Origin of the sequence: Aminobacter sp. AP02 (genome assembly GCF_003148805.1) — a bacterium.
Taxonomy (GTDB): Bacteria; Pseudomonadota; Alphaproteobacteria; order Rhizobiales; family Rhizobiaceae; genus Aminobacter.
Genome location: NZ_QGGX01000007.1, coordinates 168,318 through 221,395 on the forward strand (window position 1 = coordinate 168,318; position 53,078 = coordinate 221,395).

Here is a 53,078-nt window from a genome sequence, read left to right on the forward strand (position 1 = left end):
AAATGACCTACCAGGACGCCAATGGCTCGCATTCGAGGCGGACGATCTGGCCTTTCGCGCTCGGTTTCTTCGACAAGGTTCGGGTGGTCGTTGCGTGGTGCGAGATGCGGCAGGACTTCCGGCATTTTCGTACCGACCGCATTTCCGATCTCAACGCCACCGACAAACGTTACCCCAGGCGCCGGCAGGCAATGCTGAAGGAGTGGCGGACTACGCTCGACATGCCGAAAAGATCGTGATGGCTACTGCCAGAATCTGACAGTGGTGCGCCTTATGCTCTCCAAATCGAAACCTCTGGAGAGTAAAAATGCGCACCCCCAACTTCATCATTCTCTATGTCGACCAGCCGCAGCACAGCGGTGCCTTCTACAGCGGACTGCTTGGTCGCGAGCCGGTCGAATCCTCGCCGACCTTCGTCATGTTCGTCCTCGACGGCGGCTTCAAGCTCGGCCTGTGGTCGCGCCATACGGTGGAACCGGCCGCGGCTGCGGCGGGTGGCGGCGCGGAGATCGTCTTTGCTCTCGATACGCCTATGGCTGTCGACGTAACCCACGCCGAATGGACCCGGCGCGGGCTGAGGATTCTCCAGGCCCCGAAGGATATGGAGTTCGGCCGCAGCTTTGTCGCGCTTGACCCCGACAATCATCGCCTGCGCGTCTATTGCCTCGACGAAGCAGCGGCAGCACGGCCATGAGCACCGGCTGCTGGCTTGCGGTCGCTTCGGCCGACCATGTCAGGCGCGGCCGCGCGGGTGGCTTCATGCAGGTTTGCCACGGCAGGGCGGCACCCTTGCGCCGCATCGCTGCAGGAGACGGCATTGTCTATTACTCGCCGTCCACTGACATGGGCGGCAAGGACGGCCCGAGCGCCGTCACGGCCATCGCCACCGTGCGCGATGGCGACCCCTACCAGCTCGACATGGGTGGCGGATTTTGCCCGTTCCGTCGCGACGTCGAATGGGCGGCCTCGTGCGAAACGCCGATATCGACATTGCTCGGTCGGCTTGATTTCACGTCCGTCCGAAACTGGGGCTATCAGCTGCGCCTCGGGCTTTGTCAGCTCACGGAGCGCGACTTCGCCCTGATCGCCGAAGCCATGGGCGCCGATTGCAGAGCTATCGCTTGAGCGCCTTGTAGACGGCGATGCCGGCGGCGAGGTCTTCGAGTGCCGCACCCACCGACTTGAACAGCGTGATCTCGTCAACCGACTGGCGGGCAGGTTTCTGGCCCCGGGCCAATTCGTGCAGGTCGGCGACGATGTCTTCCGCCTTGAGAACGCCCGATGCGATCGGCTGGACGATATCGCCGGCTTCCTTGGTGGCGCCCGCGCGGGTGTCGACATAGACGCGAGCCTTGCCGATCGCTGCGTCGTCGGCCTCGCGCATGCCGGGCGTGAAGCCGCCGACGAGATCGACGTGGCAACCCGGCTTGAGCCTTTCGCCCTTGACAAGCGGCGTGGTCGAGATCGTGCCGGCGGTGACGATGTCGGCCCAGCCAAGTTCGGCATCGAGGTCGGAGACCGCACTTGCCTCAAAGCCCTCGCCGCGCAGCGACGCAGCCAGCGTCTCGGCGTTGGCGGTCGTCCGGTTCCAGATGCGGATCTGCTTGATCGGCCGCACGGCAGCGTGCGCCCGGGCCAGAAACTTGCACTGCGCGCCAGCACCGATCACCAGAAGCTTCGAAGCATCCGCGCGCGCCAGATAGGACGCCGCGAGCGCCGAGGCGCAAGCCGTCCGCCACTGTGTCAGGCGCGGGCCGTCCATCAATGCCTGCGGCTCGCCGGTGACGCCGTCGAGCAGCAGATAGAGCCCGACGACCGCTGGCTTGGCGATGTCGTTGTTGTCGGGCGAGACGGTGACGATCTTGACCCCGATATGCCCATCGGTTCCAGCACCCGGCGCCTTGAAGTCGGTCCAGGCCGGCATCAAAAGCAGGGTCGAATCCGTGCCTTGGGCGCGTTCGACTGTGTGGTGGTGGCGCACCGGCTGTACCGCGCCCTCGCGGAAGGCGGTGCGCAATGTCTCGACCAATCCGGGAAAGCTCAGCGCCCGGTCGATGTCATCGGCCGAAAATTGCAGCATTGAATTCTCCCTGAAGGCGCAAGGCGGGCCAGTCTCGATCAGTTGGGGCGTGGCAGGGCCGGGCCTTGGGCTACGGGAGGCCGCTGGGCCGCTGCCTGGCGCAGGCTTTCGGCCTCGAGCCCGCGCTGGCGCGCCACCTTGCGGTAGCGGCCCTGCTTGAACCATGTCACGGCACCGCCGAGGATCACGCCGAGGGCGAGCGCCGCAAACAACAGCACAAACAGCGGCGCCTGGATGGTCAGTGCGGGATTGCCCGGATTGAACGGGTCGAGCGTGAATGCGGTGGCGGCACGGTTGGCGACGGCAAGCGCGATGAGCACGATTGCCACCGGCACGAAGACGACGATGAGCATGAAGCGATTGAACATGGATATTCCCGTTTAAAGCCCCGCCGCTTTGGCCGCTCGCCGGCCTATTTCGCGGAGTTCAGCCGCTCGCGCAGCTCTTTGCCGGTCTTGAAGAACGGCACCCACTTTTCCTCGACCTCGACGGATTCGCCGGTGCGCGGGTTGCGGCCGGTACGCGCGGGGCGGTTCTTGACCGAAAACGCACCGAAACCGCGAAGTTCGACGCGGTTTCCGTCGGCGAGGGCATCGGTGATTTCGTCGAAAATGGCGCTGACGATGTTCTCGACATCCCGCAGGAAAAGATGCGGATTGCGTGTGGCAATGATTTGCACCAGTTCAGACTTGATCATATGCGCGGTCCCCGTCCAGATGGTGATGATTTTATTTGTTTTTCAGCCGCCTGACACGGCTTTTTCAGCCTGCCAGAGCGACAGCATACCGTCAAGGAACAAGCGGTCGGCGCCCATCTCCTTGAGCAGTTCCGACGAAAGATCGCCAGCCCCGAGTGCGCGGCCCAGCGCCTGGGCGAGCGCGTTGGGCAGGAAGAAGCTGCCGCTGCGCGCCGGTTTCCACTCGACCACCGACAGCTTGGCATCGACGCCTTTGGTGCCGAGCCAGGCAACGGCCTGATCTTCGCCCCCGACCTCGTCGATCAACTTGTTGGTGAGCGCCTGGCGGCCGGTGTAGACCCTGCCGTCGGCAAGTGCGATGGCTTCGGCCTTGGACATCGAGCGGCGGTCGGCCACGATGCCGACGAACCAGTCGTAGCTGTCCATGATCATGTTGCGCACCATGGCGCGCTCTTCCTCGGTCGTCGGCTTGAACGGCGAGGGCGCTGCCTTCAGCGGTGATGACTTCACCTCTTCGAGCTTGACGCCGATCTTGTCCATCAGGCCCGTCAGATCAGGGTATTGTACGAGAACGCCGATCGAGCCGACGATGGATGACTTGCGTGCCACGATATGGTCGGTGGCCGAGGCGATCATGTAGCCGGCCGAAGCAGCCAGCGTGCCGACCTGGGCGACGACAGGCTTTTCGGCGGCAAGCTTGCGCACCGCATCGTAGATCGCTTCGCCGCCGGCGGTGGTGCCGCCGGGCGAATCGATCGACAAGATCACGCCCTTGACCGCGCCCGACTTGCGGACGTCATCGATGCGCTTGAGCAGTTCCTCGTCCTCGGTGATCGTTCCGTCGATCCGGATCTTGGCGATATGGTCGCTCGTGACGCCGGGAATCCGCTCGCCAGCGAGCCAGGTCGACATGCCGACAATGGCCAGTGCTGCAATGATAAAGGCGATGACGCGCCAGAAGGTCACTTTGCGCCGCAACCGGCGTCGGTCGATCAGATCGTCGGCTTTCATGGACATGGCGTGCCTCGCATACTGTGCAGGCCTGCGCTTTTATCGCAACGCTTTGGCGAGAGCCACCGCTTTCCTGACGCACCTGACGTTGCGGGAACTTGGATTTGTAATGTAAATAGCCATATTGGGGTTTGCTTTTTGGCAGCTGAACGACGGGGCTTGTACGTTCGGCAGCAACACTTTGACCTTGCGGTCATATTTTCGTGGCTTTCATCCGCTTCACGTGCCGGCCTGCACACGGCCTGGATAGTTCGAAGAAGGACATTTGCGTTGGCGCGACCAATCGATACGAGCGGCGGCAGCGGTGGCGTTGCGGTGGATAGCGCAATTGCGCTCGCGACTTCGCGTGGCGATGCTTTCAATCTCGCTGCGCGCCATTCGCGCCGCGTGCGATTCCTGAAGCTCGTCTTGCCGCTGGCGGCGGTGGTTCTTGCCGTGCTGTTTGGCGGCTATTCCTATCTCTCGGCGCCGCCTTCCATTAAGGCAAAGGCTGAAGGCGCTGCCTTCTCCGAAGGCAAGCTGGTCATGGCCAAGCCACAGCTCAGCGGCTTCACCCGGGACAACCTGCCCTATTCGATGACCGCCGATCGTGCCGTGCAGGATCCGGCCAATCAAGGCGTCGTCGAATTGATCGGCATCGATGCCAATCTGCCTATCGCGGCAGGCAACACTGCCGAGGTCATTGCGGCGCGCGGTGTTTACGATCGTGAGGGCAATACGCTCAATCTGTCCGAGCAAGTAACTGTAAAGACAAGCGATGGTATGGTCGCCAGGCTCAAATCGGCGTATCTGCATATGGGCAGCGGCGAGATGAAGACCGACGAGCCGGTTGAGATAAGTCTTGACGGTTCGAAGATCACGTCCGATTCGATGTCCATGCTCGAACACGGCAAGGTCGTCGTCTTCGAAAAGAGGGTACGCGTCGACATTGACCCGGCGCGATTGAAGGCGGCGCAGAATGATAGCGGAGGCGGGAGTGCGGCAAATTAGGACTTGGCGGTCGACGGCCGCGTTAACATGCGCTGGCGTTGTGCTTTGCACCGCCGGCGCTTTTGCGCAGGATAGCCAAAGCAGGCTCTCGGGCCTCAAACTCTCCGGTGACCAGCCGATCCAGATTGAAAGCGACAAGCTCGAGGTCCGCGAATCGGAAAACCTTGCGATCTTCACAGGCAACGTCAACGTCACCCAGGGCCCGACGCTGATGAAGTCGGGCAAGATGACCGTCTACTACGCCAAGGATGGCGGCTCGGCGGCGACCGGTTCGGCCAACATCGACAGGCTCGAAGTCGACGACAAGGTCTATGTGAAGTCGGACAATCAGGTCGCGACAGGCGATCGCGGCACGTTCGACATGAAGACCGAGGTGCTGGTGATGTCCGGCAAGGAAGTTGTTCTGTCGGAAGGCGACAATGTACTGGTCGGCTGCAAGCTCACCGTGCAGATGAAGACCGGGCTCGCGCAGGTCGACGGCTGCAACAAGGGCACCACGGGCAATGGCCGCGTCATGATGTCGATTACGCCGGGTTCGCAGAAGAAATAAATGACTGACCTATCGCAGATGTTGTCGCGTCTGAAACCTGGCTCGGCGCAAAAGCTTGCCGCGCCAGCGACAACTGGCAGCGCCAGGAACGGCAAGTTCAAGGGTACGCTGATCGCCAAGGGCCTGACCAAGAGCTACAAGGGCAGGCAGGTGGTGTCAGGCGTGACGCTTGGCGTGCGTGCCGGCGAGGCCGTCGGGCTGCTCGGCCCCAATGGCGCCGGCAAGACAACCTGCTTCTACATGGTCACGGGCCTGGTGCCGGTCGACCAGGGCACAATCGAGATCGACGGCTTCGACGTGACGGCGATGCCGATGTACCGCCGCGCCCGCCTCGGCATCGGCTATCTGCCGCAGGAAGCGTCTATCTTTCGTGGCCTGTCGGTCGAAAACAACATCCGCGCCATCCTCGAAGTGGTCGAAAAAAGCCGCAAGGAACGAGAAAAGTCGCTCGATTCGCTGCTTGAGGAGTTCCACATCAGCCATCTCAGGAAGTCGCCGGCCATCGCCCTTTCGGGCGGCGAGCGGCGGCGTCTCGAAATCGCGCGCGCGCTGGCCAGCCGGCCCAACTACATGTTGCTCGACGAGCCCTTTGCCGGCATCGATCCGATCGCCGTCGCCGACATCCAGCAGCTCGTCCGGCATCTGACCAAGCGCGGCATCGGCGTTCTGATCACCGACCACAATGTCCGCGAGACGCTGGGCCTTATCGACCGCGCCTATATCATCCATGCCGGCGAGGTGCTGACGCATGGCCGCGCCGACGAGGTCGTCGCCAATCCGGATGTCCGCCGCCTCTATCTCGGCGAGGGCTTCACGCTCTGACCGCCGAACGCCCCCGGCGCTCCGTGCGTCGGGTAGCCGGTCGGCAATAACACTGCCAAACCCCCAATCTGCTTGACATGCAAAAGCCGGGCCAGTTTTATCGCGGCTGGTAGGTGGCCGGCTTTCGGCCGCTCTCTGCGGGATCGGGTCTCAACAGCTGATGGCACTGTCGGCGAAACTACAGCTACGGCAGTCGCAATCGCTCGTGATGACGCCACAGCTGATGCAGTCGATCAGGCTGCTTCAGTTCACCCACGCCGAACTCGAGCGCTTCATCGATGACGAGATCGAGCGTAATCCCCTTTTGGAACGCGTCGACGCGCCTGAAGACGCGCCCGACCAGTTTCCAAAGATCGAAACGCCCAGCGAGGCGACCGACACGGCCAGCGAGGACTGGTTCGAGGGCGAAGCCGGCTGGAGCTCGGAGGCGATCTCCGACAAGCTCGATACCTCGCTTGAAAACCTGTTTCCCGACGATCCCGGCGCTGTCGAGCGCATGGGGCCGGACCTTGCCATGCAATGGAAGTCCTCGGCTGCGGGCTCAGGCTCGGGCGGTTCATCCGATGGTTTCGACATGGAGGACATGGCGGCAGCGGCCGTGACGCTACGTGACCATGTCGGCGAGCAGATTTCCTTCGCTTTCGTCGATCCTGCCGAGCGCCTCGTCGCCTCCGAGCTGACCGACTGGCTCGACGAGGCCGGCTATTTCCGCGGTGATCCGGCGGAAATCGCCGCTCGATTCGGTGTCGAAGAGGCATTTGTCCTGAGGGTGCTGGCAGCCTGCCAGGCTTTTGACCCAGCCGGGCTCTTCGCCCGCGATCTTGCCGAGTGCCTGGCAATCCAGCTTGCCCGGCGAGACCGGCTCGATCCGGTGATGGCCGCGCTTGTCGACAATCTCGACCTTCTGGCAAAGCGTGATTTTCAGACCCTCAAGCGCCTCTGCGGCGTCGACGAGGAGGACCTGCTGGCGATGCTGGCAGAAATCCGCGCGCTCGATCCCAGGCCCGGCGGCGCGTTCGCAGGCGGGGCGGCAGACACCATCGTGCCCGACGTCGAGGTGCGCCAGGCCGCCGACGGTAGCTGGGCGGTGGAACTCAATCCTGAAACCCTGCCGCGCGTGCTGGTCGACCAGGTCTATTTTGCCGAGGTGACGGGGCGAACCAAGGATGCGTCGGAACGCAACTTCCTCAGCGAGTGCCTGCAGAACGCCAACTGGCTGACCCGCAGCCTCGACCAGCGCGCCAAGACCATCCTCAAGGTCGCCTCGGAGATTGTTCGCCAGCAGGATGCCTTCCTGGTCCACGGCGTGCGCCATCTGAGGCCGCTCAACCTGCGCACAGTGGCCGACGCCATCGGCATGCATGAATCGACCGTAAGCCGCGTCACGGCCAACAAATACATGCTGACCCCACGTGGTGTGTTTGAACTGCGCTATTTCTTCACCGCTTCCATCGCCTCGGCCGAAGGCGGCGATGCGCACTCGTCCGAAGCGGTGCGCGACCGCATCCGCCAGATGATCGAGGAAGAAGAAGCCGCCGAGGTCCTATCCGACGACGCCATTGTGGATATCTTGAGGAAGGGTGGTGTCGATATCGCCCGGCGGACCGTGGCCAAGTACCGCGAAGGCATGAACATCGCCTCCTCGGTGCAGCGCCGGCGCGAAAAGCGCGCGATGGCTGGTCGCAATGCCTAGGCGCAAAAGCGCGCATTCGCGCCGATCAGCGGCCTTGATTGACAATCCCTAATGAAGTGTCTAGAAGCCCGCCCGCATGAGAGGGCAAAGCCCGCCAGAGAAAGATGCGGCACAGGATGGCTTGTGACACGAGCCAGCGGCTGCCGGTGGGTGGCCCAAGATCAGCCGACAGGTTTGGACTTAAATTCGATGCTTCGAGCGAGCCAACGCTTGTTTGCATCGGCCACGGGTATAAACTCGGACCGGTTTGAAGTCTGAACAGAAAAGGTCAGTTTTCAGATGAGCCTGCGTATTTCAGGAAAACACATGGACGTCGGCGATGCGTTTCGTACGCGTATCGAAGGTCGTATCGGCGAAGCGATCGGAAAATACTTCGATCGCGGCTTCTCCGGACACGTCAACGTCGTGAAGGCCGGCTCGCGCTACACTGCCGATTGCGTGGTGCGGCTAGATTCGGGCATGTCGTTGCAAGCGACTGGCGAGGCCCAGGAACCGACTGCCGCGTTCGACGCGGCAGCCGACAAGCTTGAAACCCGCTTGAGGCGCTACAAGCGCCGGCTCAAGTCGCACAATCTGGGTGCGGGCAACGGTCAGCTGACCGATGTCTCCTATTCGGTGGTTGCTGCCCTCGTCGACGACGACGAGGAAGTGCCCGAGGATTTCGCACCCGCCATCGTCGCCGAATCGACGATGGTGCTGAAGACGATGTCGGTGGCCTCCGCCGTCATCGAACTCGATACCAAGGACAGCCCCGTTGTCGTCTTCCGCAATGCCGGCAACGAGCACGTCAACATTGTCTACCGCCGGCCGGATGGAAACATCGGCTGGATAGATCCCTCGACCGCTAAGGTCGCCCAGGGATAGTCGCCGCCGACCGCATGTGGGGTTTTGGGGCAATGCGGCGGTGAGCACAGCAAGGGAATTTCAGCATGGATCTGAGTGATCTAATCGAGGTACCGGCGATCATGCCGGCCTTGAAGGCGAATTCGAAGAAGCAACTTCTGCAACTTCTCGCCGAAAGGGCCGCAGCGATCTCCGGCATCCCCGAGCGGGAGGTGTTCGACACCATACTCCAGCGCGAGCGCTTGGGGTCCACCGGCGTCGGCAATGGCATTGCCATTCCCCATGGAAAGCTCGCAGGGGTTAAGCGGATAACCGGCGTGTTCGCCCGGTTGGAAACGCCCGTCGATTTCGAGGCGCTGGACGACCAGCCGGTCGACCTCGTCTTCCTGCTCCTGGCCCCTGAAGGGGCAGGAGCCGATCATCTCAAGGCGCTGTCGCGCATCGCACGCGTTCTGCGCGATACCGATACTGTGGCCAAGATTCGCGGCACCCGCGATGCATCGGCGATCCACGCGCTTCTGTCGGAAACGCCGGCTTCGCACGCCGCCTGATTTCATTGTTGGGAAAAGCAGGGGAAGGGCCGCGTCTCGCGGCCCTTTTCGGTTTCGCCGTCCGCGTCGTCTCCCGAAAAGGAGACGAAAAGGTCAGTGGATGGCGACGGTCGTCAGATCGTTTTCCATCGCGCCGGCAAGGGCGCGGTCACGGGCATCGGACAACAGGATCGGCTCGCCATTGGCGGCAAACAGCGCCCACAGCTCAAGGCCGGGATCAATCTGCGTCAGGCCTGGGAAACGGCCGCGCAGGTCGTCGCTGGATACCTTCCTGAGATAGGCGACGGAGCCTTCGCCGAGATGGGCCAATTCGCCCGTGGTCATGGTGTGTCTCTGGTCAGTACTGGGCATTGTAGCCTCCTTCTAGCCAGGATGCCGATTCGGCCATCCCGCATGAGAGCCATCGGTAAGTCTTAGTCTGCTACCGATATGTTTATTTTCCGTACCAGCCGTTCGGCTTCCGGGCGGTCTAGATCGACCGAGAGCAGACCGTTCTTCAGATCGGCCGCGATAACCCGCATCCCGTCGGCCAAAACGAAGCAGCGTTGGAACTGTCGTGATGCGATGCCGCGATGCAGGAACTCGCGCTCCTTGTCGTCGCTCTGGCGGCCACGCACGATGAGCTGGTTCTCCTCGACGGTGACTTCGAGATCGTTTTCGGCGAAACCGGCCACCGCAAGCGTGATCCGCAGCCTTTCACCCCGTTCGTCGGCATCCCTGATGCGTTCGATATTGTAGGGCGGATAGCTGTCGCCCGACTTGGCAAGGCGCTCCAGCGTCTTTTCCATCGTGTCGAAGCCCAGAAGAAGCGGGCTCGAAAAGGGCGTCATACGGCTCATGTTACAGCTTGTCCTCCGAGAGCGACATAAAGCGGAAAAACCCAGGTGGCATTTTCCCGACTGTTGTTGATATGGTCCGCCGCGTCGGCAACTTCAAGACTGCAAAAAACCTGCCCAACAAGGAAAGAAAATGCCCATACCGCGCAAGATTATCATCGACACCGACCCCGGTCAGGACGATGCCGTCGCCATATTGCTGGCGCTTGGAAGTCCCGAACTCGACATCCTGGGCATCACCGCCGTCGCCGGCAATGTGCCGTTGAAACTGACCGAGAAGAACGCCCGCAAGATCTGCGAGCTGGCCGGCCGCCCCGAGACCAAGGTTTTCTCGGGCGCCATCCGTCCGCTGATCCGCGAACTCGTCACCGCCGAGGAAGTTCACGGCAAGACCGGCCTCAATGGCCCCGAACTGCCCGAACCCAAGATGAAGCTTCAGGAGCAGCACGCGGTCGACTACCTCGTCGAGACGCTGATGCGCGAGGAAGCCGGCTCCATCACGCTGTGCCCGCTCGGGCCCCTCACCAATATCGCGCTCGCCATGATCCGCGAGCCCAAGATCGCCCCGCGCATCAAGGAAATCGTCCTGATGGGTGGCGGCTTCTTTGAAGGCGGCAATGTCACGCCTTCGGCCGAGTTCAACATCTATGTCGATCCGCATGCCGCCGACGTGGTGTTCCGTTCGGGCGTTCCGATCGTCATGATGCCGCTCGACGTCACCCACAAGGCGCTGACCACGACCAAGCGCATCGACGCCTTCCGCAAGCTCGGCACCAAGGTTGGCATCGCCACCGCCCAGATGCTGGAATTCTTCGAGCGCTATGACGAAGGCAAGTATGGCACCGACGGCGGTCCGCTGCATGATCCGTGTGTCATTGCTTACCTATTGAAGCCCGATCTGTTCCAGGGCCGTCACTGCAACGTCACCGTCGAGACGGCGTCGGAACTGACGATGGGCATGACCGTTGTCGACTGGTGGGGTGTCACCAAGCGCGAGAAAAACGCGACCGTCATGCGCGACATCGACCATGACGGCTTCTTTGCGCTGCTCGTCGAGCGCCTCGGCCGGCTCTGAGACCGTAAGACTAGAGCATTTTCGACTCAGACGAAAACTGCCCCTCACCCTTACCCTCTCCCCGTGAAGGACGGGGAGAGGGGGCGGCGGCGTTGCGGCCATCCTCCTTCTCCCCGTCATTACGGGGAGAAGGTCCGGCAGGGGATGAGGGGCGATTCTCCCTGAAACGCAGGCAGGCGAATGCTCTATCTCGCCCTTGAAAAAGCCAGCCACACGCCGCCACCGACAAGAAACGTGCCGCTGATGCGGGTCATCAGTTTGAGGCGCTTGGCTGACAGGAACTTGCCGGCACGGCCCGCGGCCACCGCATAGGTGGAATCCGACAGTGCCGCAAAGACCATGGCGGTGATGCCCATGATGACGATCTGCTGAGCATAGTTGGCGGCAGGGTCGATGAACTGCGGGATGAAGGCGCCGAAGAAGATCAGCGTCTTGGGATTGCTGATGGCAACCAGGAAACCCTGCAGGAAGAAGCCGCCACGCGGCCGCCTGGGCAGGCCATCGGCGGCCAACTCGCCGCCCGAGCGAAACACCTGGATGCCGAGCCAGATCAGATAGGCGGCGCCCAGAAGCCTGACCCACTCGAACCAGTGGCCCATGGCCTCGATCATCTGGTTGAGGCCGATGCCGACGATGGCGATCATCACGGCCACGCCGATCTGAGTGCCGGCGGCGTTGAGCAGCCCGGCGCGTGTGCCGTGGCGTATGCTGGAGGCGATGATCAAAGTGACGGTCGGGCCCGGTATCAGGACGATGACGATGCAGGCAACGACATAGGCAGCATAGAGTTCGAGCGACATTTCCTTTTCTCCGGCGGTCGCTCGACACTAAGCACTCAGATTCAGAGCGTGTCCAGAAGGCTGAAAGCTCAGCCCTTGAGTGCGGCATCCACCTCGACGGCGAGCGGAATGGCCGGCTGGGCGCCGGGCTTCAGGCAGGCGAGCGAGCCGGCGACGGCTGCGCGGCGAAGCGCGTCCTTGAGGTCGAGCCCAGTCGACAGGCTCGCGGCGAGATAGCCGCAGAAAGTGTCGCCTGCACCCACAGTATCGACAGGTGTGATCTTGAGCGCGTCGACATGGACGAGTTCGTCGCCCTTTGCCGCAAGAACGCCTTCACCGCCCAGCGTGACGATGACGGTCGCCCCGGTGCGACGGGCAAACTCGCCCATGCGCGCAGTCCGCTCACCGGCAGGCAGGGCGAGTGCCTCGGCATAGAGGTCGAATTCGGTTTCGTTGGCGACGACATAGTCGGCCTTGCCGACGAAGCTTGCTGCTTCAGCGCGGAAGGGGGCCGTGTTGAGCATGGTCACCGCCCCCGCCTTGCGTGCCGCCTCGAGCGCCGCATCCACTGTCGCAAGCGGGATCTCGTGCTGGAGCAGGACGATATCGCCCTTCTTGAACTGGGCCTTGGCGAGATCGCCCGGCACCACCGAGCCATTGGCGCCGGGCACGACCGCGATCATGTTCTCGCCGTCGCCCCCGACCAGGATCAACGCGATGCCGGTTGCCGCCTGGATTTCGGCAACGCCCGAAAGATCAACGCGGCCATCCCTGAGATAGGCGGTGGCTTCGCCGGCAAAGGCGTCCTTGCCGACCGCGCCCACCATGCGCACCGGAACACCGGCGCGCGCCGCCGCAAGCGCCTGGTTTGCGCCCTTGCCGCCCGGCGCCGACTTGAAGTCACCGCCAGGAACGGTCTCGCCGGGTCCGGGAAGTCGGCCGACGGTGGCGATGAGGTCGAGGTTGATGGATCCGACAACAGTGATCACGGAAGTCTCCTGAAAAATCGGCCGGAAACTAACCTGTGTCGCGCTCACTTGCCAGATGTCGCGTGGTCATTTGGATCGCCTCAACGCGCGATCTGGCCAGCCTCCCAGCCGAGGATCGCACGCTTTCGCGTCAGTCCCCAGTGATAACCGGTCAGCGCCCCCGACTTTCCGAGCGCGCGGTGGCATGGCACGACGAAAGAAAGCGGGTTGGCGCCGACGGCGGCACCTACGGCGCGGCTTGCCTTGGGCGAGCCTATTTCCGAGGCGATTGATGAATAGGTGCAGGCCCGGCCCATCGGGATCTTCAGCAATGCTTCCCACACGCGCACCTGGAAGTCGGTGCCGATCATCACCACGCGCAACGGCTGGTCCTGCCGCCAGCGGGTCGGATCGAAGATGTGCGCGGCATAAGGTGCCGTAGCACTCATGTCCTCGACATAGGTGGCGTTTGGCCAGCGCCCAGCCATGTCGGCAAAGGCGGCGCGCTCTTCGCCGGCATCGTTGAAGGACAGGCCGGCGAGCCCGCGATCGGTGACCATGACGAGTGCTACGCCAAATGGCGAGATGTGAAAGCCGTAGCGGATGGTAAGGCCGGCACCACGCGTCTTGTAGTCGCCCGGCGACATCGCCTCATGGGTGACGAACAGGTCGTGGAGCCGCCCCGGCCCCGACATGCCTACCTCAAAGGAGGTTTCGAGCAGCGGAAGGCCGTCATCGAGCAGCTTGCGGGCGTGATCGAGCGTCACTGCCTGCAAAAAAGCCTTTGGCGACAAGCCGGCCCAGCGGCTGAACAGCTTCTGCAAGCCGGTCGGCGTTTCTCCGACCTCGTCGGCGAGGGTTTCGAGCGAAGGCTGGTCGCGATAATCGAGGCTGATCTTTTCGATCACCCGGCGCACCGTCTCATATTCCGAGCCGACGGGCGTGATGTCGTGCTGCAGCGTGGCGACCGGCTTTGTTTGCGTCTGGGCGTTCATGGCAATATCTCCTTGGACGCCAATATTGCGTTGGCGGTGGGTATTTCCCACCCGATTCCTGCTCATCTGCTCCTTGCGGTTGCAAGGGCCCGTGAAAAGGCCTTGGCAAAGCTCTCGCGGTCGTCGGGGTTGAGGAAACCGCCGATCGGCACGTTTTTTTCCCGTGATACCACAGCCATGTTGGTGATGCCGATCTCGGAGTGACGCGAGACGGCAAAGCGCGCCCAGAACGGGTTGAAATGATGCTTCTCCGACTTGCCCGATGGCGCGGTCTTGAGGATGTCGAGGCTGGTGCGGGAGACGCTCACTTCCTCGCGAGCGCGAGCGGCGCGATAGTTGAGCCTGAAGGCGATGTAGAGGCCTATCACGTCGAGGCCGAAGAAGCCGAAGATCGGCCAGGCGCCGTGGCTCAGGAATATGATGCCGGTGACGATCCAGCCAAACACCATTGCGCCCATTACGATGATGAAGCCGGTCCGGCCAAGCGACCGGTGCGGCAGCAATAGCGCCTTGAAGAAGGGTTCGTCGGCGGCAAAAGTGGCGTTTGTCTCGCTCATGCCGGTTAATTATAGAGAGGCGATGAAAAACCCCAAGTCCAAAGATAAGCCAAAGACGTCGCAGGCCAGGGGCCGCGTCGCTTCGGCCACCAAGCCGAAGCCCCGCGCCCGTACAGCGCGCGCCCGGTCGCTCTACGCGGCTGCGGAAGTGCGTGAAATCTTCCGTCGTTTCCAGGTCCAGCGGCCCGCGCCGAAAGGCGAACTCGAGCACGTCAACCCGTTCACGCTCCTGGTTGCGGTGGCGCTGTCGGCCCAGGCGACCGACGCCGGCGTCAACAAGGCAACGCGCGCGCTTTTCGCCATTGCCGACACACCCGCAAAGATGCTGGCCTTGGGCGAAGAGGCGGTTGGCCAGCATATCCGCACCATCGGCCTGTGGCGCAACAAGGCCAAGAACGTGATCGCCCTGTCGGAGGCGCTGATCCGCGACCATGGCGGGGAGGTGCCCGACGATCGCGACATGCTGGTCAAGCTCCCTGGCGTCGGCCGCAAGACCGCCAATGTCGTGCTCAACATGGCCTTCGGCCACCACACCATGGCGGTCGACACCCATATCCTGCGCATCGGCAACAGGATCGGACTGGCACCCGGCAAGACACCCGATCTGATCGAGGCGATCCTGGTGAAGATCATCCCCGACGAGTTCATGCTGCACGCCCATCACTGGCTGATCCTGCATGGCCGCTATGTCTGCAAGGCACGCAAGCCCGATTGTTGGCGCTGCGTCATCGCCGACATCTGCAAGTCGCCGGAAAAGTCCACGAGCGAGCCCGCGCCGCTGGTGCCGCTGGACGAGCTTGACCCGGTCGAGGTCGCGGAAGCCGAAGTGGCGGCTCACTAACCTGTTGTGAAGGAGGGGCAGGGCGTAAGCGGCGATGTCTCTGTGATTGACGGGCGTTTGCCGAACCCGCAAGATCAGCCATGGCCCTGACCCGCGACATCATTCCAATGCCGGACTGGATCCGCAGCGAGCTTTTGTCGCGCGGCATGCTGACGGCCTATGAGGCGCGGCCGGAGTATCAGCGCAACGACTATCTCGGCTGGATCACCCGCGCCAAGCTCGAAGCGACCCGCCGCAAGCGGCTCGACGAGCTCGAACGCGGTGGCGTCTATATGCGGATGGTTTGGCGCGGGCTGAGCCCACTGGCGGATGCCGCCGCGTCGATCTGGCCTGCTGCGTGGCCCTCGGACCGTGCTAAATCCCCCGCAACGATGGATGGAGCCTGACCGATGACCACTTTTGCCCTTGCCGATATTCCCGTCATCGAGACCGAGCGCACCATCCTGCGGCCGCATCGCCTGGCCGATTTCGACGCCTATGCCGAGATGTGGGCCGACCCGGTCGTCACGCGTTTCATCGCCAAGCCACGGACACGCGAGGAAAGCTGGCAGCGTTTCCTGCGCCATGCCGGCTCCTGGTCGCTGATCGGCTATGGCTTCTGGGCGGTTGAGGAAAAGGCCACAGGCCGTTTCATCGGCGAGGCTGGCTTCCACGACCTCAAGCGCGACATCGAACCTTCGATCGAAGGCATCCCCGAGGCCGGATGGGGATTTGTCGCCGACAAACACGGCCAAGGCATTGCGAGCGAGGTGGTGGGCGCCTTCGTGACCTGGGCCGACGGCCGCTTCGGCGGCCGCACTGTCTGCATCATCGATCCGCGCAATGGCGCTTCGTTGCGCGTCGCCGAAAAGCACGGCTACCGCGAGATCGACCGCACCACCTATCACGACGAACCTACGATCCTGCTCGAACGCCTGGGCTAAGAAGCCTGTCTTCAGTTGCCGACTGCGGTCGACTCGATGGGCCTGGCATTGCCGATGCGTTCCCAACGGTGGCCGTTGCCTTGCGCCTGGCGGGCAAAGTAGTTGTAGGGCGTGCTCGACCAGTCGCGGATCGAGCTGGTCATGTTGTCGAGGATGAGGTCGCCCGAACTGGTTCGTACGGTCAGGACCGTATGACCTGCGCCGCGATAGCGCGCCACGGTCAGCAGAAGCGCGGATGCTGGCCAGCCACGCCTCAACAGCTCGCGCTTCTTGAGGATCGCGAAGTCTTCGCAATCGCCGTAAGCGACAGGCACGCGCCAATCGTCGTCCTTGCCGACATTGACGAGGTCGCTGCGCTCCTTGATGCGCGAATTGACCGCACGGTTGACCTGCTGCAGCTCGGCGCTAAGCTTGGGCCGCAGCGATACGATCTTCCTGCCGCCCGACGTGCTGCACAGGCCGGGCTCGCGGCCGCAGAATGAGGCGAAGGCGGGCGGCGCAAAGGCGTTGCCCCTGGTTTCCATCGTCGTGCCAGCTTGGGCGGCAAGCGGGCTAGCGAATGTGGCCGCAAGTGCGGCCAGCGCGGCATAACGTTTCACGGTTTTGTACCCCGCAAGCTAGCTTAATGGATGATGGGTATCGCTTAATGAGTGGTTTCTAAAGTGGTGATCCGACCGATAAGTGGCGGGATGCTTAACAAATTGTAACTTGCCAAAATATGAGTTGAATAAGAAGCGTAAACCCGGCTGCTGCGTCTTGGGTTTGGGAAAAATCTTTGCGCAATAGAAGTATATTATCAAATCCATTGGTTTAGAGATAGAAAATCCGCGCGAGTTTGATAATGTAAAGTAAATGTGCGCGCTAATTTCCGAATATGTTATTTTGATAATGTGCCGGATGTAAATGAATTTGTGCAAGACTGTTTACTATCGTGGACGATAGTTGCTACCTCAAATTCGGTTCTTGTCATTTCCCTCCAATGATAGCGAATGCGATGCGATCGCTCACGACCGCCGAAAGCGATCGCGATCATTTTTGCAACTGCGGTGGATCCGGAATAGCGTAAGCATTCGTCTGGCACCCGGCCAATCGAGGCAAATCCAGCAGCTTCGGTGGACGTCAGGTCCTTGCTGCCAGCGAGAATTCCTTTCTGAAAAACTGAAAACACAGGCCGCGCGGGCGTTGACATCGCCTTGGTCGTTTTGCAGAGTGAAACCGGTTTCACTTTGAGAATGTGCCGCTTGAAGTTCGATCTGTCGATCCTTGCGAAGCATATCCCCTTCCTGCTGGAAGGGGCGTGGCTGACGCTGCAGGCCTGCACGCTTGCCGTCATCGGCTCCCTCGTGCTCGGCCTTGCGGTCGGTGCGATGCGTACGTCGGCCTCGCCGCTGCTCAACAGGCTCGCCGCGGTCTATGTCGACATCTTCCGCAACATCCCCTTCATCGTGCAGCTGTTTTTCTTCTATTTCGGCCTGCCCGAGATCGGCATCTATATAGATGCCTTCACCACCGGCGTGGTCGCCCTTTCGGTCGCCGGCGGCGCCTTCACCTCTGATGTCATCCGCTCGGGCATCCTGGCAATCGACCCCGGAATTATCGAGGCCGCGCAGGTCAGTGGGCTCAGGAAAAGCACGATCTTCCGCAAGATCATTCTGCCGATCGCGCTCCGCGCCTCGGTGCGGCCGCTGGGTTCGGTTTTCATCAACCTGATCCTGACGTCGTCGATCCTGTCGACCATCACGCTCAACGAACTGACCGGCTCGGCCAAGATCGTCGCCTCCAACACCTTCAGGCCGTTCGAGGTCTATTTCGTACTTCTGGTGGCCTATGCCGCGCTGACATATGCCGTCTCGATCATCATCGGCATGCTCCACCGCTATCTCAACCGCAACCAGTCGGAGGGGGCGGTCTGATGCGCTACGGGGATTTCACGCCGTTCGACATTGTCCTGCTTTTGCAAGGCTTGGGCGTATCGCTCGCGCTGTTTGTCTCGACCACGTTGATCGGGCTTGTCATCGGCACGATCTGGGCAGTCATCCGCTTCTACCGCGTGCCGGTATTGACGCAGATCGTCACCTTTGTCGCCGAGTTGCTCAAGAACTCGCCGGTGCTGGTGCAGCTGTTTCTGGTGTTCTTCGGCCTGCCCGCCTTCTTCAAGATCAACGTCACGCCGACCGAGGCGGCAGTCATCACCCTGTCCGGCAACAGTGCCGCCTTCATCTATGTCATCGCCGTTTCGGCGATCGAGTCGGTCGGCAAAGACCAGCTGGAGGCCGCGCGTGTTTTCGGCTTGACCCGCTGGCAGATCCTGCGCCGGGTGATCGCCCCGCAAGCGGCTGCATTTGCCATCGGCCCGCTCACCGGGCTGCTGGTCAACCAGCTGCAGGTCACCTCGCTGATTTCTGTGATCGGCGTCATGGACCTGACCAAGGTCGGCAACATCCTCAACCTGCGCACGCTGAAGCCGTTCATCGTCTGGACCGCCGTCGGCGCGCTCTACTACCTGACCGCGAAGCTGGTCGCCTACGCCGGAGGCCGCTTCGAAAAGCGGCTCAGGGCGCACACGGCATGGAGAGGCCTCTGATGATCAGCGTATCGGGCGTGCGCAAATCCTTTGGCGCGGCCACCGTGCTCAACGGCGTAGACCTCGAAATCCGCCAGGGCGAGGTCGTCTCGGTGCTGGGCTCGTCGGGCTCCGGCAAGTCGACGCTCATCCGCTGCATCAACGGTCTGGAGAAGATCGACGCGGGCAAGATCACCGTCGACGGCTTCGATGTCTCCAAGCCGCGCGAGCTCAGTGAGGCGCGAAAACGCTCGGGCACGGTGTTCCAGCTGTTCAACCTTTACCCGCACATGACCGCCGTTCAGAACATCGCCCTGGCTCCGGTCGAAGTGCTGAAGGTGCCGCGCAGGCAGGCCGAGGATGAGGCGCGTGAGCTGCTGCGGTCGGTCGGCTTGTCCGAGCGCGCCGAGGCCTATCCCTCGCAGCTCTCCGGCGGCCAGCGCCAGCGTGTCGGCATCTGCCGGGCACTCGCGATGAAGCCGAGCTATCTCCTGCTCGACGAAGTAACGAGCGCGCTCGATCCTGAGATGACGTCCGAGGTGCTGTCGATCCTCGCCGCACTCGCCAAGACCGGCACCACCATGGTGTTCGTCACCCACGAGATCGAGTTCGCGCGCTCCATCTCCACGCGCATTGCCTTCCTCGACAAGGGCCAGCTGATCGCCGACCTGCCTACCGCCGAGTTCTTCTCCGACAAGGGCATGGCCTTGCCGCGCGTGGCTCAATTCCTCTCCAAGATGCGTAAAGACTGAAAATGATCCTGCTTGCCAATTCCGAGGCCTGGCCCGGCTTCTCCAAGAGCGTCGACCTGCTGAAGGCCGGCCGCCACGGCATCGATGCCATGGTCGCCGGCATCAGCGAGGTCGAGCGCGAGGTCAAGGTGCGCTCCGTCGGCTTCGGCGGCTGGCCCAACATGCTCGGACGCATGGAGTTCGACGCCGGCGTCATGGACGGCACCACCCGCGAAGTGGGTTCGGTCGGCGCCGTGCCCGACACGCTGCCGGTGGCGGCACTCGCCCATGAGGTGATGAAGCGCCTGCCGCATGTCATGCTCACGGGTGAGGGCGCCCGCCGCTTCGCCACCGAGATCGGTTTCCCCGTTGACGAGACGCTCTACGAAGACAGCAAGCGCGTCTGGTGGAATCGCCTCGAAAAGGAGCTTACGCCGGAAGAGCTGGCGCAGTTCCCCGACATTCCGCTGGCCCCGCTCAGCCGCACCATCACCGATCCGGAGCGTGTTCGCGACACCACCGTGTTCCTGTCGCAGGACAGTCTTGGCGGCCTCAACGTCGTGACCTCGACTTCGGGCTGGGCCTGGAAGTATCCCGGCCGGCTCGGCGACTCGCCGATCCCGGGCGCTGGCTTCTACGCCGACAGTCGCTTCGGCGCCGCAGCCTGCACCCATACCGGCGAAATGACCATGCGCTGCGGCACCGCGCGCACCATCGTGCTTGCCATGCGCCTCGGACACACGCTGGAGCAGGCGATAGCGCTCGCGGTCGAGGAACTGCTCGAGCTCAAGCAGGGCTTCCTGGCCGGCGTCGTCATCCATGCGCTCGACGCACATGGCAACCACAAGGTCGTCAGCCTGAATTGCGAAGAACAGATCAAATACTGGTTCTGGGATACCGACATGCCAGAGCCGGAACACCGCTTCGCCGAACCTTTCACATCCTAGAAACCCGAGGGAGGGAAAAAATGAAGAACCTGATTGCGAAACTGGCAGGCATGGCGCTTGCCATCGGCCTTGCGGCCACGGGCGCGGCCCAGGCCGGCAAGATCGACGAGATCCGCGAGCGCGGCACCGTGCGCATCGGCGTGTCGCTCGGCGGCGAGCCGATCGGCTTCCGCGACGCCCAGAACAACCCGGTCGGCTATGACGTCGACGTTGCCACCAGGCTCGCCGAGAAGCTTGGCGTGCCGGTCGAGTTCGTCGATGTGTCGGGCGACGCCCGTATCTCGATGCTGGTCTCGGGCCAGATCGACATCGCGGTTGCCAACACCTCGGCGACACTCGAGCGCGCAAAGTCGGTGGATTTTTCGATCCCCTACAACCGCGCCGGTCTGCGCATCATCGTCCAGAAGGATGCCGGCATCACCAAGATGGAAGACCTCGCCGGCAAGAAGATCGTCGTCGGCCGCGGCTCGACGGGCGAGACCTTTATCAAGACCGCTGCCCCGCAGGCCGAGCTCGTCTACACCGATACCTTCGCGCCCGAGGGCGTGCTGCTGCTCCAGCAAAAGCGTGTCGACGCGGCGATCGAAGACTCCTCGCTGCTCGACTACCTCGCCACCAAGAACGAGAACCTGGTGACGCTGCCCGGCCTCTACTCCAACGACCCGATCGGCATCGCCGTTGCCAAGGGCGACGAGGGCTTCGTCCGCTGGATCGACATGTTCGTGTCGGACTACATCCAGAGTGGCGCCTATGAGGCGAACTACAAGAAGTGGTGGGGCGAGAAGGCCAACCCGCCGGCACTGACCCCGCTCTGGTAACATCTGTTGAGGGGACCTTCTCCCCGTAAGGATGGGAGAAGGAAGCCGGCCGCAACGCGGGCACCAATGAAGAGAGCCGCAACGCCGACGCCCCCTCTCCCCGTTCTTCACGGGGAGAGGGTAAGGGTGAGGGGCAGCTCGGTTTTGGTCGTCAGGCTTGTCCTACGACGTCGCCCGCGGCACGAAGAAGGTCGGCACCGTCACTTCGGCCTCGCCATTGGCAAACTCGCCAGGTCGGGCGAGGAAGCGCAGGATCTCGCCGACATAAGTCTTCTTGTCGTAGCCGATCGACGAGATCGGATAGGCCTCGAAGTCGGTCAGCGACAGGTTGTCGAAGCCGTAGAGGCGAAAGCCCTCGGGCCTGTTGCCGGGAAAGGCATCGCGGTGAACATCCATGATCCCCATGGCCATGGCGTCGGAGGTGCAGAACACGGCGTCGGTCGCCGGCCATTCCGGCGATTGCGCGACGTGGCGGCCGCTCTGGTAGGAATAGTCGCCCCGCAGTTCGGCAATCAGGCGGATGCCGCGCTGCTCCATCTCGGACTTGTAGTTGGCAATGCGCGACCGCTCGACCGGCGACGATACGCGTCCCGTCACGAGTGCTGCAGTCGCAACACCCTTGCCGGCTGCGTCGGCGACGGCTTCGGCGATGCCGATCGCCTCGTTGGGCACGACCGAGGGGGACGAGCCGTCATGCATGCCGTTGAGCATCAGCACGTCGTCGCTGCGGAACATCTTGCGCACGCTTTCGGCGTCGGCGAAGTCGGAGAAAACCAGTGCAGCATCGACATGATAGGCAACGCCGTTGCGCAGGAATTCCTCGATCCTTTCGACCGAGCCGACCCGCAGGAAGATGACCTGCTTGCCGATAGACTGTATGTCGCTGATCAGAAGGTCGAACAGGTCGAGGTCGGAGAAGTCGTGGATGTGGTTGACGATCACCGCGATCAGGTTGACCGTCTTGGTCGTCAGGCTGCGGGCGAGCAGATTGGGCTTGAAGCCGAGTGTTTGGGCTGCTTCAAGCACACGCGCCCGCTTGTCGGCCGACACCGGGCGGTTTTCGCTCGACAGCGCCCGCGAGGCGATCGCGCGCGATACGCCGGCCAGCTCCGCGACATCGGCGATTGTCGGCTGGGTGCGTCGTTTGCGCGAACTGTCCATGAGGGCCTTTGCGAGTCTTGAAATTCGGGCGCCGTGGCCAGACGTCCCGCGGCTATCATCTATTCGGGAACTGATTTCATGCTTACCTGCTTCGACATTGGCGGTTCAACGATAAAAAGCGCCCGTGCCCGCTCGGCCGGCGAAATCGAGATCATCGACCGTGTGGCGACGCCGCTGGACGATTTTGGCGCCTTCGCAGCCGTCATCGCCGAGCGTGTCGCGCTTGACCGGAACGCCACTAAAGGCGTTTCGATTTCGATCGCCGGCGTGGTCGATCCGGCCAGCGGCAGCCTGAAATGCGCCAACATCCCTTGCGTCGACGGTCGCATCATTGCCGCCGACCTCGAAGCCGAAATCGGCACGCCGGTATGGATTGCCAACGATGCCGATTGCTTTGCGCTCGCCGAGGCGACCAGCGGGGCAGGGCGCGGCCATCGCAACGTGTTCGGCATCATCCTGGGCACTGGCGTCGGCGGCGGCCTCGTCATCGACGGCCGCATCGTGGCGGGTGCCGGCGGTTACGCCGGCGAGTGGGGACACGGCCAGGCGCTGGCGACGCGCGTCGGCACACCACCGGTCGAAGTCCCGCATTTTGCCTGCGGCTGCGGCCAGTCTGGCTGCGTCGACACCATCGGCGGCGCGCGCGGGGTGCAGAAGCTGCACCACTTGTTGTGCGGCGAGGTGCTCTCGAGCACCGAGATCATCGACCGCTGGCGTGAAGGCGAAGCACGCGCACGCCGTACCATGGACATCTATCTCGAATTGGTCGGCGTGCCGCTGGCGCTGACGATGAACATCATCGGCTCGTCGATCGTTCCGGTCGGGGGCGGGCTGTCCAACGTGCCCGAGCTGATCGCCGCCCTCGACAATGAGGTGCGCGGCCGCACGCTTCGGCGCGCGCAAAGCCCTTTGCTGGTTAAGGCAGCCTTGACCACCGAACCGGGCCTGATCGGCGCCGCTGCCCTCGGTATCCAGGAGCTGACCCATGCCTGAGATATTGCTCGAAGTCTGCGTCGACAGCCCGCAAAGCCTGGCAGCGGCGATCGAAGGCGGTGCCGACCGCATCGAATTGTGCGCGGCACTTGAGACCGGAGGCCTCACGCCATCGCCTGGCCTCATGGCGCTTGCCGCCAAGGCGCCAATCCCGGTCTATGCGATGATCCGTTCGCGCCCTGGCGATTTCGTCTTCGACGATGCCGACATGACAACCCTGCTCGCTGACATCGACGCGGTGCGCGCTGCCGGTCTCGAAGGTGTGGTGCTTGGCGCAAACAGGGCCGACGGCACGCTTGATCGCAAAGTCCTCTCGCGTCTGGTGGGCAACGCAAAGGGTCTCGGCATGACGCTTCACCGCGCCTTCGATCTCGCCGGTCCGGATTTCGCACCTTCCATCGAGCTTGCGGTAGAACTTGGCTTCGAGCGTATCCTGACATCTGGTGGCGAAACGTCCGCGCTGAAGGGCCTCGACAGGCTGGCGGAATGCTTCGACAAAGCGCGTGGCCGCATCGCCATCATGCCGGGGTCGAGCGTCAATCTCGACACGGTCGACGCCATCCGGTCACGGCTGCCTCTGGCTGAAATCCACTCGTCCTGCTCGGCCGCTGCCGATGCGACGAACCTGAAAGCGCTGGAACTCGGCTTCGTTGCGCCACGACCCAAGCACACCGATGCGAACATCGTCAGGAAAATGAAGGCCGCCCTCGGCTAGACCTTCTCGGCCAGTTCCTTCGACGAGAACTCGTAGAGCGTCTTGTCGGTTGCGGCGTCGACCCCGACAATGCTGACCTCGTGGCCCCACAGGCGCTGGATGTAGCGGATCGTTTCGTTGCGGGTCTCTTCCACCAGCGTCGCGCCATTGTGGACGGTATGCTTGATGCGCAGCTTGCGGTCGCCCTTGAGGTCGGCATCCACGGCCTGGATATCGGGCTGGGTCGCCCCGACGTCGTAATTGTCGGCGAGCCGCGAGCGCACCCGCTCATAACCGCGCTCGTCGTGGATCGCCGTTACCTCGTAATACGGGTCGGAAGCTTCTTCCTGCAGTGAAAACAGCCGCATGTCGCGGATCAGCGCCGGGCTTAGGAACTGCCGGATGAAGGATTCGTCGCGATGGGTCGCCCATGCGTCGAGCAAGGTTCCGCACCAGTCGCCATTGCCGGCGAAATCCGGGAACCAGTCGCGGTCTTCGGCGGTCGGCGCCGTGCAGATGCGCTGGATATCGCGCATCATGTTGAAGCCCAGCGTGTAGGGGTTGAGGCCGCCATAGCGCGGGTCGTCGAAGCTGGGTTGAAACACCACGTTGGAATGGTTCTGCAACACCTCCAGCATTGAGCCTTCGCTGATCTGGCCCTTGTCGTAGAGGCGGTTCATGATCGTGTAGTGGACGAAGGTGGCGCAGCCTTCGTTCATCACCTTGGTCTGGCGCTGCGGATAGAAATACTGGGCAATGATGCGCACGATGCGCAGGATTTCCCGTTGCCAGGCCTTCAGCACGGGGCTGTATTTTTCCAGGAAGTAGAGCAGGTTTTCTTCAGGGTATTCGATCGCCGATTGCCGTTCCGCAAGATCGGCCTGCGGTTCGCGGGGCGCCGCGATCTCGGCGGCCTGCGGCAAGGTTCGCCAGAGGTCGCTGAACGTGCGCTCCTCGTGCTCTAGCCGCTCGCGGATGCGCGCCTGCTCGCGCACGACCGAAAGGCGCGGGCGCCGCCGGTAGCGGAACACGGCTTGCGGCATCAGCGCGTGCGCGGCATCGAGCACGGCCTCGACCGCGGCTGGGCCATATCGTTCCTCGCAGCGCGCGATGTAGCTCTTGGCGAACTCCATATAGGGCAGAATGGCGCCGGCATCGGTCCATTGCTGGAACAGGTAGTTGTTCTTGAAGAAGTGGTTGTGGCCGAAGGAAGCGTGCGCGATCACCAGCGCCTGCAACGCCATGGTGTTTTCTTCCATGAGATAGGTGATGCAGGGGTTGGAGTTGATTACGAGCTCGTAGGCGAGCCCCATGCGCCCTTTGCGATAAAGGTTCGACTCGTGGACGAAATGTTTTCCGAAGGACCAGTGCTGGTACATCAGCGGCATGCCGATGGAAGAGTACGCATCGAGCATCTGCTCGGACGAGATCACCTCGATCTGGTTGGGGTAGAAGTCGAGGCGAAGTTCGTCGACGGCGATCTCCTTGATCGCGTCATAGGCGCGTGACAGGTCGTCGAAGTTCCAGTCGGAGCTCGTAAACAGCAGCGAAGAGGTTTTCGCGCGCTTTTCCACCTTGCACCCTCAACCGCGTTTTGCTGGCGCCGGAGCCTTGGCGAACAGCTCGTGAAAGACGGGATAGATGTCGGACGGCTTGGCGATGCGCGTCATCGCGAAGTTCGGCCATGCGGCACTCACCTCGCGATAGGCGTTCCACAACGAGGTGCCGTTGTCGGCATGGCGGAACATTTCGCTTTCGCGTTCGTCGATGATCTCGACATAGGCGTAGTACTGGCACAACGACATCAGCGTGTTGTCGAGTATCGACACGCAGCGCTCGGAATCGTTGGGGATGTTGTCGCCGTCGGAAGCCTGCGCGGCGTAGATGTTCCAGTCCTTGGCGGGATAGCGCTCGCGGATGACACGCAACATTTCGTCGAGCGCGGTGGAAACGACAGTGCCGCCGCTTTGGGTGCTGTAGAAGAATGTGTCCTCATCGACCTCCGAGGCCTCGTGGGTATGGCGGATGAAGACGATGTCGGTCTTTTCGTAGCGCCGCTTCAGAAACAGGTGCAACAGCACGAAGAAGCGCTTGGCCAGATCTTTTTCGCGCTCGCCCATCGAGCCCGAAACATCCATCAGGCAAAACATCACCGCATTGGCGTTGGGCACCGGCTGCGGCTCGAAGCGGTTGAAGCGGATGTCGATGGGGTCGATGTAGGGAATCAGCTTGCGGCGGCGCGCGAGCGTCGCATGTTCCTCGCGCAGCTCTGCGATACGTTGCTGAGTGGCGGCGCTAGGCCGCCTTTCACCCTCCAGCTTGAGAAGTTCTGCCGCGATGGCGTCGATCTCGGCCTGTCGCGGACGCCTGAGCGCGATGCGGCGGCCGAAGCTGTTGAACATCGTTCGCCCGACGCTGATGCTGGTCGGATTGCCGCTCATCGTGTAGCCGGCGCGGCGCGGCCTGAACGTCACCACTTCCTTGAGGTTGAGCTTCACCAGGTCGGGCAGCTCGAGATCCTCGAAGAACAGGTCGAGCACTTCCTCGCGCGACAGGGCGAACTGGAAATCGTCTTCGCCATCGCCCGACGCCGATGGCTCCGACCCCTTGCCGCCGCCCGCCGCCGGCCTTGGGATACGGTCGCCGGTGCCGAAGGTCTTGTTGCCGGGAAGGACCTCCTCCCGGCGGCCCGAATGCGGTGCGCGTTGAAAGGTCGGCTCGCCGATGCCTTTGCGTGGGATCGGGATGATCTGGTCCTGGTCGGCCGTTCCGATCTTGCCGGACTTGATCCGGTCGTTGATCGCCCGTTTCAGCTCTTCGCGGGCGCGCCTCAGGAAACGCTGCCTGTTGCCAAGGCTCTTGTCCTTGGGATTGAGGCGCCGATCGATGAAGTTCGGCATGTGGGTCCCCGTCGCTCCCCGCTCAGCCTGCCTTGTTGACCCGCATGTACCAATCGACGAGACGCCTGACCTGCCGCTGCGTGTAGCCGCGCTCGGTCATGCGTTCGACGAATTCGGCATGCTGCTTTTCGGTGGTGCTGTCACGCTTGGCGCCGAAGCTGATCACCGGCAACAGGTCCTCGACCTGGCCGAACATCCGTTTTTCGATCACCTCGCGCAGCTTCTCATAGCTGGTCCAGGACGGGTTGCGGCCGTTGTTCTTGGCACGTGCCCTCAGCGTGAACTTCACCACCTCGTTGCGGAAGTCCTTCGGGTTGGCGATGCCGGCCGGCTTTTCGATCTGCGACAGTTCGGAATCGAGGATGCCGCGGTTGAGGATCTGGCCTGTGTCGGGGTCCTTGTAGTCCTGGTCCTCGATCCAGGCGTCGGCATAGGCGATGTAGCGGTCGAACAGGTTCTGGCCGTATTCGCTGTAGGATTCGAGATAGGCCTTCTGGATCTCGTGGCCGATGAACTCGGCGTAGCGCGTGGCGATCTCGGACTTGATGAAATCGAGATAGGACTGCTCGATCTCGCTTGGGAACTGCTCGCGCTTGATTGCCTGTTCGAGCACGTACATCAGGTGAACCGGATCGGCGGCGATCTCCTTGGTATCGTAGTTGAACGTCTCCGACAGCACCTTGAAGGCAAAGCGCGTGCTGACGCCGGTCATGCCTTCGTCGACACCGGCGGCGTCGCGATACTCCTGCATCGACTTGGCCTTGGGGTCGACGTCCTTCAGGTTCTCGCCGTCATAGACGCGCATCTTGGTGTAGAGCGGCGAGTTCTCGTGCTCGGTCAGGCGCGTCGAAACGGTGAAGCGGCTCAAGATGTCGAGCACCTCGGGCGCGCATGGATTGCTCACCAGTTCGCTTTCGCGCAACAGCTTTTCGTAGATCTGCCGCTCTTCGGTGACGCGCAGGCAGTAGGGCACCTTGACCACCAGGATGCGGTCGAGGAAAGCCTCGTTGTTCCTGTTGCTCTTGAACTGCAGCCATTCCGACTCGTTGGAGTGGGCAAGCACGATGCCTTGATAGGGGAAGGCGCCAAAACTCTCGGTGCCGTTGTAATTGCTCTCCTGGGTCGCGGTCAGCAACGGGTGCAGCACCTTGATCGGCGCCTTGAACATCTCGACGAATTCGAGAAGCCCTTGCGTCGTGCGGTTCAGGCCGCCGCTGTAGGAGTAGGCGTCGGGATCGGACTGGCTGAAATTTTCGAGCTTGCGGATGTCGACCTTGCCGACCAGGGCGGACACGTCCTGGTTGTTTTCGTCGCCGGGTTCGGTCTTGGCGATGCAGATCTGGCGCAGCCGCGACGGCATCAGCTTGACCACGGAGAACTTGGAGACATCGCCGCCGATTTCTTCGAGCCGCTTGGCCGCCCAGGGCGAAATCAGGCCGTTTAGCCGGCGTCGGGCAATGCCATACTTGTCTTCGAGCAGGTCGGCCATGCGTTCCGGATGGAACAGGCCAAGGGGTGATTCGAAAATCGGGCTGACTTGGCCATTGACCTTGAGCGTGTAGATCGGCCGCTCCTCCATCAGCTTCTTCAGCCGCTCTGCGAGCGACGACTTGCCGCCGCCGACGGGGCCGAGCAGATACAGGATCTGCTTGCGCTCTTCGAGGCCTTGGGCGGCGTAGCGGAAGTAGCCCACGATGCGCTCGATCGTGTCTTCCATGCCGTAGAACTCGGCAAATGCCGGATATATCTTGATTGTTCGGTTGGCGAAGATCCGCCCTAGCCGGGCGTCGGCGCTGGTATCGACCAGAGTGGGGGCGCCAATGGCGTCCACCATTCGTTCGGCAGCCGTGGCATACATGGCTGGCTGATCGCGGCAAGCGAGCAGATATTGCTGAAGGCTCATCTCCTCGGTTGTCTGACTGGAGTAGATTTCCGAGAAGAGATTGAAGACGTCGGATTCACGTGTTTGCATGGCACCCTCACAATGCCGAAGTCACGACTGAGTGTATCACCACTTCGACTCTTTGCCTTCATCTCAACTTCCCTGAACAGCCAAAGTTCCGCACAGAATGTCGTGATCGTACATTTACCGTGATCGAGTTGATCAGCCGTCCGATGCGGACGTCGATCCGCAATCGCCAGCACTCGTTTTCCCACGACGGACAGGGCAACCTTCGGCTGTATTCGTTGCGGGAGACACCGGCGCGTTGGCGCCGCGCCAGCGCAATCCTCGGGCGCTGCGTCTTGCGCGTCATCTAAATCCGTATCGCGGGACGCAGAGACATTCTCTGGTACATGAACTTGCGCTAGACCACTGGCCGGCTAACGCGTGGAGGGGACATGCCAACTCAGGGTGAGGGTCGGATGATCGGACATCTGGCAACAGGTATTCTGGTCCTGGCGCTCATGCATTTTGCGCAATCGATCTTCGTGCCGCTGGTCTTTTCGCTGTTTCTGATCGCCCTTGTCTGGCCAGTCCAGTTCGCGCTGCAACGCAAGTTGCCGAAGCTTCTGGCGCTCCTCATTACGATCACTGTCACCATTGCCATCGTCCTTGCCGTCGGCTCCGCGGTGATCTGGGGTTTCGGCAAGCTTGGCCAGTGGCTGTTTGCCAACGCTGGACATTTTCAGGCCGTCTACACCGATTGGACCGATTGGCTGGAAGGGCATGGCGTCGCCGTCGCCGGGCCGCTCGCCGATCGTTTCGACATGAACTGGCTGGTCCGTTTCACCCAGACCATTGCCGGGCGGCTCAATAGCTTTGCCGGTTTCGCCATACTGGTCTTCATTTTCGTCATGCTTGGCTTGCTCGAGGTCGAGGACTTCAACCGGCGCCTCCAGTCGCCAAACGCCCAGCCCCAGGGGCAGCGGGTATTGCTGGCCAATCGTGAGATCGGTGCCAAGCTGCGCCGCTTCATGGTCGTGCGCACCTTTGCCAGCATTCTCACAGGGCTTGTCGTCTGGGGCTTCGCGCTCGTTGCCGGGCTGGAACTGGCGACTGCATGGGGCGCCATCGCCTTCGCGCTCAATTACATCCCCTTCCTCGGGCCGTTCGTCGCCACGATGTTTCCCACCATGTTTGCCATCGCCCAGTTCGAATCCTGGCAGATGGCGGTTGTGGTCTTTCTCGGGCTCAATCTCATCCAGTTCATCATCGGCAGCTATCTTGAACCGCTGCTCACCGGTGCCTCGCTTGCAATCTCGCCATTCGCGGTCATCTTCGCGGTGTTCTTTGGCAGCTTCCTGTGGGGCATTTCGGGCGCGTTCCTGGGCGTGCCGGTGCTGATCGCCTTCATCGTCTATAGTGGCCAGTCACCCTCGACCCGCTGGCTGGCGACGTTGCTCTCGGGAAAACCTGTGGGCGAATCGGATGGCTCGGCCTCCTGAAAATCCGTCCGCGACAGATCGTGGCACTCGACGCTGCGGCCCGCATCCGGCTATGAACTTGGACCGCAAAATCGCGGAAAGCTTTGCATGGAAGGATCGCTGTCATGAAGGCACGCATCAAATGGGTTGAAGGTCGCACCTTCGTTGGCGAATCCGGCAGCGGGCATAAGATCGTGCTCGGAACCGCCGCCGAGCCAGGTGGCCAGACGCCCGGCCCAAGCCCGATGGAACTGATGCTGATCGGTGCCGGCGGCTGCTCTGCCTATGACGTCGTCCACATCCTCGAGAAGGGCCGCGAAGCGATCGAGGATTGCACCGTCGAGCTCGATGCCGATCGCGCCGAGACCGACCCCAAGGTCTTCACCCGCATCCACATGCATTTCGTGGTCAAGGGCCGCAGCCTCGCACCGGCCAAGGTCGAGCGCGCCGTCAACCTGTCCATCGAAAAGTACTGCTCGGCATCGGCCATGCTCGCCATGTCGGCCAAACTGACCCATGACTTCGAGGTCGTCGATACGGCGTCTGCTCAGGCTTGAGTTCAACAAACCGGTAGCCAGCTACCGCCTTCAAGGCTTACCCTGAATGCAGCAACATCTGTTGCCGCATTCAGGGTAGCCGAATTTGGAGATGACGATCCTCATCATGCGGGCTGCGGCCTGCCAAGTAATCTGGAGCCTGACATGAAACATCACATCGTGTGGGCAACAATTGCGGCTGTTTGGGCGGGAGCGCTTGGGCAGGCCCTGGCCGAACCGCTCAACACCATGGACGAGGTCGGCGCAGCGCTCTTGAACTGCTGGAGCGCGCCACCTGGCAGCCAAGGGTCGTCTGTCACCTTGGCCTTCAGCTTCAAGCGGGATGGCACGCTGATGGGCAAGCCGAGGCCGACAGCGATCAGCGTCAACGGTGACGAGAAGATGCGAAAGGCCTTTGTCGACGCAGCCGTAGCGGCCGCTCAACGCTGCACGCCATTGAGCTTTTCCCCCACGATCGCCTCAGGCATTGCGGGCAATGTCTTCACTTTGCAGTTCGCGTCGCCGGCCATTTGAAAGCAAGCTCCCGCAAGACCTTTGGTCGGAATCGGAATGAGGCGGCGCACGCCAGCCACCCCGTTTGTCAATCGCGGGGCGGCTGTGTTTCCGGGCAGCCAGAATTCGGCAAATTGGTCGCGCGAACTATTGCGCGTGCACCATCTTGGTCGGCGCTTCCAAAATGCTGAAATCGGACCCGTCGCATGTCACATCGGGGTTCGTGGGGCTGAACATCCCCAGCGGGTTGTCCTTGAACAGCCAGGCATGAAGATCGTAGTGGACGAAGTCTTTCGGAATAAGCGGTTCGTGCCCTTCCATCGGGCCCTGGAAGGGCTGGCCAAACAGGCTTGGCCGCTCCTTGGCGGCGGCAAGCGGAACCAGCCACTCGGCAGCCACCAGGCGCAGTTTCTTGCCGTCGGGCTCATAGATCAGCACGTTTGGCTTGGTGGGATCAGGCGGGCCCTGCAGCGTGACGTTGACGAAGTGAATCCCCATGGCTCCCTTGGGATAGTCCATGGCCCCCTCGATCTTTTCGCCGCTGTAGTGAACGCAGCCAACAGTCGAGAGATAGAGGTCACGCACCGCTACATACGGATCCTGGTACTTCTCCAGCGCCTTGCGCGCGGCGTCGATTTCAGCCTTTTTCGGTTCCTCCGCCAGGGCCGGTGCGGCACCCCAAAAACCAGCCAGAGCAATGACGGCGCAACGAACGAGACTTGCAGTCCTCATGGCAGTTCCTCCAATTTGTGTTTCGCATAAGCAATACAGACAATCTGGACGACGCCGTGAATGTCGCTCCGTTCGCGCCCCTTTGCAAACGGTTCGGTGCGCGGCGTGCGGGCGCGAGCGGCAGGTAGGCGAGAGCGACCTGTCCGTGATCGGATGCACCCGTCAGGTCATGAGGAGTGGAAGGAAGTGTGCTTCTTCTGGCGCGCGGCCATGACGAGCATTGTTGAGGTTGGGGTCATCGGCGCGCTTGGGGGCGACAGCGGAGAGGTCGGCTCCAAGGCAACGCGCCCGGCATCTCGCAAGTCAATGCCGGGCGCGATCTCCATCTGTCCGGCTTTTGCGCCGGAGGAATGGATACGGCTATTTGTAGATCGGTGCGGGCGTGACGACAGGCGGCGGAGCCTTTCCTTTGCCCTTGCCAATGGTGCCGCAGGCGCTCAACCCGACGACAGCGAACATTGCGACCAGTACAATCAGAATCTTGCTCATTGCAGTCCTCTCCTTTGCTGAGTACTAGGCTATATTTTCCAGTTCGCCGTCTTCATGGTAAATATGCGACGGCAGGAAATCATTCGACTGCATCCAGTCGCAAACAATGTCGGCTATTAACTCAGCCTTGGTCATGCCTACCTCAGCTGCAAGTGATGTCACCGCATGATCGACCTTCGTATCGATTTTCATGAATTCATTGTCGCGAAGCATGATTGCAGCACGCAGTAGAAGATCTCGTAAATATTCTGGTGAAGCGCTGTCGATTGCTTTGGCTGTTGAATCCAATATTTCGACGAACGTCTGACTTTGTGCCAGCATCATGACGCCTCACATCGAGCCCTGTTTGTCAGCGTATCAAACTTTGGCCTGTGCTCAACAAATTACATTAGAGATGATTAATGCAGCCTTCAGGAAATCGGAATCAGCAGGCAAAGGGCGAAGCCGCCAAGGCGGGCGAGAGCCCGGGGCCTCCGATCGAGACGCACGCTCGTCCCGGCCAGTGCATGGCAGCAGGTCGAACCAGGCGTAGGCAGCTAAATCGAGCCAAGGGAGAAGCCGGGGATCATCGGCGCGGTAGCAGGCGTGGCAAGCTATCGTCGGGAGTTGCCACAACGGCGTCAAATGCGCCAAGGATGCCGAACCGTGCCAATTTATCAAATGGAATCAATGCGATATGGCGGAGAGAGCGGGATTCGAACCCGCGATACGGTTCCCCGTATACACACTTTCCAGGCGTGCGCCTTCAACCACTCGGCCACCTCTCCGCATACGCGCCTTGCGCCGGCCGGTTTCGCCGGGCTGGTTGGGAGTGCGCGCATCTCCTGGGCGTTGTTTTGCGACTCTGAAAGAGCCGGCACTCGGGTGCGGTCAACCTGCCGCCCCCCATCCGCCTGCCGCCGAACACGATGTCGTGCGTCCGGCTGCCGGGCTCATCTAGTCGATCCTGCGGCACTTGCCAAGCGCTGACGTGGCAAATCTTGCAGCGGGCGTTGGCCTTGCCGGCAAAATACGAAAAGAGCGCAGCCCAGTCGTCGCCGGCCGTGGAAATCGAGCCGCATGTTTCCCGGCTTCCTTGTCATGGGCCGCCGCTTTGCCGCAGATTGGAATTGCGCGGGAAATCCGCTGTCGAGGGGAAGCGATGCCGGCACGAACGCAATCGAACGCCTGGGGCGCGGTGGGCTGGCTGCCGGTGGTGTGGCTTTGCCTGGTCATGGCCCTCAGCGCGCGGGGTTTCGACCAGAGCCTCGTCGTCATGCAAGGTTTTGACCTGCCGGACGCCGCCCTCTACCTGGTCTATGCCTCGATGATCGTGGCCGTGGTGACGATTCTCTGGGGCCTGTATCTGCTCAGCCTTGCCTTCAGCCGCTCGACACGGTTCCGGCGCGCATTCATCTTGTGGCAGTTGACCATCATGGCCTTCCTGCTCGCCAAGCAGGTCTATGTGCTGGTCGCGCCGAATTTCGCCTTCAGCATCGAGGGTCTCGCCTGGGACGGTGGCGAGATCGTTATCGGCCTGCTGCTGATCTTTCTGGTTGGCCGAACGGACAAGGGGGAGACCCTGTTCGGCAGCGACCAGCGCGCCCGCCCGAGCTTGCTTGTCTCGGCCATCGCCGCTGTGCTTGGCGTCGTCGTTGGCGGAGCCGTCGGCGCGGGTGTCGGGCTTGCGGGCGGCAGCGCGATCTCCGAACTCACGGATATGAGCTGTTTCGAGGGTGCCTGCGGCTACTTCGTGGTGCTGGTCGGTCTTGCAGCCATGCTGGTCGGTGCCATCGGCGGCGGCATCTTCGCTGTATGGCGCGTCAATCGCCGCAAGCCGAGTGCGGCCGCGTGAGCCATTCGCCTGTCAATTCGCCGTGTCCGCGATTGCGCTGGCACGCCACCCATCCTATTTCTCGTCTCGAAACTGATATCCAGGACAGCTGATGATCCGCTTCGTGTTCCGTCTCGCCGCTGCGATCGCGCTTTCGGTGGCCGTCATCATGGCGGTGCTCGATGCCACGCGTACCGTGGCCGTGTCCCGGCTGGTGATGACGCCGCTCGATACGAGCTGGTCGACGGCGTCGCCGAGCACGCTTGCCGCTACCGAGACGTTTGTCAGCGACAGGGCAAGCCCGGCGTTGTGGGACTCCGTCGTCATGCCGGTGCTCAACCTGCCCGGCTTCGCAGTCTTCGCCGTCCTTGCTTTCCTGCTTTACGCAATTGGCCACAGGCGCCGTCCGGGCCGCTTCACTGCCGAGGTGTGAAACCGCGCGCGCGGTTTCATCGTATCGGCAAGGGATAAAGGGAGAATTTGCCATGTTTTTCCTGAGCGACATGCTGAACAAGAAGCTCAAGATGCCGGCACCCGGCGAGGCGCTGCCCGGCCGCGAGCGGCCGATCCCGACCGCTTCCAAGCACTACGTATCAAAGCGCCCGCTCAAGGGGCCGTATCCCGAAGGGTTTGAGACGGCGATGTTCGGCCTCGGCTGCTTCTGGGGTGCGGAGCGGCTGTTCTGGCAGACGCCGGGCGTGTGGGTCACCGCTGTGGGATATGCCGGCGGGCTCACGCCCAACCCGACCTATCAGGAAACCTGCACAGGCCTCACCGGTCATGCCGAGGTCGTGCTGGTGGTGTTCGATCCCAAGGAAGTATCTTATGCCGCGTTGCTGAAGATATTCTGGGAGGCGCACGACCCCACGCAAGGTATGCGTCAAGGCAACGATGTCGGCACGACCTATCGCTCGGCGATCTATACCTTCTCCGAAGGCCAGCAAGCCGAAGCCATTGCCTCGCGCGATGCCTATCAGGCAGCGCTCAAGGGTGCTGGCCGCGAAAAGATCACCACCGAGATCGAGCCGGCGCCTGAGTTCTACTTCGCCGAGGAAGACCACCAGCAATATCTGGCCAAGAATCCCTATGGCTATTGTGGGCTGAAGGGCACCGGCGTTGCTTGCGCGATCCCCCAGCCGGCGGCCGTTTAGGCATACGTTTCACGATCCATTTGCAACGCCTGTGCATTTTTCCAAAAGGTCAAGATTCCGCGTGAATTTTGTCTTGGCCCGTGCAAGATATGCCAATGCGCAGGGGGAGCTAAGCCCCTGCCATGTGCTGTGCGCGGGCCCGAGGAACGGCTCGCGCGGCAATCGCAAAAAGACAACCGACAGGGTGTGGATCACATGAAACGTATCGTCCTCGGCCTTCTGGCGGCCACCGCCATGTGCCTTCCGGCGCTCGCTGCTGATGTTCAGCCGGCGCTGCTCTATGATCTCGGTGGCAAGTTCGACAAGTCGTTCAACGAAGCGTCCTTCAACGGCGCCGAGAAGTTCAAGGCCGAGACCGGCATTCCTTACGTCGAGTTCGAAGTCTCCAACGCCTCGCAGCGCGACCAGGCGCTTCGCCGCTTCGCCGAGGATGGCCGCAACCCGATCGTCATGGCGGGCTTTGCCTGGTCCGAGGCTCTCTCCAAGGTCGCTGCCGACTATCCGGACCTCAAGTTCGCCATCATCGACATGGTCGTCGAGCAGCCCAACGTGAAGTCGATCGTGTTCAAGGAGCATGAAGGCTCCTACCTCGTCGGCGTCATGGCTGCCCTTGCTTCCAAGTCCAAGAAGGTCGGCTTCGTCGGCGGCATGGATGTTCCGCTGATCCGCAAGTTCGGCTGCGGTTATGTCGGCGGCGCCAAGGCTGCCGGTGCCACCGAAGTGATCCAGAACATGACCGGCGACACGCCTGCTGCCTGGAACGACCCGACCAAGGGCGGCGAAATCACCAAGACCCAGATCTCGCAGGGCGCGGACGTCATCTACGCTGCGGCCGGCGGCACCGGCGTCGGCGTGCTCCAGGCTGCTGCTGACGGCGGCAGGCTCGGCATCGGCGTCGATTCCAACCAGAACGGCCTGCAGCCGGGCAAGGTGCTGACCTCGATGCTCAAGCGCGTCGACGTTGCCGTCTACAATGCCTTCATGGATGCCAAGAACGACAAGTTCGAAGGCGGCATCAACAATCTCGGCCTCAAGGAAGGTGGCGTCGACTACGCCATGGACGACAACAACAAGGCGCTCGTCACCGACGAGATGAAGGCTGCCGTCGAAAAGGCCAAGGCCGACATCATTGCCGGTACCGTCCAGGTGCATGACTACACCTCGGACGACAAGTGCCCCTATTGATCCTTGCCTGAATGAAGCGCGCCGCCGGACCCCAGGTCCGGCGGCGTCGATCATTGTGGCCCAGTCCTCGGGACGGCAGTCGATGTTCACCGTGACCGGAATTGGCGGCTTTTTCTATCGCGCCAGGGATCCCCTGGCGCTCGCTGCCTGGTACGAAAAGCACCTCGGCATCTCGGACATTTCGCGTGAAGTCTGGAAACAGCAGGCGGGGCCGACGATCCTTGCGCCGTTCAGCCGGGACACCGAATATTTCGGCCGCCCGGAGCAGCAATGGCTGATCAATCTGCGCGTCGATGACCTCGATGCCGCGATGGCCGACCTGAAGGCTTCAGGCATCGCGGTGGAAACGCGGGCGGAGTGGGACTCGGAGGTCGGCCGGTTTTGCCGGATCCACGATCCCGAGGGCAATCCGATTGAGCTGTGGCAACCCTCCGACGCCGCCGGTCTGGCCTGAATCTTGGCCGGAATTCGAGGCTTACCAGTGGGGCGGCTTGGTCACCGGCGTGTCGGGCGCGGTCTGTTCCTCGAGTACCAGGAAGCGCTCGGTCAGCGCATCGAGCTTCTTCTGCATGCGCTCGATGGTCTTCCACTGTTCGGCGATCTGGCCGGAAAGCTCATCGATCGTGTGCTCCTGTTCGGCGGCGCGTATTTCCAGCGTCGTCAGCCGGTCATCGGGCGTGGTCATGGGCGATCCTCATTGGGCGTTCACATCGGTCGTCGCATCGAAATCGGCTACGGTCGGGCCAATTCCATGGGGCAGCAAGGCGAGCCGATTGGCAGGGCAGTATCGGCGTGCTAGCTCTTTCGGCAAGCCATAACAAGAACATAAGAAACCTGAGGTGGGACGGTCGTATGGCGGAAGCAGCTATCGAACTGATCGGCATCAACAAGAGCTTTGGTGCTGTCCGCGCCAACCGCGACATCGCGCTCGAAATCCCGCGTGGCACCATCCACGGCATCATCGGCGAAAACGGCGCCGGCAAATCCACGCTGATGTCGATCCTCTACGGCTTCTACCAGGCCGACAGCGGCGAAATCCGGGTCAATGGCAAGCCGACAGCGATCAAGACACCGAACGACGCGATTGCCGCCGGCATCGGCATGGTCCACCAGCACTTCATGCTGGTTGAGAACTTCTCGGTGCTGGAAAACGTTATCCTCGGCGCCGAAGGCGAGGCACTGCTCAACAGGTCGATATCGAAGGCGCGCTCCGAGCTGCGCCGGCTGGAGCAGGAGTATGGCCTCGAGGTCGATCCCGATGCGCTCATCGAAGAGCTGCCGGTCGGCCTGCAGCAGCGCGTCGAAATCCTCAAGGCGCTCTATCGCGGCGCCGAGATCCTGATCCTCGACGAGCCGACCGGCGTTTTGACACCCGCCGAGGCCGACCATTTGTTCCGCATCCTCCAGCAGCTCAAGGAGCAGGGCAAGACGGTGGTGCTGATCACGCACAAGCTGCGCGAGATCATGGCCATCACCGACAATGTATCGGTCATGCGCCAGGGCACGATGGTCGCCACCCGCAAGACCAGCGAGACGACGGTCGAGGAACTGGCCGAACTGATGGTGGGCCGCCGCGTGCTTTTGCGCGTCGAAAAAGGCGAGGCTTCGCCCGGCGACGTCAAGCTTTCGGTCAAGAACCTCACGGTCAAGGACTCGCGCGGCGTCACCATGGTCGACGACGTTTCCTTCGACATCCGCGCCGGCGAAATCGTCGGCATCGCCGGTGTCGCCGGCAACGGCCAGTCCGAGCTGATGGAGGCCGTTTCCGGCATCCGCAAGGCGGTTTCGGGCACGGTCATGCTCGACGGCAAGCCGATCGACCTGACCGGCCAGGCCGACCCCGGCGAGTTGCGTGACCGCGGTCTCGCCCATGTACCGGAAGACCGCCATCATGTCGGCCTCGTGCTCGCCTTCGACGAGAGCGAGAACTCGATCCTCGGCTATCATGACAAGCCGCAATATCTGAAGGGGCCGTTCCTCAATCTCGACGCAATCCAGAAGGACGCGCAGGAAAAGATCGAGAAATACGACATCCGCCCGGCAAATCCCAAGCTCAAGACCGCCAATTTCTCGGGCGGCAACCAGCAGAAGATCGTGCTCGCCCGTGAGATCGAACAGGATCCCGGCGTGCTGATCGTCGGCCAGCCGACCCGCGGCGTCGATGTCGGCGCCATCGAATTCATCCACAAGCGGCTGATCGCCATGCGCGACCAGGGCAAGGCCGTGCTGCTGATCTCGGTCGAGCTCGACGAGATCCGCTCACTGTCCGACCGCATCCTGGTGATGTTCGCAGGCCGCATCGTCGGCGAGCGTGGGCCCGAAACCAGCGAAGGCGAGCTTGGTCTGCTGATGGCCGGCGTCGAGCACAAGGAAGCCGCCGAATGAGCACCCCTTACGCAAAACTGCCGGCCTGGGCCGACTACGGCCTCATTCCGCTCATCAACCTGCTCGTCGCATTCGCGGTGGCCGGTCTCGTCGTGCTGCTGGTCGGCGAAAACCCGCTGCGCGCCGCCGTCATCCTCGTCGAAGGCGCCTTCGGCAGCGGCCAGGGCCTCGCCTACACGCTCTACTATGCCACCAACTTCATCTTCACCGGCCTTGCCGTTGCAGTCGCGTTCCATTGCGGCCTGTTCAACATCGGCGGCGAGGGCCAGGCCTATATCGCCGGTCTTGGGATCGCCATCGTTGCCCTGTCCTTCGACAGCATCTTGCCTTGGTGGCTGACCTTTCCGCTGGCGATCCTTGCCTCTGCCCTTATGGGGGCATTGTGGGCATTGATTCCGGCCTATCTCCAGGCCAAGCGGGGCTCGCACATCGTCATCACCACCATCATGTTCAACTTCATCGCCGCCTCGGTGATGGTCTACATGCTGGTCAACGTGTTGAAGCCGGCCGGCTCGATGGCGCCGCAAACGCGCCAGTTCCTAGAAGGCGGGCAACTGCCCAAGCTCGGCTGGTTGCTGGCCGAATTCGGACTCAAGGTCAGGCCATCGGCGCCGCTCAACATCTCCTTCCTGCTCGCGCTGGTCATGGCATTCCTCGTCTGGGTGCTGATATGGCGCACCAAGCTTGGCTATAAGATCCGTACCTTCGGCTTCAGCTCCAAGGCGGCGCGCTACGCCGGCATTTCTGAAACGCGCATCATCATCGTCACCATGCTGATCTCGGGTGCGCTGGCAGGCATGATGGCGCTCAATCCGATCATGGGCGACCAGCACAATGTGCCGCTCGATTTCGTTGGCGGCGCAGGCTTCGTCGGCATTGCCGTTGCGCTGATGGGCCGCTCGCATCCGGCCGGAATCGTGCCCGCTGCGATCCTGTTTGGCATGCTCTACCAGGGCGGCGCCGAACTCGCCTTCGAGATGCCCAACATCTCCCGCGACATGATCGTCATCATCCAGGGCCTGGTGATCCTGTTCGCCGGCGCGCTGGAGAACATGTTCCGCCCGACGATCCAGGGCATTTTCGCGAGCTTCAGTCCGCGATCGGTCGGAATTTCGGCGACCAAAGGGGAGCGTGCCTGAAATGGAATTCATAGACGCGCTCATCAACATCCTGAACTCGACGATCCGCGTTTCGGTGCCGCTGTTGCTCGCCTGCCTGGCCGGCCTCTATTCCGAACGCGCCGGCGTCTTCGACATCGGCCTGGAAGGCAAGATGCTCGCCGGTGCCTTTGCCGGCGCGGCTGCCGCTGCCGTCTTTGCCTCGGCGTGGATCGGCCTGCTCGTCGCGGTCCTGGTTTCGATCGGCATGGCGCTGGTTCACGGCTTTGCCTCGATCACCCATCGCGGCAACCAGATCGTGTCGGGCGTGGCGATCAACTTCATCGCCGCCGGCTCGACCATCATCCTTGGCCAGGCTTGGTTCCAGCAGGGCGGACGCACGCCCTCGCTGCCACCCGAGGCCCGTTTCGGCGCCATCAACCTGCCCGGCGCCGATGCGCTGCGCGACGTGCCTGTCATCGGCCAGCTCTATTCCGGGTTGCTGTCGGGCCATTCGCTGCTGACCTACGTCGCCTTCCTGGCCGTGCCATTCACCTGGTGGGTGCTGTTTCGCACGCGCTTTGGCCTGCGCCTGCGCGCCGTCGGCGAAAACCCCGCCGCAGTCGATACCGCCGGTATCTCGGTCGCCTGGCTGCGTTACCGTGCCGTCATCTGTACCGGCATCCTGACCGGGCTCGCCGGCTCCTACATGGCGCTCGCCCAGAATGCAGGCTTCGTCAAGGACATGACCGCCGGACGCGGCTACATCGCGCTGGCGGCATTGATCTTCGCCAAGTGGAAACCCGTGCCGGCGATGTTCGCATGCCTGCTGTTTGGCTTCCTCGACGCGCTGTCGATCCGACTGCAGGGCTCGCCGCTGCCGGTCATCGGCAAGGTGCCGGTTCAGTTGATGCAGGCGCTGCCCTACGTCCTCACCGTCATTCTGCTCGCAGGTTTCATCGGCAAGGCCATCCCGCCGCGCGCTGGCGGCGTGCCTTATGTGAAGGAGCGCTGAGCGTGATCGAATTTACCCCCACCCCTAACCCCTCCCCACAAGGGGGAGGGGAACAATGCAGCGCCACCGCCAAGTTCCCCTCCCCCTTGTGGGGAGGGGTTAGGGGTGGGGGTGCTCATTCAGACAGGTGTCTGCGATGAGCCACGACCTGTTCGAAGCGGCGACCGCCGCCATGGCCAAGGCCTACGCGCCCTACTCGAAATTCCCGGTAGGCGCGGCACTCCGCACCGAGGATGGCCGGGTCTTCTCAGGCGCCAATATCGAGGTCGCGTCCTATCCGGAGGGCTGGTGTGCCGAGACCACCGCCCTTGGCCATTACATCATGGCCGGCGGCGGCAAGATCACCGAAATCGCCGTGGTCGCCGAACGCATGGCCCGCATCACGCCATGCGGCGGCTGTCGCCAGAGGCTGGCCGAATTCGCCAGCGCCGACACCAAGCTCTATCTCTGTGACGATGCCGGTATCGTAGAAACGGTGACCATGGGCCAGATGCTGCCTTATGGCTTTGAAGGCGAGATTCTCAAATGAAGGAAGCCATCGACCGCCTCGTTGAGCAGCTTGACGGGTTGGCGCCTGCCACAGCCATGGTGCTGGGTTCGGGTCTCGGCGGCCTGGTCGACGAGGTCGAAAACGCCATCCGCATTCCTTATGCCGCCTTGCCCGGCTTCCCCAAGGGGGGCGTCACCGGCCATGCCGGCGAACTCGTGGCTGGCATCTTCGGTGGCCAGCCAGTGATCATGATGGCTGGCCGCGCCCACTACTACGAACGGGGCGATGCGTCCGCCATGCGCCCGGCACTCGAGACGTTGGCCGGTATCGGCGTCACCCAGCTGGTGCTGACCAACGCCGCCGGCTCCGTCGATCCAGAGATGCTGCCCGGCTCGATCATGATGATCGAGGATCACATCAATTTCTCCGGCACCAATCCGCTGTTTGGCGAACCGACAGACCGTCGTTTCGTCGGCCTGACCGAGGCTTATGACGCGCGCCTGCGCAAGTCGTTCGAGGCAGCCGCCGCGGCAGCCGGCATCGAGCTGCACAAGGGCGTCTACATGTGGTTCTCGGGCCCGTCCTTCGAGACCCCGGCCGAGATCCGCATGGCGCGGATGTTCGGCGCCAACGCGGTTGGCATGTCGACGGTTCCTGAAGTGATCATCGCCCGCTTCCTCGGTCTCAAGGTGCTTGCCTGCTCGGTCATCACCAACCTTGCCGCCGGCATGACGGGGGCCGAGCTTTCGCATGGCGAGACCAAGGACATGGCGCCCATCGGCGGCGGTCGCCTCGCCACCGTGTTCCGCAAGATGTTCGAGAAAGACATGCCTAATGAGTGAGGATTGGGCGGCACCCGGCGCGAGCGCCCGCTAGATGCTCCCCCAGGAGATCATCCGCCGCAAGCGCGACGGCAAGCCGCTCGCCTCCCAAGAGATTGCGGCTTTCGTCAAGGGTATCGCTGCGGGTACGGTCTCGGAAGGCCAGGTCGCGGCATTCGGCATGGCGATCTTCTTCAACGGCATGAATCGCAGCGAAGCAGTAGCGCTGACGCTTGCCATGCGCGATTCCGGCGACGTGCTCGACTGGTCGGAACTGCCCGGACCGGTCACCGACAAGCATTCCACCGGCGGTGTCGGCGACAACGTCTCGCTGATGCTGGCGCCCATCGTTGCCGCCTGCGGCGCCTATGTGCCGATGATCTCCGGGCGCGGCCTCGGCCATACCGGCGGCACGCTCGACAAGATGGACTCGATCCCCGGTTATGCCAGCCAGCCGGATCTTGCGCTGTTTCGGCGTACGGTCCGCGAAACCGGCTGCGCCATCATAGGCCAGACCGCCGACCTCGCCCCCGCCGACAAGCGTTTTTACGGTATCCGCGACGTCACCGCGACCGTCGAATCCGTGCCACTGATCACCGCCTCGATCCTTTCGAAGAAGCTCGCCGCCGGGCTCCAGTCACTGGTGCTCGACGTCAAGATCGGCAACGGCGCCTTCATGGAAAGCGCGCGCGACGCCGCAGCACTTGCCACCAGCCTGGTCGAGGTCGCCAATGGCGCGGGTCTCAAGACCACGGCCCTCATCACCGGCATGAACGAGCCGCTGGCCTCCGCAGCCGGCAACGCGGTCGAAGTCACCAGTGCGGTCGATTTCCTCACCGGACGTTTCCGCGACCCACGCCTCGAGCAGGTGACGCTCGCGCTTGCCGCCGAGATGCTTGTGTCAGCTGGCATCGCTGCGTCCAACAAGCAGGCATCCCGCCTGGCACGCGCGGCGTTGGATGACGGCCGTGCCGCCGAGATCTTCGGTCGTATGGTTGCTGTCCTTGGTGGCCCCAGGGACTTCATGTCCAGGCCGCAGCATCATTTGCCCAGGGTTGACATCGAACATGCGGTGAAGGCTCCCCGCAGTGGCTTTGTGTCCGGCATTTCCACGCGCGATGTCGGCCTGGCGGTTGTTGCCCTCGGCGGCGGGCGCAAGCGGCCGCAAGACAAGGTCGATCACGCTGTCGGCATCACGAGGCTGTTGCCTGTCGGAGCAGAGGTCAAGACTGGCGAGCCACTCGCGCTGATACATGCCCGCAAGGGCTCAGACGCGGAGGCCGCGGCCGCCGTGGTGCGTGCTGCCTACAGTTTCGGCGACATCAAGCCTGTCGCCGCCAAGGCAATCGTCAGGCGGATTTCACCGCGCGGCTAGGCAGTGTGCCAAGCCGCGGGGTCAATGAAGCGAATTACGCCGTGCGCTTCGGGCCGAGGACGAAGACGGCGAGTGCCGCGAGCAAGGTAGCCATCCCGCTATAGGCGAAGGCGCTGCCAACGCCGGAATTGTCGACCAGGAGGCCGCCGAAAACGGCTCCCATCGCAATCGCCACCTGGAAGGTTGCGACCATCAGGCCGCCGGCACTTTCCGCCTGTTCGGGAGCGGCGCGCACCATCCAAGTCTGCACGCCGACCGGCACCGCTCCGAAGGCAAAGCCCCAGGCTGTGACAGCGACGATCGAGACCGCAGGCGCTGCCCCGTCCAGCAGGAGTGCAAGTGCGGCTATCGCGATCAACAAGGGAGCGAGCGTCACGGCCGCCTTGAGGCTGCGTTCAGCCATGAAGCCGCCGGCAAAATTGCCGAAGAAGCCACCTATGCCGAAGGCGAGCAGCACCAGCGAGATGGTCTCGATGTCGAATGCCGGAACCTGTTCCAGAAAGGCCCTGATATAGGTGAAGCCGGCAAAATGCCCGGAGGCGGTCAGAAGGATCACCAGCAGTCCGACCTTGATCATCGGGTTCTTCGAAACATCGAGCAGCGCGCGGAAGCTGGCCACACCCAACGGAGGCAGCTTGGGGAGGGTCGCGAACTGGACGATCAGGGTGACGACGCCGACCATGGCTGCGAGCATGAAGGCGGTGCGCCAGCCCCAGACTTCGCCGACATAGGCCCCGACAGGGGCCGCGCAGACTGTGGCGACGGAAACGCCGGTCAGGATGATGGACATGGCGCGCGGGAAGACATCGCTCGGCACGACCCGCATCGCGATCGCCGCCGACATGGACCAGAAGCCGCCAAGCGCTACGCCAAGCACGACGCGCGCGAACAACAGGGAAGGCAGCGACCACGCAATGGCGGCCAGTACGCTAGAAGCGATCAGCAAAAGTGTCAGGCCCAGCATGACGTGCCGGCGGTCGATGCGCTTGGTGGCGATCGCCATGGTGGGTGCCGCTATCGCGGCGACAACCGCCGTCGCCGTCACCGCCTGGCCGGCGGTGCCTTCGGTGATGCCAAGGTCCTGCGCCAGCGGCGTCAGCAGGCTGGCCGGCAGGAATTCTGCGGTGACAAGTCCGAATACGCCGAGCGCAAGGGAGACGACAGCTCCCCATGCTGGATCGGATCGCTCCTGGGGTGTCGATGGGGCGAGCGAAATGCCGTCCATAGCGGCTGTCGCAGGTTCGATCATGGTCAGTCTCCGATTGAATGCAGTGCAAGGTGGGAGTGACCGTCTGGAGTTTCCATGCTAGAAACGCCAACATGAATGATCGTTCGTCCAAACTTCCGATTGCTGGCGATCCACTGACCGACATCCTGCGTGGCTTGCGCCTCGAAGGTGTCGAGTACGGTCGCTGGGAGTTGAAAGAGCCGTGGAACATCGAATATCCGGCCCAGGCCACGGCGCGTTTTTACTTCGTCGGCCAGAAGGCCTGCTGGCTGCGGCAGCCTTCAGGCGAGTGGGTGGAGCTCGAATGCGGCGATGCCGTGCTTCTGCCGCGCGGCGTGGCACATGCGCTTGCGAGCGAACCGGGCGCCAAATCGTCGCCAATCAACGGCTACGAGATCCAGCAGATCTGCGAGAAGGTCTTTTGCCTGTCGACCCAAGGCTGCCGGCCCGGAACGCTGCTGTTCTGCGGCAGCATGTACTTCAACCTCGACGGACTCCACCCGCTGCTCGGCATGATGCCCGACGTCATGCGCACCACCGAGCTCGAGGCCCATGATCCCGGCATCACGCATCTGCTTGAGACCATGGCGCGCGAGGTCAAGCTCGAGCGCGTCGGTTCCGCCGGCATCGTTGCCCGCCTTGCCGACGTGCTTGCCGCCATAATCATCCGCTCGTGGGTCGAACGCGGTTGCGGCGATTCGAGCGGCTGGATCGCTGCCGTCAGGGATCCGAAGATCGGCAAGGTGCTGGCTGCGGTCCATCTCGAGCCAAGCCGCGACTGGTCGGTCGAGGTACTGGCCCGCATGATGGGGGCCTCGCGCTCGGGTTTCGCCGAGCGCTTTGCGGCCATTGTCGGTGAAACGCCGGCGAAATATGTCACCCAGGTCAGGATGCATCAGGCGCGGCAGTGGCTGGTTCGCGACCGGCTCAAGATCTCGGTTGTCGCTTCCCGGCTGGGTTATGAATCCGAAGCCGCCTTCAGCCGTGCCTTCAAGCGCGTCATCGGGTTGCCGCCCGGCCATTTCCGCAGTGCAGATCAGGCAGCGGGTTAGAGCATTCCACCCAAATGTGGGGCCGGTCTTCCAACAAGATCATGCTTCGCTGGAATGTCTGGTGATCACTGTACCAGAAGCAGCGCGCCGTTCTCGACCTGGTATTTCTTCAGCCGCGACAGGAAACTCATGCCGATCAAGGTGCCGTCGAGCGCCTGGTCTTCGAGCACGACCACCGGCACGTCGTCGACGCTGATCCGGCCGATCTGCAGCCTGTCGATGCGGGCGAGTGCGGCCCGCGCCGTGCCGTTGGCGGTATTGACCTTTTGGGTGAAGTCGGCGGCTGAAACCTTGACCCCGGCCCGCCGCGCCGTCGACATGTTGATCGCAACCAGGGTGGCGCCGGTGTCGACCATGGCGTCGACCTCACGGCCATTGAGCTTGAAGCTCGCTGTGAAATGGCCGCGCATGTCGGCGTCGATCGTGATGCGTCGGCCCGCAGTCGTTGCCGTGGCAGCGCTCGCCTCGATTGGCCCAGGCGCGGGGGTTTCGCTGCCGGCGCTCATCCCGAGCAGGGCCTGCACCATGCCGCCGTGTTTCTCGTAAAGCGATGGCAGCGCCGCCGACGCGCTGGCACAAAGGCTGAAAATGATGATCTTGCGCAGCATGGTGACGCCTCGAATTCAGGCGTCACCCTAGGCGGCTGATGGTGATCGCGCCTTTAACGGCGCAGCCCCATCGTCAAAGGCGGTAAATGCCTGGTTATTTGGTGCCGTACATGCGGTCGCCGGCGTCGCCGAGGCCAGGGATGATGTAGCCCTTCTCATTGAGCTCCCGGTCGATCGAGGCGGTGAACACCGGCACGTCGGGATGCGCCTTGGTGAAGCGCTCGATACCCTCTGGCGAAGCGAGCAGGCACAGGAAGCGCAGGTTGGTGGCGCCGCGTCCCTTCAGCTTGTCGATGGCGGCGATCGCCGAATTGGCGGTTGCCAGCATCGGGTCGACGACGATCACCAACCGGTCGCCAAGGTCGCTCGGCGCCTTGAAGAAATACTCCACCGCCTCGAGCGTCTCGTGATCGCGGTAGAGCCCGACATGGGCGACACGCGCAGCCGGCACCAGATCGAGCAGGCCCTCGAGCAAGCCGTTGCCGGCGCGCAGTACCGAGGCGAATACCAGCTTCTTGCCTTCGAGCGTCGGCGCTTCCATCGTCTCGATCGGCGTTTCGATCATCTTGGTGGTCAATTCGAGGTCACGCGTCACCTCATAGCCGAGCAACAGCGAGATCTCGCGCAGCAGGCGCCGGAAGCCGGCCGTCGAGGTTTCCTTGTCGCGCATGATGGTCAGCTTGTGCTGGACAAGCGGATGGTCGACGACGGTCACGGTCATGGCTTACACTCCTGGAACTCGGGTAATTGGCGGCATTCTATCGGCTGGCCGCCCGCCAACCAATGACTTGCCGCCTTGAACCACAGTTTTGTCGCCCGAACTCAGCGTTTTTGGCCGTCAAGACGGGCAAGAAGCGCAGCTTTGGTCTTCTTGTCGACGAAGGCCGCCTCGATCGCCGTCCTCGTGATTGCCGACAATGCCTTGTCGTCCATGCCGAAATGTTCGGTTGCGATATCGTATTCGCGCTTCAGGCTCGTCCAGAAATAGGGCGGATCGTCGGAGTTGAGCGTCACCTTGCAGCCGGCGTCGCGCAGCTTGGGGAAGGGGTGGTCGCCAAAATTGTCGAACACCTTGAGCGCGATGTTGGAGCCGGGGCAGATCTCCAGCACCACACCTTCGTCGGCGATGCGCTTGACCAGGTCAAGGTTTTCGATGGCGCGCACGCCATGGCCGATGCGCGAGGGGCGGATGTGGTCGAGTGCTGCAGCGACGCTTTCCCATCCCAGAAGTTCGCCGGCATGAATGGTGATGCCCAAGCCTGCTTCGCGGGCGATCTCGAAGGCGCGCACGTAGTCCTCGAACTCGCCCATGCGTTCGTCGCCGGCGACGCCGAAACCGGTCACCAGGGGGTGCCCGCATTTGGCGGCGAAACGCGCCGCGGCCTCGATCGATTCGACGCCGACATGGCGCACGCCGGTCACGATCATGCGGGCCTCCATTCCGGTCTTGGCCTTGGCGCGGGCCATGCCTTCGCCTAGCGCGTTGGTGTAGGCCATGGGCGACAGTCCGGCCTTGATCGCATGGTCGGGCGATGTGAACACTTCCGAATAGATCGCACCGTCGCGGGCCAGGCTCGTCAGGTAGTGTTCCGACAGCCTGGCATAGTCGTCTTCGGTGCGGAAAAGGTCGGCGGCAAAGTCGTAGGCGGCAAGAAACGAAGTGAAATCGTTCCACACGAAGGAGCCGTCCTTGATGAAGGGCGAAACGTCCTTGTTGTATTTTTGGGCCTGGCGGATGACGAGCTCTGGTGCAGCTGCACCTTCTATGTGGCAGTGCAGCTCGGCTTTCAAAGGCATTCTCTGTTCCTCGTCGTGTCGGCGCGGGCGCGGCCGAAAACCGCGCCTCAAACAATAGCGCCCGCTGGTGTGATCGGCTATGGTCCCGCCGGATTTGATTGGACAAGAAAATGTCAGAACAACGGACGACAGCTGTCGGCGGCATGGAAACTTCTTACGGTTTCCGAAATGTCGGCGCGGGCGACAAGCAGGGCCTGGTCAACGAGGTCTTCCACAAGGTCGCCAACCGCTACGACATGATGAACGACCTGATGTCGGGCGGTCTGCACCGGGTGTGGAAGGACGCCATGGTTGCCTGGCTCAATCCGCCCAAGCGTCCGGGTTGGAAAGTGCTGGACGTTGCCGGCGGCACCGGCGATATCGCCTTCCGCATCATCGATGCCTCGCAGGGCAACGCGCACGCCACAGTGCTCGACATCAACGGCTCGATGCTTGGCGTCGGCCGCGAGCGTGCCGAAAAGCGCGGCCTTGCCGACAAGACCGATTTCGTCGAGGCTAACGCCGAGGAACTGCCCTTCGCAGACGAGACCTTCGACGCCTATACGATTGCCTTCGGCATCCGCAACGTGCCGCGCATCGATGTCGCGCTGTCGGAAGCGTACCGTGTACTCAAGCCGGGCGGGCGCCTGCTTTGCCTCGAATTCTCCGAGGTCGAGATGCCGCTGCTCGACAAGGTCTACGAGGCCTGGTCGTTCAATGCCATCCCGCGCATCGGCCAGGCTGTCACCGGTGACGGCGAGCCCTATGCCTACCTCGTCGAATCGATCCGCAAGTTTCCCAACCAGCAGAACTTTGCCGCGATGATCACGCGCGCCGGCTTCGACCGCGTCACCTTCCGCAACTACACCGGCGGCATCGCAGCCCTTCACTCGGGCTGGAAGCTTTGAGAGACGGCGCGCGATGAGCAGTCTCGGAGCGTCTTTCCGGCTCGCGCGCGCGGGCTGGGTGCTGGTGCGCGAGGGCGTGGTCGCGGCGTTGCCGGGAGACCAGCTCACGGGCCTGCCGAAATTTGGCTGGCAGGTCGCCAAGCTGTTCACTCGCCGCCGGGCCAGGAAAAGCGTGCGCAGTGATCGACTCGCCAATGCGGTCGCCCGGCTCGGGCCGTCCTACGTCAAGCTCGGCCAGTTCCTGGCGACGCGCCCCGACGTCGTGGGCGACGACATCGCGCTCGACCTCGCACTGCTCCAGGACAGCATGGCGACCTTCCCGATGTCGGAAGCCGTCGAGGCCATCGAAGGTTCGCTCGGCCGCAAGGTCTCCGACCTGTACATTCGCATCGACGAGCCGGTGGCCGCAGCCTCCATCGCCCAGGTTCATCCGGCTGAGGTCGATACGCCGGATGGTCCGCGCAAGGTCGCGGTCAAGGTCATCCGCCCCGGTGTACGCCGCCGCTTTTTCCAGGATCTCGAAAGCTATTTCCTCGCCGCCCGGCTGCAGGAGCGCTTCGTCCCGTCGAGCCGCCGGCTGCGCCCGGTCGAGATCACGGAGACGATGGCCCAGACCACCAAGATCGAGATGGATTTCCGGCTCGAGGCGGCCGCCTATTCCGAGCTTGGAGAAAACACCAAGGACGATCCCGGCTTCCGCGTGCCGGCCGTCGACTGGGAGCGCACCGGCCGCGACGTGCTCACCATGGAGTGGATCGACGGCGTCAAGCTCAACGACATCGAAGGGCTTCGTGCCGGCGGCTACGATCTCAAGGCGATCGCCGCGACGCTGGTCCAGTCGTTCCTGCGCCACACCTTGCGCGACGGCTTCTTCCATGCCGACATGCACCCCGGCAACATGTTCGTCGACGCCAAGGGCGACATCGTTGCCGTCGATCTCGGCATCTCGGGCCGGCTCGGCAAGAAGGAGCAGCGCTTCCTCGCCGAGATCCTCTACGGCTTCATCACCCGCAACTACATGCGTGTCGCCGAGGTCCATTTCGAGGCCGGCTACGTGCCGCGCCACCACAATGTCGCGGCTTTCGCCCAGGCCATCCGCGCCATCGGCGAGCCGATCCACGGCCAGCCGGCGGAAACCATTTCGATGGCCAAGCTTCTGACCTTGCTGTTCGAGGTCACCGAACTGTTCGACATGGAAACGCGGCCCGAACTGGTGCTGCTGCAAAAGACGATGGTCGTGGTCGAAGGCGTTGCCCGCACGCTCGATCCGGCTTTCAACATGTGGAAGACCGCCGAACCCGTCGTTGGCCACTGGATCGCCGGCAATCTGGGCCCGCAGGGCCTTCTGATCGACGCTCGCGATGGCCTCGGCGCTCTGATGTCGCTCGTCCGCCAGGCTCCCGATCTCGCCGCCCGCACCGAGCGGCTGTCGCGCCAGATCGACGCCATGGCCGAAAACGGCCTGCGCTTCGATCCCGAGACCGCCAGGGCGATCGGCAAAGCCGAAGCGCGCCACACGCGATCCGGCCGCATAGCGCTGTGGGTGATTGCGCTGACGTTGGTCTACATCGCCTGGCAACTGCTCTGAGACCGCCACGCGGTTTGACGCAGGTGCTGTCAATGACTACATTGCAGTCAATGACAGCATGGAGGCGTCCATGGCTACCCTCACCATCAGAAACGTGCCCGAAGATGTGAAGCAGGCTCTGCGCGTCAAGGCCGCGCAGAACGGCAATTCGCTCGAAGAGGCTCTTCGCCAGATCCTTTCGGATGAGGTCGCTGCGCGGGATGTGCCGGCGTCGCGCATCAGCGCGGACGAGATTATGCGTCGTGCCGCGGAGCTTGCGTCCGATCCGCCGACAGACAACCGCTACAAGTATTATTCACAGAAAGAGCTGAGCGATGCGCTTAGCGGCGAGTATGAGGGGATCTGATGGTTGTCGACACCTCGGTCATCGTTGCGATTGCGCGCGGTGAGCCCGAGGCGCTGGCGTTCAGCAAGATGCTGGAGCAGACGCCGAACAAGCTGATGGCTGTTCCGACCTATCTCGAATGCGTCTTCGTGCTGGCAGGCATAGCGCCAACAAAGGGCCTGGAGTTTCTGCGAGGTTTGGTCGCCGACACGTTGATCACGCTCGTGCCCTTTGGCGAACAGGAATTGGAGGCCGCCGTCGCGGCAAGGATGCAGTACAGCCGCGGTTCTGGCCACGCAGCGAAGCTCAACTTCGGCGACTGCTTCGCCTATGCGCTGGCCAAGACCCGAAACGTCCCGCTGCTTTTCAAGGGCGACGATTTCATCCATACCGACATCGAGCCGGCGCTAAGGCCGGCCTGAGAATACGGCGGACCAGGCATGATCCTCAACGGCAAGCGCATCCTGCTCATCATCGGCGGCGGCATCGCGGCCTACAAGTCGCTCGACCTCATCAGGCGTTTGCGCGAGCGCGGCGCTTCGGTGCGGGCGGTCATGACATCTGCCGCGCAGGAGTTCGTCACGCCACTGTCGGTCGGCGCACTCACCGCCGACCACGTATTTTCCGATCTCTTCGACCGGCAGGACGAGCACGACATCGGCCACATCAGGCTGTCGCGCGAAGCCGACCTTTTGGTCGTGGCACCCGCCACCGCCGACCTGATGGCCAAGCTCGCCAATGGCCACGCCAACGACCTAGCCTCCACGGTGCTGCTCGCCACCGACAAGAAGGTGCTCTTGGCGCCTGCCATGAACCCGAAGATGTGGTCGCATCCAGCCACGCGGCGCAACCGCGCCACGCTCGAAAAGGACGGTACCCATTTCGTCGGTCCAAAGAGCGGCGAGATGGCCGAAAGCGGCGAGGCCGGCGAGGGCCGCATGGCCGAGCCGCTGGAGATCGTTTCGGCCATCGAGGCGCTGCTCGACGTCGGGCCAAGGCCGCTTTCGGGCAGAAAGATCATCGTCACCTCGGGCCCGACGCACGAACCCATCGACCCGGTGCGCTACATCGCCAACCGCTCGTCGGGCAAGCAGGGCCATGCCATCGCCGCGGCCCTGGCCAGGCTTGGCGCCGATGTGCGCCTTGTCTCCGGTCCGGTCACCATCGCCGACCCGGCGGGCGTGAACACGGTCCATGTCGAGAGTGCGCGCGAGATGCGCGACGCGGTCGAGCAGCTTTTGCCTGCCGATGCCGCGGTGTTCGTCGCCGCCGTCGCCGACTGGCGCACCGACAATGCCGCCGGCGAGAAGATCAAGAAGGTGGCGGGCGAAGGACCTCCTGCACTGCAAATGGTTGAAAACCCCGACATCCTTGCCGGTGTCGGACATCACAAGCAGCGGCCCTACCTTGTTGTCGGCTTCGCCGCCGAGACCCAGGACGTGCTCAAGAACGCCCAGGCCAAGCTGGCAAAAAAGGGTGCCGATTTCATCGTCGCCAACGATGTCAGCCACGAGGGCGGCGTCATGGGTGGCGATCGCAACCGCGTTCGCATCGTCAGCGGGGGCGGTGTCGACGAATGGCCGGATCTCTCCAAGCAAGAGGTCGCC

The 53,078-nt window shown here is 62.7% G+C and carries 63 protein-coding genes and 1 tRNA gene (2 of these 64 cut by a window edge); 40 read left to right on the forward strand and 24 right to left on the reverse strand.

What is annotated here, in order from left to right; translation table 11 throughout:
• From C8K44_RS11160 to C8K44_RS11170, 3 genes are all read left to right on the forward strand, one after another.
• Positions 1-239, forward strand: partial view of a YafY family protein gene (locus tag C8K44_RS11160; RefSeq protein WP_109575861.1) — the final stretch only. 454 nt of this gene lie to the left of the window's left edge; 239 of the gene's 693 nt are visible here — the last part of the coding sequence; the start codon falls outside the window, past its left edge; the stop codon is at positions 237-239.
• A 68-nt stretch (positions 240-307) separates the two neighbouring features.
• Complete coding sequence (locus C8K44_RS11165) at positions 308-694, forward strand: VOC family protein (protein ID WP_109575862.1); 387 nt, start codon at positions 308-310, stop codon at positions 692-694.
• Positions 691-1,125, forward strand: a complete 435-nt coding sequence (locus C8K44_RS11170) for an EVE domain-containing protein (protein ID WP_109575863.1) — start codon at positions 691-693, stop codon at positions 1,123-1,125. Before C8K44_RS11165 ends, C8K44_RS11170 begins: the two co-directional genes overlap by 4 nt.
• Here C8K44_RS11170 and C8K44_RS11175 read toward each other — a convergent pair.
• The 4 genes from C8K44_RS11175 to sppA are packed head-to-tail and all read right to left on the reverse strand — an operon-like array spanning position 1,115 to position 3,794.
• Positions 1,115-2,080, reverse strand: a complete 966-nt coding sequence (locus C8K44_RS11175) for an ornithine cyclodeaminase family protein (protein WP_109575864.1) — start codon at positions 2,078-2,080, stop codon at positions 1,115-1,117. The genes C8K44_RS11170 and C8K44_RS11175 overlap by 11 nt on opposite strands.
• Before the next feature lie 38 nt (positions 2,081-2,118).
• On the reverse strand, positions 2,119-2,448 hold the full coding sequence (locus C8K44_RS11180; RefSeq protein ID WP_109575865.1) for a LapA family protein: 330 nt from the start codon (positions 2,446-2,448) through the stop codon (positions 2,119-2,121).
• A 44-nt stretch (positions 2,449-2,492) separates the two neighbouring features.
• Entirely contained in the window at positions 2,493-2,777 is a 285-nt protein-coding gene (locus C8K44_RS11185; protein ID WP_055981346.1) for an integration host factor subunit beta, read from the reverse strand.
• Between the two features lie 42 nt (positions 2,778-2,819).
• The gene (gene sppA, locus C8K44_RS11190) at positions 2,820-3,794 is read right to left on the reverse strand and encodes a signal peptide peptidase SppA (protein ID WP_109575866.1); all 975 of its coding nucleotides are present in this window, start codon (positions 3,792-3,794) and stop codon (positions 2,820-2,822) included.
• A gap of 3 nt (positions 3,795-3,797) precedes the next feature.
• Between sppA and lptC the strand changes: the two genes are divergently transcribed.
• From lptC to ptsN, 6 genes are all read left to right on the forward strand, one after another.
• On the forward strand, positions 3,798-4,778 hold the full coding sequence (gene lptC / locus C8K44_RS11195; protein ID WP_245417449.1) for an LPS export ABC transporter periplasmic protein LptC: 981 nt from the start codon (positions 3,798-3,800) through the stop codon (positions 4,776-4,778).
• The gene (locus C8K44_RS11200; protein WP_245417450.1) at positions 4,747-5,328 is read left to right on the forward strand and encodes an LptA/OstA family protein; all 582 of its coding nucleotides are present in this window, start codon (positions 4,747-4,749) and stop codon (positions 5,326-5,328) included. Before lptC ends, C8K44_RS11200 begins: the two co-directional genes overlap by 32 nt.
• On the forward strand, positions 5,329-6,150 hold the full coding sequence (lptB, locus tag C8K44_RS11205; protein ID WP_109575869.1) for an LPS export ABC transporter ATP-binding protein: 822 nt from the start codon (positions 5,329-5,331) through the stop codon (positions 6,148-6,150).
• Between the two features lie 160 nt (positions 6,151-6,310).
• The gene (gene rpoN / locus C8K44_RS11210; RefSeq protein ID WP_109575870.1) at positions 6,311-7,843 is read left to right on the forward strand and encodes an RNA polymerase factor sigma-54; all 1,533 of its coding nucleotides are present in this window, start codon (positions 6,311-6,313) and stop codon (positions 7,841-7,843) included.
• Between the two features lie 279 nt (positions 7,844-8,122).
• A complete protein-coding gene (raiA, locus tag C8K44_RS11215) occupies positions 8,123-8,707 on the forward strand; it encodes a ribosome-associated translation inhibitor RaiA (RefSeq protein WP_109575871.1) in 585 nt (194 codons plus the stop codon).
• A 65-nt stretch (positions 8,708-8,772) separates the two neighbouring features.
• Complete coding sequence (ptsN, locus tag C8K44_RS11220; protein WP_109575872.1) at positions 8,773-9,237, forward strand: PTS IIA-like nitrogen regulatory protein PtsN; 465 nt, start codon at positions 8,773-8,775, stop codon at positions 9,235-9,237.
• Between the two features lie 93 nt (positions 9,238-9,330).
• Here the strand turns inward: ptsN and C8K44_RS11225 are convergent, their stop codons facing one another.
• Together C8K44_RS11225 and C8K44_RS11230 are read right to left on the reverse strand one after the other, a co-directional pair.
• A complete protein-coding gene (locus C8K44_RS11225) occupies positions 9,331-9,588 on the reverse strand; it encodes a DUF1150 family protein (RefSeq protein ID WP_108605559.1) in 258 nt (85 codons plus the stop codon).
• Positions 9,589-9,650: 62 nt separating this feature from the next.
• Positions 9,651-10,076, reverse strand: a complete 426-nt coding sequence (locus C8K44_RS11230; protein ID WP_109575873.1) for an Hsp20 family protein — start codon at positions 10,074-10,076, stop codon at positions 9,651-9,653.
• A 130-nt stretch (positions 10,077-10,206) separates the two neighbouring features.
• Here C8K44_RS11230 and C8K44_RS11235 point away from each other — a divergent pair, with 130 nt between their 5' ends.
• Positions 10,207-11,148 (forward strand): nucleoside hydrolase, encoded by a 942-nt coding sequence (locus C8K44_RS11235; RefSeq protein WP_109575874.1) that lies wholly within the window; start codon positions 10,207-10,209, stop codon positions 11,146-11,148.
• A 185-nt stretch (positions 11,149-11,333) separates the two neighbouring features.
• Here C8K44_RS11235 and C8K44_RS11240 read toward each other — a convergent pair whose 3' ends face one another.
• The 4 genes from C8K44_RS11240 to C8K44_RS11255 all read right to left on the reverse strand — a co-directional run bounded on the left by C8K44_RS11240 (position 11,334) and on the right by C8K44_RS11255 (position 14,447).
• Complete coding sequence (locus C8K44_RS11240; RefSeq protein WP_109575875.1) at positions 11,334-11,948, reverse strand: LysE family translocator; 615 nt, start codon at positions 11,946-11,948, stop codon at positions 11,334-11,336.
• Between the two features lie 68 nt (positions 11,949-12,016).
• Positions 12,017-12,916, reverse strand: a complete 900-nt coding sequence (locus C8K44_RS11245) for a ribokinase (protein ID WP_109575876.1) — start codon at positions 12,914-12,916, stop codon at positions 12,017-12,019.
• An 80-nt stretch (positions 12,917-12,996) separates the two neighbouring features.
• On the reverse strand, positions 12,997-13,890 hold the full coding sequence (locus C8K44_RS11250; RefSeq protein WP_109575877.1) for a methylated-DNA--[protein]-cysteine S-methyltransferase: 894 nt from the start codon (positions 13,888-13,890) through the stop codon (positions 12,997-12,999).
• A gap of 62 nt (positions 13,891-13,952) precedes the next feature.
• Entirely contained in the window at positions 13,953-14,447 is a 495-nt protein-coding gene (locus C8K44_RS11255) for a DUF2244 domain-containing protein (RefSeq protein ID WP_109575878.1), read from the reverse strand.
• A 22-nt stretch (positions 14,448-14,469) separates the two neighbouring features.
• Between C8K44_RS11255 and nth the strand changes: the two genes are divergently transcribed.
• The 3 genes from nth (at position 14,470) to C8K44_RS11270 (ending at position 16,211) form a co-directional block, all read left to right on the forward strand.
• Positions 14,470-15,288 (forward strand): endonuclease III, encoded by an 819-nt coding sequence (gene nth, locus C8K44_RS11260; RefSeq protein ID WP_109575879.1) that lies wholly within the window; start codon positions 14,470-14,472, stop codon positions 15,286-15,288.
• 80 nt (positions 15,289-15,368) lie between these two features.
• A complete protein-coding gene (locus C8K44_RS11265) occupies positions 15,369-15,674 on the forward strand; it encodes a YdeI/OmpD-associated family protein (RefSeq protein WP_109575880.1) in 306 nt (101 codons plus the stop codon).
• Positions 15,675-15,677: 3 nt separating this feature from the next.
• Positions 15,678-16,211: a GNAT family N-acetyltransferase gene (locus C8K44_RS11270; protein ID WP_109575881.1), complete on the forward strand. Its 534-nt coding sequence runs from the start codon at positions 15,678-15,680 to the stop codon at positions 16,209-16,211.
• An 11-nt stretch (positions 16,212-16,222) separates the two neighbouring features.
• On the opposite strand, the gene C8K44_RS11275 is transcribed toward C8K44_RS11270, so the two are convergent.
• Positions 16,223-16,810, reverse strand: a complete 588-nt coding sequence (locus C8K44_RS11275; protein WP_245417451.1) for a transglutaminase-like cysteine peptidase — start codon at positions 16,808-16,810, stop codon at positions 16,223-16,225.
• Between the two features lie 642 nt (positions 16,811-17,452).
• On the opposite strand from C8K44_RS11275, the gene C8K44_RS11280 reads away from it, so the two are divergent.
• The 5 genes from C8K44_RS11280 to C8K44_RS11300 are packed head-to-tail and all read left to right on the forward strand — an operon-like array spanning position 17,453 to position 21,270.
• On the forward strand, positions 17,453-18,124 hold the full coding sequence (locus C8K44_RS11280; RefSeq protein ID WP_109575990.1) for an amino acid ABC transporter permease: 672 nt from the start codon (positions 17,453-17,455) through the stop codon (positions 18,122-18,124).
• The gene (locus tag C8K44_RS11285) at positions 18,124-18,795 is read left to right on the forward strand and encodes an amino acid ABC transporter permease (RefSeq protein ID WP_109575883.1); all 672 of its coding nucleotides are present in this window, start codon (positions 18,124-18,126) and stop codon (positions 18,793-18,795) included. The genes C8K44_RS11280 and C8K44_RS11285 overlap by 1 nt, the downstream gene beginning before the upstream one ends.
• Positions 18,795-19,526 carry an amino acid ABC transporter ATP-binding protein gene (locus C8K44_RS11290; protein WP_109575884.1) on the forward strand — a complete coding sequence of 244 codons (732 nt, stop codon included), beginning with the start codon at positions 18,795-18,797 and terminating at the stop codon, positions 19,524-19,526. Before C8K44_RS11285 ends, C8K44_RS11290 begins: the two co-directional genes overlap by 1 nt.
• A 2-nt stretch (positions 19,527-19,528) precedes the next feature.
• Complete coding sequence (locus tag C8K44_RS11295; RefSeq protein ID WP_109575885.1) at positions 19,529-20,452, forward strand: isoaspartyl peptidase/L-asparaginase; 924 nt, start codon at positions 19,529-19,531, stop codon at positions 20,450-20,452.
• A 20-nt stretch (positions 20,453-20,472) separates the two neighbouring features.
• Complete coding sequence (locus C8K44_RS11300) at positions 20,473-21,270, forward strand: transporter substrate-binding domain-containing protein (protein WP_109575886.1); 798 nt, start codon at positions 20,473-20,475, stop codon at positions 21,268-21,270.
• Positions 21,271-21,432: 162 nt separating this feature from the next.
• Here the strand turns inward: C8K44_RS11300 and C8K44_RS11305 are convergent, their stop codons facing one another.
• Positions 21,433-22,431, reverse strand: a complete 999-nt coding sequence (locus tag C8K44_RS11305) for a LacI family DNA-binding transcriptional regulator (protein WP_109575887.1) — start codon at positions 22,429-22,431, stop codon at positions 21,433-21,435.
• Positions 22,432-22,509: 78 nt separating this feature from the next.
• On the opposite strand from C8K44_RS11305, the gene C8K44_RS11310 reads away from it, so the two are divergent.
• Positions 22,510-23,424, forward strand: coding sequence for an ROK family protein (locus C8K44_RS11310; RefSeq protein ID WP_109575888.1), 915 nt, complete (start codon positions 22,510-22,512; stop codon positions 23,422-23,424).
• Positions 23,417-24,139 carry a copper homeostasis protein CutC gene (locus tag C8K44_RS11315; RefSeq protein ID WP_109575889.1) on the forward strand — a complete coding sequence of 241 codons (723 nt, stop codon included), beginning with the start codon at positions 23,417-23,419 and terminating at the stop codon, positions 24,137-24,139. Before C8K44_RS11310 ends, C8K44_RS11315 begins: the two co-directional genes overlap by 8 nt.
• Here C8K44_RS11315 and C8K44_RS11320 read toward each other — a convergent pair.
• From C8K44_RS11320 to C8K44_RS11330, 3 genes are read right to left on the reverse strand one after another with little or no spacing between them, the layout of a single operon-like run.
• On the reverse strand, positions 24,136-25,692 hold the full coding sequence (locus C8K44_RS11320; RefSeq protein WP_109575890.1) for a SpoVR family protein: 1,557 nt from the start codon (positions 25,690-25,692) through the stop codon (positions 24,136-24,138). The two genes, C8K44_RS11315 and C8K44_RS11320, sit on opposite strands and share 4 nt — an antisense overlap.
• 9 nt (positions 25,693-25,701) lie before the next feature.
• A complete protein-coding gene (locus C8K44_RS11325; protein ID WP_109575891.1) occupies positions 25,702-27,018 on the reverse strand; it encodes a YeaH/YhbH family protein in 1,317 nt (438 codons plus the stop codon).
• Between the two features lie 22 nt (positions 27,019-27,040).
• On the reverse strand, positions 27,041-28,990 hold the full coding sequence (locus C8K44_RS11330; protein ID WP_109575892.1) for a PrkA family serine protein kinase: 1,950 nt from the start codon (positions 28,988-28,990) through the stop codon (positions 27,041-27,043).
• Between the two features lie 368 nt (positions 28,991-29,358).
• On the opposite strand from C8K44_RS11330, the gene C8K44_RS11335 reads away from it, so the two are divergent.
• The 3 genes from C8K44_RS11335 (at position 29,359) to C8K44_RS11345 (ending at position 31,454) form a co-directional block, all read left to right on the forward strand.
• A complete protein-coding gene (locus tag C8K44_RS11335) occupies positions 29,359-30,405 on the forward strand; it encodes an AI-2E family transporter (protein WP_245417453.1) in 1,047 nt (348 codons plus the stop codon).
• A gap of 104 nt (positions 30,406-30,509) precedes the next feature.
• Positions 30,510-30,941 carry an OsmC family protein gene (locus C8K44_RS11340; RefSeq protein ID WP_109575894.1) on the forward strand — a complete coding sequence of 144 codons (432 nt, stop codon included), beginning with the start codon at positions 30,510-30,512 and terminating at the stop codon, positions 30,939-30,941.
• A gap of 144 nt (positions 30,942-31,085) precedes the next feature.
• Positions 31,086-31,454 (forward strand): hypothetical protein, encoded by a 369-nt coding sequence (locus C8K44_RS11345; protein ID WP_109575895.1) that lies wholly within the window; start codon positions 31,086-31,088, stop codon positions 31,452-31,454.
• Positions 31,455-31,580: 126 nt separating this feature from the next.
• On the opposite strand, the gene C8K44_RS11350 is transcribed toward C8K44_RS11345, so the two are convergent.
• The 4 genes from C8K44_RS11350 to C8K44_RS11365 all read right to left on the reverse strand — a co-directional run bounded on the left by C8K44_RS11350 (position 31,581) and on the right by C8K44_RS11365 (position 33,421).
• Positions 31,581-32,165: a hypothetical protein gene (locus C8K44_RS11350; protein WP_109575896.1), complete on the reverse strand. Its 585-nt coding sequence runs from the start codon at positions 32,163-32,165 to the stop codon at positions 31,581-31,583.
• 360 nt (positions 32,166-32,525) lie between these two features.
• Entirely contained in the window at positions 32,526-32,654 is a 129-nt protein-coding gene (locus C8K44_RS11355) for an ABC transporter (RefSeq protein ID WP_109575897.1), read from the reverse strand.
• Positions 32,655-32,678: 24 nt separating this feature from the next.
• Positions 32,679-32,978 (reverse strand): hypothetical protein, encoded by a 300-nt coding sequence (locus C8K44_RS27290; RefSeq protein ID WP_146203932.1) that lies wholly within the window; start codon positions 32,976-32,978, stop codon positions 32,679-32,681.
• Positions 32,979-33,331: 353 nt separating this feature from the next.
• A tRNA-Ser gene (locus tag C8K44_RS11365) sits at positions 33,332-33,421 on the reverse strand.
• A gap of 374 nt (positions 33,422-33,795) precedes the next feature.
• Between C8K44_RS11365 and C8K44_RS11370 the strand changes: the two genes are divergently transcribed.
• The 5 genes from C8K44_RS11370 to C8K44_RS11390 all read left to right on the forward strand — a co-directional run bounded on the left by C8K44_RS11370 (position 33,796) and on the right by C8K44_RS11390 (position 37,257).
• Positions 33,796-34,488, forward strand: coding sequence for a hypothetical protein (locus C8K44_RS11370; protein WP_109575899.1), 693 nt, complete (start codon positions 33,796-33,798; stop codon positions 34,486-34,488).
• Between the two features lie 91 nt (positions 34,489-34,579).
• Positions 34,580-34,900, forward strand: a complete 321-nt coding sequence (locus tag C8K44_RS11375) for a hypothetical protein (RefSeq protein WP_109575900.1) — start codon at positions 34,580-34,582, stop codon at positions 34,898-34,900.
• A 52-nt stretch (positions 34,901-34,952) separates the two neighbouring features.
• On the forward strand, positions 34,953-35,618 hold the full coding sequence (msrA, locus tag C8K44_RS11380) for a peptide-methionine (S)-S-oxide reductase MsrA (RefSeq protein ID WP_109575901.1): 666 nt from the start codon (positions 34,953-34,955) through the stop codon (positions 35,616-35,618).
• Between the two features lie 195 nt (positions 35,619-35,813).
• Positions 35,814-36,803 carry a BMP family ABC transporter substrate-binding protein gene (locus C8K44_RS11385; protein WP_109575902.1) on the forward strand — a complete coding sequence of 330 codons (990 nt, stop codon included), beginning with the start codon at positions 35,814-35,816 and terminating at the stop codon, positions 36,801-36,803.
• Between the two features lie 82 nt (positions 36,804-36,885).
• Entirely contained in the window at positions 36,886-37,257 is a 372-nt protein-coding gene (locus C8K44_RS11390) for a VOC family protein (protein ID WP_109575903.1), read from the forward strand.
• A gap of 21 nt (positions 37,258-37,278) precedes the next feature.
• On the opposite strand, the gene C8K44_RS11395 is transcribed toward C8K44_RS11390, so the two are convergent.
• On the reverse strand, positions 37,279-37,488 hold the full coding sequence (locus tag C8K44_RS11395) for a SlyX family protein (protein ID WP_109575904.1): 210 nt from the start codon (positions 37,486-37,488) through the stop codon (positions 37,279-37,281).
• Positions 37,489-37,655: 167 nt separating this feature from the next.
• Between C8K44_RS11395 and C8K44_RS11400 the strand changes: the two genes are divergently transcribed.
• From C8K44_RS11400 to deoA, 6 genes are all read left to right on the forward strand, one after another.
• Entirely contained in the window at positions 37,656-39,188 is a 1,533-nt protein-coding gene (locus C8K44_RS11400) for an ABC transporter ATP-binding protein (RefSeq protein ID WP_109575905.1), read from the forward strand.
• Positions 39,185-40,327: an ABC transporter permease gene (locus C8K44_RS11405; RefSeq protein WP_109575906.1), complete on the forward strand. Its 1,143-nt coding sequence runs from the start codon at positions 39,185-39,187 to the stop codon at positions 40,325-40,327. The genes C8K44_RS11400 and C8K44_RS11405 overlap by 4 nt, the downstream gene beginning before the upstream one ends.
• Position 40,328: 1 nt before the next feature.
• Positions 40,329-41,300, forward strand: a complete 972-nt coding sequence (locus C8K44_RS11410; RefSeq protein ID WP_109575907.1) for an ABC transporter permease — start codon at positions 40,329-40,331, stop codon at positions 41,298-41,300.
• Positions 41,301-41,436: 136 nt separating this feature from the next.
• The gene (cdd, locus tag C8K44_RS11415; RefSeq protein ID WP_109575908.1) at positions 41,437-41,829 is read left to right on the forward strand and encodes a cytidine deaminase; all 393 of its coding nucleotides are present in this window, start codon (positions 41,437-41,439) and stop codon (positions 41,827-41,829) included.
• A complete protein-coding gene (locus tag C8K44_RS11420; RefSeq protein WP_109575909.1) occupies positions 41,826-42,632 on the forward strand; it encodes a purine-nucleoside phosphorylase in 807 nt (268 codons plus the stop codon). The genes cdd and C8K44_RS11420 overlap by 4 nt, the downstream gene beginning before the upstream one ends.
• 34 nt (positions 42,633-42,666) lie before the next feature.
• The gene (gene deoA / locus C8K44_RS11425) at positions 42,667-43,986 is read left to right on the forward strand and encodes a thymidine phosphorylase (protein ID WP_109575910.1); all 1,320 of its coding nucleotides are present in this window, start codon (positions 42,667-42,669) and stop codon (positions 43,984-43,986) included.
• Between the two features lie 34 nt (positions 43,987-44,020).
• Here deoA and C8K44_RS11430 read toward each other — a convergent pair whose 3' ends face one another.
• On the reverse strand, positions 44,021-45,235 hold the full coding sequence (locus tag C8K44_RS11430) for an MFS transporter (RefSeq protein WP_109575911.1): 1,215 nt from the start codon (positions 45,233-45,235) through the stop codon (positions 44,021-44,023).
• Between the two features lie 71 nt (positions 45,236-45,306).
• On the opposite strand from C8K44_RS11430, the gene C8K44_RS11435 reads away from it, so the two are divergent.
• Positions 45,307-46,266, forward strand: a complete 960-nt coding sequence (locus C8K44_RS11435) for an AraC family transcriptional regulator (protein ID WP_109575912.1) — start codon at positions 45,307-45,309, stop codon at positions 46,264-46,266.
• 65 nt (positions 46,267-46,331) lie between these two features.
• On the opposite strand, the gene C8K44_RS11440 is transcribed toward C8K44_RS11435, so the two are convergent.
• From C8K44_RS11440 to C8K44_RS11450, 3 genes are all read right to left on the reverse strand, one after another.
• Positions 46,332-46,874, reverse strand: a complete 543-nt coding sequence (locus tag C8K44_RS11440) for a TIGR02281 family clan AA aspartic protease (RefSeq protein WP_109575913.1) — start codon at positions 46,872-46,874, stop codon at positions 46,332-46,334.
• 94 nt (positions 46,875-46,968) lie between these two features.
• Positions 46,969-47,595: a uracil phosphoribosyltransferase gene (upp, locus tag C8K44_RS11445; RefSeq protein WP_109575914.1), complete on the reverse strand. Its 627-nt coding sequence runs from the start codon at positions 47,593-47,595 to the stop codon at positions 46,969-46,971.
• 101 nt (positions 47,596-47,696) lie between these two features.
• Positions 47,697-48,671: an adenosine deaminase gene (locus tag C8K44_RS11450; protein WP_109575915.1), complete on the reverse strand. Its 975-nt coding sequence runs from the start codon at positions 48,669-48,671 to the stop codon at positions 47,697-47,699.
• Positions 48,672-48,781: 110 nt separating this feature from the next.
• On the opposite strand from C8K44_RS11450, the gene ubiE reads away from it, so the two are divergent.
• The 5 genes from ubiE to coaBC form a co-directional block, all read left to right on the forward strand.
• Positions 48,782-49,558, forward strand: a complete 777-nt coding sequence (ubiE, locus tag C8K44_RS11455) for a bifunctional demethylmenaquinone methyltransferase/2-methoxy-6-polyprenyl-1,4-benzoquinol methylase UbiE (RefSeq protein WP_109575991.1) — start codon at positions 48,782-48,784, stop codon at positions 49,556-49,558.
• 13 nt (positions 49,559-49,571) lie between these two features.
• On the forward strand, positions 49,572-51,146 hold the full coding sequence (gene ubiB, locus C8K44_RS11460) for a 2-polyprenylphenol 6-hydroxylase (RefSeq protein ID WP_109575916.1): 1,575 nt from the start codon (positions 49,572-49,574) through the stop codon (positions 51,144-51,146).
• A gap of 70 nt (positions 51,147-51,216) precedes the next feature.
• Positions 51,217-51,492, forward strand: coding sequence for a plasmid stabilization protein (locus C8K44_RS11465; protein ID WP_146203933.1), 276 nt, complete (start codon positions 51,217-51,219; stop codon positions 51,490-51,492).
• Complete coding sequence (locus tag C8K44_RS11470; RefSeq protein WP_109575918.1) at positions 51,492-51,893, forward strand: type II toxin-antitoxin system VapC family toxin; 402 nt, start codon at positions 51,492-51,494, stop codon at positions 51,891-51,893. Before C8K44_RS11465 ends, C8K44_RS11470 begins: the two co-directional genes overlap by 1 nt.
• 18 nt (positions 51,894-51,911) lie before the next feature.
• Positions 51,912-53,078, forward strand: the 5' portion of a protein-coding gene (coaBC, locus tag C8K44_RS11475; RefSeq protein WP_109575919.1) for a bifunctional phosphopantothenoylcysteine decarboxylase/phosphopantothenate--cysteine ligase CoaBC. The gene runs 51 nt beyond the window's last position; 1,167 of the gene's 1,218 nt are visible here — the first part of the coding sequence; it begins with the start codon at positions 51,912-51,914; its stop codon lies off the right edge, out of view.

What these genes read in the sequence shown, in the direction of transcription:
- C8K44_RS11350 (WP_109575896.1), bottom strand. Translation starts at nt 32,165, where the DNA reads ATGAGGACTGCAAGTCTCGTTCGTTGCGCCGTCATTGCTCTGGCTGGT.
- C8K44_RS11430 (WP_109575911.1), bottom strand. Translation starts at nt 45,235, where the DNA reads ATGATCGAACCTGCGACAGCCGCTATGGACGGCATTTCGCTCGCCCCA.
- C8K44_RS11165 (WP_109575862.1), top strand. Translation starts at nt 308, where the DNA reads ATGCGCACCCCCAACTTCATCATTCTCTATGTCGACCAGCCGCAGCAC.
- nth (WP_109575879.1), top strand. Translation starts at nt 14,470, where the DNA reads ATGAAAAACCCCAAGTCCAAAGATAAGCCAAAGACGTCGCAGGCCAGG.
- C8K44_RS11450 (WP_109575915.1), bottom strand. Translation starts at nt 48,671, where the DNA reads ATGCCTTTGAAAGCCGAGCTGCACTGCCACATAGAAGGTGCAGCTGCA.
- upp (WP_109575914.1), bottom strand. Translation starts at nt 47,595, where the DNA reads ATGACCGTGACCGTCGTCGACCATCCGCTTGTCCAGCACAAGCTGACC.
- C8K44_RS27290 (WP_146203932.1), bottom strand. Translation starts at nt 32,978, where the DNA reads ATGATGCTGGCACAAAGTCAGACGTTCGTCGAAATATTGGATTCAACA.
- C8K44_RS11335 (WP_245417453.1), top strand. Translation starts at nt 29,359, where the DNA reads ATGCCAACTCAGGGTGAGGGTCGGATGATCGGACATCTGGCAACAGGT.
- C8K44_RS11270 (WP_109575881.1), top strand. Translation starts at nt 15,678, where the DNA reads ATGACCACTTTTGCCCTTGCCGATATTCCCGTCATCGAGACCGAGCGC.
- C8K44_RS11410 (WP_109575907.1), top strand. Translation starts at nt 40,329, where the DNA reads ATGGAATTCATAGACGCGCTCATCAACATCCTGAACTCGACGATCCGC.
- C8K44_RS11400 (WP_109575905.1), top strand. Translation starts at nt 37,656, where the DNA reads ATGGCGGAAGCAGCTATCGAACTGATCGGCATCAACAAGAGCTTTGGT.
- C8K44_RS11315 (WP_109575889.1), top strand. Translation starts at nt 23,417, where the DNA reads ATGCCTGAGATATTGCTCGAAGTCTGCGTCGACAGCCCGCAAAGCCTG.
- ptsN (WP_109575872.1), top strand. Translation starts at nt 8,773, where the DNA reads ATGGATCTGAGTGATCTAATCGAGGTACCGGCGATCATGCCGGCCTTG.
- deoA (WP_109575910.1), top strand. Translation starts at nt 42,667, where the DNA reads ATGCTCCCCCAGGAGATCATCCGCCGCAAGCGCGACGGCAAGCCGCTC.
- C8K44_RS11385 (WP_109575902.1), top strand. Translation starts at nt 35,814, where the DNA reads ATGAAACGTATCGTCCTCGGCCTTCTGGCGGCCACCGCCATGTGCCTT.
- C8K44_RS11170 (WP_109575863.1), top strand. Translation starts at nt 691, where the DNA reads ATGAGCACCGGCTGCTGGCTTGCGGTCGCTTCGGCCGACCATGTCAGG.
- C8K44_RS11185 (WP_055981346.1), bottom strand. Translation starts at nt 2,777, where the DNA reads ATGATCAAGTCTGAACTGGTGCAAATCATTGCCACACGCAATCCGCAT.
- C8K44_RS11390 (WP_109575903.1), top strand. Translation starts at nt 36,886, where the DNA reads ATGTTCACCGTGACCGGAATTGGCGGCTTTTTCTATCGCGCCAGGGAT.
- C8K44_RS11175 (WP_109575864.1), bottom strand. Translation starts at nt 2,080, where the DNA reads ATGCTGCAATTTTCGGCCGATGACATCGACCGGGCGCTGAGCTTTCCC.
- sppA (WP_109575866.1), bottom strand. Translation starts at nt 3,794, where the DNA reads ATGTCCATGAAAGCCGACGATCTGATCGACCGACGCCGGTTGCGGCGC.
- C8K44_RS11345 (WP_109575895.1), top strand. Translation starts at nt 31,086, where the DNA reads ATGAAACATCACATCGTGTGGGCAACAATTGCGGCTGTTTGGGCGGGA.
- C8K44_RS11340 (WP_109575894.1), top strand. Translation starts at nt 30,510, where the DNA reads ATGAAGGCACGCATCAAATGGGTTGAAGGTCGCACCTTCGTTGGCGAA.
- C8K44_RS11250 (WP_109575877.1), bottom strand. Translation starts at nt 13,890, where the DNA reads ATGAACGCCCAGACGCAAACAAAGCCGGTCGCCACGCTGCAGCACGAC.
- rpoN (WP_109575870.1), top strand. Translation starts at nt 6,311, where the DNA reads ATGGCACTGTCGGCGAAACTACAGCTACGGCAGTCGCAATCGCTCGTG.
- C8K44_RS11290 (WP_109575884.1), top strand. Translation starts at nt 18,795, where the DNA reads ATGATCAGCGTATCGGGCGTGCGCAAATCCTTTGGCGCGGCCACCGTG.
- C8K44_RS11330 (WP_109575892.1), bottom strand. Translation starts at nt 28,990, where the DNA reads ATGCAAACACGTGAATCCGACGTCTTCAATCTCTTCTCGGAAATCTAC.
- C8K44_RS11235 (WP_109575874.1), top strand. Translation starts at nt 10,207, where the DNA reads ATGCCCATACCGCGCAAGATTATCATCGACACCGACCCCGGTCAGGAC.
- C8K44_RS11180 (WP_109575865.1), bottom strand. Translation starts at nt 2,448, where the DNA reads ATGTTCAATCGCTTCATGCTCATCGTCGTCTTCGTGCCGGTGGCAATC.
- C8K44_RS11375 (WP_109575900.1), top strand. Translation starts at nt 34,580, where the DNA reads ATGATCCGCTTCGTGTTCCGTCTCGCCGCTGCGATCGCGCTTTCGGTG.
- C8K44_RS11300 (WP_109575886.1), top strand. Translation starts at nt 20,473, where the DNA reads ATGAAGAACCTGATTGCGAAACTGGCAGGCATGGCGCTTGCCATCGGC.
- C8K44_RS11230 (WP_109575873.1), bottom strand. Translation starts at nt 10,076, where the DNA reads ATGAGCCGTATGACGCCCTTTTCGAGCCCGCTTCTTCTGGGCTTCGAC.
- lptB (WP_109575869.1), top strand. Translation starts at nt 5,329, where the DNA reads ATGACTGACCTATCGCAGATGTTGTCGCGTCTGAAACCTGGCTCGGCG.
- C8K44_RS11470 (WP_109575918.1), top strand. Translation starts at nt 51,492, where the DNA reads ATGGTTGTCGACACCTCGGTCATCGTTGCGATTGCGCGCGGTGAGCCC.
- C8K44_RS11305 (WP_109575887.1), bottom strand. Translation starts at nt 22,431, where the DNA reads ATGGACAGTTCGCGCAAACGACGCACCCAGCCGACAATCGCCGATGTC.
- C8K44_RS11435 (WP_109575912.1), top strand. Translation starts at nt 45,307, where the DNA reads ATGAATGATCGTTCGTCCAAACTTCCGATTGCTGGCGATCCACTGACC.
- C8K44_RS11255 (WP_109575878.1), bottom strand. Translation starts at nt 14,447, where the DNA reads ATGAGCGAGACAAACGCCACTTTTGCCGCCGACGAACCCTTCTTCAAG.
- cdd (WP_109575908.1), top strand. Translation starts at nt 41,437, where the DNA reads ATGAGCCACGACCTGTTCGAAGCGGCGACCGCCGCCATGGCCAAGGCC.
- ubiE (WP_109575991.1), top strand. Translation starts at nt 48,782, where the DNA reads ATGTCAGAACAACGGACGACAGCTGTCGGCGGCATGGAAACTTCTTAC.
- C8K44_RS11325 (WP_109575891.1), bottom strand. Translation starts at nt 27,018, where the DNA reads ATGCCGAACTTCATCGATCGGCGCCTCAATCCCAAGGACAAGAGCCTT.
- C8K44_RS11265 (WP_109575880.1), top strand. Translation starts at nt 15,369, where the DNA reads ATGGCCCTGACCCGCGACATCATTCCAATGCCGGACTGGATCCGCAGC.
- C8K44_RS11440 (WP_109575913.1), bottom strand. Translation starts at nt 46,874, where the DNA reads ATGCTGCGCAAGATCATCATTTTCAGCCTTTGTGCCAGCGCGTCGGCG.
- C8K44_RS11285 (WP_109575883.1), top strand. Translation starts at nt 18,124, where the DNA reads ATGCGCTACGGGGATTTCACGCCGTTCGACATTGTCCTGCTTTTGCAA.
- raiA (WP_109575871.1), top strand. Translation starts at nt 8,123, where the DNA reads ATGAGCCTGCGTATTTCAGGAAAACACATGGACGTCGGCGATGCGTTT.
- C8K44_RS11240 (WP_109575875.1), bottom strand. Translation starts at nt 11,948, where the DNA reads ATGTCGCTCGAACTCTATGCTGCCTATGTCGTTGCCTGCATCGTCATC.
- C8K44_RS11395 (WP_109575904.1), bottom strand. Translation starts at nt 37,488, where the DNA reads ATGACCACGCCCGATGACCGGCTGACGACGCTGGAAATACGCGCCGCC.
- C8K44_RS11295 (WP_109575885.1), top strand. Translation starts at nt 19,529, where the DNA reads ATGATCCTGCTTGCCAATTCCGAGGCCTGGCCCGGCTTCTCCAAGAGC.
- C8K44_RS11200 (WP_245417450.1), top strand. Translation starts at nt 4,747, where the DNA reads ATGATAGCGGAGGCGGGAGTGCGGCAAATTAGGACTTGGCGGTCGACG.
- C8K44_RS11405 (WP_109575906.1), top strand. Translation starts at nt 39,185, where the DNA reads ATGAGCACCCCTTACGCAAAACTGCCGGCCTGGGCCGACTACGGCCTC.
- C8K44_RS11355 (WP_109575897.1), bottom strand. Translation starts at nt 32,654, where the DNA reads ATGAGCAAGATTCTGATTGTACTGGTCGCAATGTTCGCTGTCGTCGGG.
- C8K44_RS11420 (WP_109575909.1), top strand. Translation starts at nt 41,826, where the DNA reads ATGAAGGAAGCCATCGACCGCCTCGTTGAGCAGCTTGACGGGTTGGCG.
- C8K44_RS11225 (WP_108605559.1), bottom strand. Translation starts at nt 9,588, where the DNA reads ATGCCCAGTACTGACCAGAGACACACCATGACCACGGGCGAATTGGCC.
- C8K44_RS11465 (WP_146203933.1), top strand. Translation starts at nt 51,217, where the DNA reads ATGGCTACCCTCACCATCAGAAACGTGCCCGAAGATGTGAAGCAGGCT.
- msrA (WP_109575901.1), top strand. Translation starts at nt 34,953, where the DNA reads ATGTTTTTCCTGAGCGACATGCTGAACAAGAAGCTCAAGATGCCGGCA.
- C8K44_RS11310 (WP_109575888.1), top strand. Translation starts at nt 22,510, where the DNA reads ATGCTTACCTGCTTCGACATTGGCGGTTCAACGATAAAAAGCGCCCGT.
- ubiB (WP_109575916.1), top strand. Translation starts at nt 49,572, where the DNA reads ATGAGCAGTCTCGGAGCGTCTTTCCGGCTCGCGCGCGCGGGCTGGGTG.
- C8K44_RS11370 (WP_109575899.1), top strand. Translation starts at nt 33,796, where the DNA reads ATGCCGGCACGAACGCAATCGAACGCCTGGGGCGCGGTGGGCTGGCTG.